Origin of the sequence: Parabacteroides faecalis (genome assembly GCF_022809355.1) — a bacterium.
GTDB lineage: Bacteria > Bacteroidota > Bacteroidia > Bacteroidales > Tannerellaceae > Parabacteroides > Parabacteroides faecalis.
The window spans coordinates 1-47,640 of the sequence record NZ_JAKZMM010000034.1; the positions used below are offsets into that span (position 1 = coordinate 1).

35 protein-coding genes and 1 tRNA gene are annotated in these 47,640 nt (G+C 40.1%); 6 read left to right on the plus strand and 30 right to left on the minus strand.

Going from position 1 to position 47,640, the window contains the following annotated elements; all coding sequences use genetic code 11:
* Positions 1-147: 147 nt before the first annotated feature.
* From MUN53_RS12695 to MUN53_RS12735, 9 genes are all read right to left on the minus strand, one after another.
* Positions 148-2,187, minus strand: a complete 2,040-nt coding sequence (locus MUN53_RS12695) for a beta-L-arabinofuranosidase domain-containing protein (RefSeq protein ID WP_243325816.1) — start codon at positions 2,185-2,187, stop codon at positions 148-150.
* A 17-nt stretch (positions 2,188-2,204) separates the two neighbouring features.
* Entirely contained in the window at positions 2,205-4,064 is a 1,860-nt protein-coding gene (locus tag MUN53_RS12700) for a glycoside hydrolase family 127 protein (protein WP_243325817.1), read from the minus strand.
* 80 nt (positions 4,065-4,144) lie between these two features.
* On the minus strand, positions 4,145-5,200 hold the full coding sequence (locus MUN53_RS12705) for a family 43 glycosylhydrolase (protein ID WP_243325818.1): 1,056 nt from the start codon (positions 5,198-5,200) through the stop codon (positions 4,145-4,147).
* 178 nt (positions 5,201-5,378) lie between these two features.
* On the minus strand, positions 5,379-7,058 hold the full coding sequence (locus MUN53_RS12710; RefSeq protein ID WP_243325819.1) for an arylsulfatase: 1,680 nt from the start codon (positions 7,056-7,058) through the stop codon (positions 5,379-5,381).
* Positions 7,059-7,140: 82 nt separating this feature from the next.
* Positions 7,141-8,214 carry a metallophosphoesterase gene (locus tag MUN53_RS12715; protein ID WP_243325820.1) on the minus strand — a complete coding sequence of 358 codons (1,074 nt, stop codon included), beginning with the start codon at positions 8,212-8,214 and terminating at the stop codon, positions 7,141-7,143.
* 16 nt (positions 8,215-8,230) lie between these two features.
* On the minus strand, positions 8,231-10,123 hold the full coding sequence (locus MUN53_RS12720; RefSeq protein WP_243325821.1) for a RagB/SusD family nutrient uptake outer membrane protein: 1,893 nt from the start codon (positions 10,121-10,123) through the stop codon (positions 8,231-8,233).
* Positions 10,124-10,134: 11 nt separating this feature from the next.
* Entirely contained in the window at positions 10,135-13,710 is a 3,576-nt protein-coding gene (locus MUN53_RS12725; protein ID WP_243325822.1) for a TonB-dependent receptor, read from the minus strand.
* Positions 13,711-13,858: 148 nt separating this feature from the next.
* On the minus strand, positions 13,859-14,785 hold the full coding sequence (locus MUN53_RS12730; RefSeq protein WP_243325823.1) for a FecR domain-containing protein: 927 nt from the start codon (positions 14,783-14,785) through the stop codon (positions 13,859-13,861).
* 206 nt (positions 14,786-14,991) lie between these two features.
* On the minus strand, positions 14,992-15,549 hold the full coding sequence (locus MUN53_RS12735) for an RNA polymerase sigma-70 factor (protein ID WP_022456913.1): 558 nt from the start codon (positions 15,547-15,549) through the stop codon (positions 14,992-14,994).
* A 336-nt stretch (positions 15,550-15,885) separates the two neighbouring features.
* Between MUN53_RS12735 and MUN53_RS12740 the strand changes: the two genes are divergently transcribed.
* Positions 15,886-17,079, plus strand: coding sequence for an exo-beta-N-acetylmuramidase NamZ family protein (locus tag MUN53_RS12740; RefSeq protein ID WP_243325824.1), 1,194 nt, complete (start codon positions 15,886-15,888; stop codon positions 17,077-17,079).
* Between the two features lie 76 nt (positions 17,080-17,155).
* Here MUN53_RS12740 and MUN53_RS12745 read toward each other — a convergent pair whose 3' ends face one another.
* From MUN53_RS12745 to MUN53_RS12775, 7 genes are all read right to left on the minus strand, one after another.
* Positions 17,156-17,578 carry an META domain-containing protein gene (locus MUN53_RS12745; protein WP_243325825.1) on the minus strand — a complete coding sequence of 141 codons (423 nt, stop codon included), beginning with the start codon at positions 17,576-17,578 and terminating at the stop codon, positions 17,156-17,158.
* Positions 17,579-17,696: 118 nt separating this feature from the next.
* Positions 17,697-18,047: a type II toxin-antitoxin system HicB family antitoxin gene (locus MUN53_RS12750; protein WP_243325826.1), complete on the minus strand. Its 351-nt coding sequence runs from the start codon at positions 18,045-18,047 to the stop codon at positions 17,697-17,699.
* Between the two features lie 5 nt (positions 18,048-18,052).
* Positions 18,053-18,313, minus strand: coding sequence for a type II toxin-antitoxin system HicA family toxin (locus MUN53_RS12755; protein WP_022456917.1), 261 nt, complete (start codon positions 18,311-18,313; stop codon positions 18,053-18,055).
* 81 nt (positions 18,314-18,394) lie between these two features.
* Entirely contained in the window at positions 18,395-19,750 is a 1,356-nt protein-coding gene (locus tag MUN53_RS12760; RefSeq protein WP_022456918.1) for an MATE family efflux transporter, read from the minus strand.
* 358 nt (positions 19,751-20,108) lie between these two features.
* Positions 20,109-20,906, minus strand: coding sequence for a basic secretory family protein (locus MUN53_RS12765; RefSeq protein WP_243325827.1), 798 nt, complete (start codon positions 20,904-20,906; stop codon positions 20,109-20,111).
* A gap of 39 nt (positions 20,907-20,945) precedes the next feature.
* Positions 20,946-23,285: a GH92 family glycosyl hydrolase gene (locus MUN53_RS12770; protein WP_243325828.1), complete on the minus strand. Its 2,340-nt coding sequence runs from the start codon at positions 23,283-23,285 to the stop codon at positions 20,946-20,948.
* Between the two features lie 142 nt (positions 23,286-23,427).
* On the minus strand, positions 23,428-27,426 hold the full coding sequence (locus tag MUN53_RS12775) for a hybrid sensor histidine kinase/response regulator transcription factor (protein ID WP_243325830.1): 3,999 nt from the start codon (positions 27,424-27,426) through the stop codon (positions 23,428-23,430).
* A gap of 123 nt (positions 27,427-27,549) precedes the next feature.
* On the opposite strand from MUN53_RS12775, the gene MUN53_RS12780 reads away from it, so the two are divergent.
* Together MUN53_RS12780 and MUN53_RS12785 are read left to right on the plus strand one after the other, a co-directional pair.
* Positions 27,550-28,872, plus strand: a complete 1,323-nt coding sequence (locus tag MUN53_RS12780; RefSeq protein ID WP_243325832.1) for a M23 family metallopeptidase — start codon at positions 27,550-27,552, stop codon at positions 28,870-28,872.
* A complete protein-coding gene (locus MUN53_RS12785; protein WP_243325834.1) occupies positions 28,869-29,237 on the plus strand; it encodes a YccF domain-containing protein in 369 nt (122 codons plus the stop codon). The genes MUN53_RS12780 and MUN53_RS12785 overlap by 4 nt, the downstream gene beginning before the upstream one ends.
* 214 nt (positions 29,238-29,451) lie before the next feature.
* Here MUN53_RS12785 and murI read toward each other — a convergent pair whose 3' ends face one another.
* From murI to MUN53_RS12845, 12 genes are all read right to left on the minus strand, one after another.
* Positions 29,452-30,294: a glutamate racemase gene (murI, locus tag MUN53_RS12790; RefSeq protein WP_243325836.1), complete on the minus strand. Its 843-nt coding sequence runs from the start codon at positions 30,292-30,294 to the stop codon at positions 29,452-29,454.
* A 69-nt stretch (positions 30,295-30,363) separates the two neighbouring features.
* Positions 30,364-30,867 carry an OmpH family outer membrane protein gene (locus MUN53_RS12795; protein WP_022456925.1) on the minus strand — a complete coding sequence of 168 codons (504 nt, stop codon included), beginning with the start codon at positions 30,865-30,867 and terminating at the stop codon, positions 30,364-30,366.
* Between the two features lie 72 nt (positions 30,868-30,939).
* Positions 30,940-31,455, minus strand: coding sequence for an OmpH family outer membrane protein (locus MUN53_RS12800; protein WP_243325837.1), 516 nt, complete (start codon positions 31,453-31,455; stop codon positions 30,940-30,942).
* Between the two features lie 118 nt (positions 31,456-31,573).
* Positions 31,574-34,279: a BamA/OMP85 family outer membrane protein gene (locus MUN53_RS12805; protein ID WP_243325839.1), complete on the minus strand. Its 2,706-nt coding sequence runs from the start codon at positions 34,277-34,279 to the stop codon at positions 31,574-31,576.
* A 15-nt stretch (positions 34,280-34,294) separates the two neighbouring features.
* Entirely contained in the window at positions 34,295-35,038 is a 744-nt protein-coding gene (locus MUN53_RS12810; protein ID WP_022456928.1) for an isoprenyl transferase, read from the minus strand.
* A 12-nt stretch (positions 35,039-35,050) separates the two neighbouring features.
* The gene (porG, locus tag MUN53_RS12815; RefSeq protein ID WP_243325841.1) at positions 35,051-35,767 is read right to left on the minus strand and encodes a type IX secretion system protein PorG; all 717 of its coding nucleotides are present in this window, start codon (positions 35,765-35,767) and stop codon (positions 35,051-35,053) included.
* A 78-nt stretch (positions 35,768-35,845) separates the two neighbouring features.
* Complete coding sequence (locus MUN53_RS12820) at positions 35,846-37,216, minus strand: DUF6242 domain-containing protein (protein ID WP_243325843.1); 1,371 nt, start codon at positions 37,214-37,216, stop codon at positions 35,846-35,848.
* A 95-nt stretch (positions 37,217-37,311) separates the two neighbouring features.
* On the minus strand, positions 37,312-38,358 hold the full coding sequence (ribD, locus tag MUN53_RS12825) for a bifunctional diaminohydroxyphosphoribosylaminopyrimidine deaminase/5-amino-6-(5-phosphoribosylamino)uracil reductase RibD (RefSeq protein WP_243325845.1): 1,047 nt from the start codon (positions 38,356-38,358) through the stop codon (positions 37,312-37,314).
* Positions 38,359-38,747: 389 nt separating this feature from the next.
* Positions 38,748-39,887 (minus strand): acyltransferase family protein, encoded by a 1,140-nt coding sequence (locus MUN53_RS12830; protein WP_243325847.1) that lies wholly within the window; start codon positions 39,885-39,887, stop codon positions 38,748-38,750.
* A 30-nt stretch (positions 39,888-39,917) separates the two neighbouring features.
* Entirely contained in the window at positions 39,918-40,517 is a 600-nt protein-coding gene (locus tag MUN53_RS12835) for a DUF5672 family protein (protein ID WP_243325849.1), read from the minus strand.
* Positions 40,475-40,717, minus strand: coding sequence for a hypothetical protein (locus MUN53_RS12840; RefSeq protein ID WP_243325851.1), 243 nt, complete (start codon positions 40,715-40,717; stop codon positions 40,475-40,477). The genes MUN53_RS12835 and MUN53_RS12840 overlap by 43 nt, the downstream gene beginning before the upstream one ends.
* A 93-nt stretch (positions 40,718-40,810) precedes the next feature.
* Positions 40,811-40,884: transfer RNA gene (locus MUN53_RS12845), tRNA-Arg, on the minus strand.
* Positions 40,885-41,086: 202 nt separating this feature from the next.
* On the opposite strand from MUN53_RS12845, the gene asnA reads away from it, so the two are divergent.
* Complete coding sequence (gene asnA / locus MUN53_RS12850) at positions 41,087-42,124, plus strand: aspartate--ammonia ligase (RefSeq protein WP_022455749.1); 1,038 nt, start codon at positions 41,087-41,089, stop codon at positions 42,122-42,124.
* A gap of 59 nt (positions 42,125-42,183) precedes the next feature.
* Positions 42,184-42,846 (plus strand): uracil-DNA glycosylase, encoded by a 663-nt coding sequence (gene ung / locus MUN53_RS12855; RefSeq protein ID WP_243325852.1) that lies wholly within the window; start codon positions 42,184-42,186, stop codon positions 42,844-42,846.
* A 41-nt stretch (positions 42,847-42,887) separates the two neighbouring features.
* Here ung and MUN53_RS12860 read toward each other — a convergent pair whose 3' ends face one another.
* Entirely contained in the window at positions 42,888-45,626 is a 2,739-nt protein-coding gene (locus MUN53_RS12860) for a putative LPS assembly protein LptD (protein WP_243325854.1), read from the minus strand.
* Positions 45,627-45,694: 68 nt separating this feature from the next.
* Complete coding sequence (locus MUN53_RS12865) at positions 45,695-46,237, minus strand: HD domain-containing protein (RefSeq protein ID WP_022455753.1); 543 nt, start codon at positions 46,235-46,237, stop codon at positions 45,695-45,697.
* Between the two features lie 637 nt (positions 46,238-46,874).
* On the opposite strand from MUN53_RS12865, the gene MUN53_RS12870 reads away from it, so the two are divergent.
* Positions 46,875-47,360 carry an RNA polymerase sigma-70 factor gene (locus MUN53_RS12870; RefSeq protein ID WP_243325856.1) on the plus strand — a complete coding sequence of 162 codons (486 nt, stop codon included), beginning with the start codon at positions 46,875-46,877 and terminating at the stop codon, positions 47,358-47,360.
* The last annotated feature ends 280 nt before the right edge of the window (positions 47,361-47,640 follow it).

The window sequence follows — 47,640 nt, forward strand, 5'->3', positions numbered from 1 at the left end:
TTTTGCAACACTAAGATAAGTGAAAATTCTGACATGGCAAAATCCTGGGCAACTTTTTGTTGCTCAGGAACTTATAAATAAAGTTAAATTATAGTGTTGCGGAATTAAGGTATTTTATCAATCTTCTCAAGATACATCAAACTGGACTTACCTTCTAACCGGGAATTCAGCAATACGTAAGGTCGTACAACCATACGGAATCAGTTCGATGGTTTCTTCTCCTTCCGTATCGTTTTCCATTTGTGTATAATAAGCGACTGGTCCTGCCGAGCCACGTACCAACGTCCAATTCTTAACCCGCTTGGCTTGAGTCTTGATAGAGATCGGAGCATTCTCCACATTCCACGGATAACCAGTTACCGACGGACGTTTCTCAACGATAAAACTTTGCTGAATCCGTTCAGGAGCAAATGAAGATTCCGATAACGCATAATTCCAAGGTGTATCCGATGTTACTTCATAATACCAGGGACCATAAGTCACCACTTTATCGGCTTCAAATGATTTCTTTTCCCATTTCTCCTGCATCTTCAAAGCATACAACAGCGGACCACGTTCGACTACAGCTCCACCGTCATACCAACGACTGACAGCTACATCCATCGGTAATTCCAATGTCAGACAATCTCCTTCTTTCCATGTCCGGTTTACCCGAGCAACTTCTCCTGGGAACAAATCTACCTCAATGGCTTTACCATTCAATTTGACTACCGGCCGCTGACACCAGCCAGGCACACGGAAATGGAAGGGGAAGAAAGCCTTTTTCACTGATTTATCGGTAAATGATACCCGGAACTGAATAGCCTCATCAAACGGATAGGCAGTCTCTTCCTGAATCTTCACTCCTACACCTTCAGCTACTTTTGCCATAACTTCCGACGGACCATAAACTAAAGCAGCGATACCATTATCAGCTGTTGCATACCATAAATTCTGTACAAACTTGGGCCAACCCTGATGTAAATTGGAGGTACAGCAAGGATAACCCGTCAATACACCAAAAAGAATATCCGTATCTTCATGAGGTGTCGAGAATTCCCGATAATCACGCGTTACATTCACCTGATTAAACTGCTGGTAATACTGACGAGCTGAATAATCATCGGTAATCTGCGTTGGTAATACATTATATGTTATTCGCTCCAAATAATCGGCCCACTCAATATCACCCGTTATTTCCAGCATCTCTTCCAACGAAAACATCATCTCGACAGCCGTACACAACTCCGAACCGGCAGTTGGCTTACCAAAACGAAGTAACTCATCGCCGCCCCACAAACCGGTTGGCAATCCGATCGTATTACGGATCTGCTTCACTGCCTGCTTTACCGCCATAATCTGCTGCGGATCCTTATTCTGCTGATAATATACAACCGGCTCTTTAAAACCCTGTCCCAAATTCACACAGTGTAAACTCAGCTGACGGCTCAAATGATCCTGATGCAGAAAAACATCCGTCCAGTTGAAGGTCTGCTTATGAATTAACTCACCCAGTTCCAACAGAAACTTATCACCCGTGATGTTATATAACCAATATACCACCATCAGATTGTCTCCTCCGCGTTGTTCTCCCCAAAAGGTCCAATGTCCCAACGGACTTTCCGGTAAAGTCTTCAGCTGATACTTGAAGTAATTGGTCAGCAACTGAATCACCCGTTCATCACCAGTAGCCGAATAATACTGCTGCATGATTTTCAGCATCACCATTTTAGGCCACCAATCGTAAGCATTATCCCGCTGCAAACCGGGTTCATACGGACGATCAGTATCCGGACCAAAATATCCGTTTTCCTTTTGTGAAGCCAACGACCATTCAATCCACGGCTGCACTCTCTTCTTCAATTCCTCATCATCCAGTATATAAGCCAAAGGTAACAAACCGTCAATCCAGTACGGTCCTCGTTCCCAGACATCACCATCCCCACCAAGCCAGCCATTACGTTGGCCCATCACTTGTTCATAAACTTGATCAAGATGTCCCGTCATCCCTTTCTTCATCCGAAGCAACTGATCTTCCATCCAGCCTTTTGCCCGGATTGTTCCCAAAGGCAACTCAATATATTCTTTCTGCAGCAAAGGCTGACGATTGTTCTGGTAGTTTCCGGAGAAACCAGCTTCTTCGGCCCGCACAGAGGAACAGGCAAACACAGCCAGCGAAGCTGCCCATAAAGCTATTCTTCTTTTCATGGTTAAATCTATTTATACTATTCCTGATAATCAATCCACACTTTCATCTGTCCTGCCTCCCGGTTATCCCATGCATAATATGGGATGAAGGTCATTTGTTGTTTTCCAGACTGAGCTTTAATCAGTTTAACACCGCCCAACAGTTCCGGAGCATCTACTACTTCGAAAGTGGTCCCGGCTTCTAATTGTAACTGATCAAAACCCTTCGGATTATCCACTTCTTCCAAACAATATACCAATGGCCCACGCTGAATAGCTCGCTTACCAACATCCTGCTTTACACGCGGATCAGCAGCTACCTTTTCTACCGGCATTTCCATTTCCAAAGAAATCACATCGCCCGGTTTCCAATCCTTAATCACCGCATAGCCTTTATCTACCGAAACCTTTACAACCTGACCTTTTACAGACAATTGATAATCTTTACACCAGCCCGGAATACGGATACGCAATTCTTTATCCAAAGCCTGTGCTGCTGATACCTTCAGTTCCACTTTTCCATCCCACGGATAGTTAGTCTTCTGTTGGATCGTCACTTCCAGATTACCCACTTTCACCTTCGTTGTATTACCAATAAACAGATTTACCCATAAAGCTTCATTGGAAACTCCATAGATATAATTCCCGATAGAAGGCAAGAAGCGAGAAATTTGACTCGGACAGCAAGCACATCCATACCAAGCCTGCCGATGATGATCACCTTTCGATTCCAACGGATTTACATAGAAGAAACGGTCTCCAGTCAATGAAACACCAGCTAAAGCACCATTGTACATCGAACGCTCCAGTACATCCACATACTCGGCATCTCCCGTAAACTGATTCATACGCTGATTCCAATATACCATACCGACAGAAGCACACGTTTCACAATAAGCTTCCAGATTCGGTAAATCGTAATCTTCTGTAAAACCTTCATTATGGCCAGAAGAGCCAATACCACCTGTGATGTACATATTTCGTAATACTACATCATCCCACAATCGGTTCATAGCTTCTACATAACCTGTATCCTGCTTTAAAGCCGCCACATCCGCCATACCACAATATAGATACATACAACGGACAGCATGCCCGGAGATACTTTCCAAATCCCGTACCGGCACTACATCCTGATAATATTCCGGATTCCAGTCTCCCTCATCACCTTTACTGCCATAACCATGACCTCGTTCTTCCAGCAACCAGTTGGCAAAATCCAAATACTTCGTTTCTCCTGTTGCCTGATATAACTTCACCAAAGCTAGTTCGATTTCTTCATGTCCCGGTACCCAATGCCGTTTTCCCGGACCAAAAACACTCAGCATATGATCAGCCATCCGGATACTTACATCCAATAACGTCCGTTTTCCCGTAGCCTGATAATAAGCGACTGCTGCTTCCATCATATGACCAGCACAATACATCTCATGCTTATCCATATTTGTCCAACGCTTATCCAAGCCAGTCAACGTATAATACGTATTGATATATCCATCCGGTTGCTGGGCAGCGGCCATTTTGTCAATCCATTCATCCGCCTTCTTCTCCAACTCCGGATTCGGATTGTTGATCAAACTATATGCAATACCTTCCAAAGCCTTATACACATCCGAGTCATCGAAGAAAATACCCGAATGTTCTCCTTCTCCTTTCGCTGCATTCTCAAAATTACGGATACGACCCGTCTGATTCTCAATCTGATCGATACAAACCGGTAACGTAGCCGTTGTATGTTTACTCAGTCGAGGAGACCAAAAACCATCCTCTATTTTCACATGCGAAAAGTCCACTTGACTAATTCTCTTTAATGGTGCTTCTTCTTTCTGCGCTTCTTTCGTGCCTGTACAACCCACCAAAGCCAAACAAGCCGCTGATACAATAATTAGATTTTTCATGATGTCTGATTTAAGTAATTATTATTGTACAAAGATAGGAGGATTTTAGGATTTTAATCTAACAACACTTTTATAAACATCTAATATCCTTTAGGATGAAATTGACCATTTTCATAGATCATAGGTATAAGTCCGGGTTGGCAAGTTTGCTGAAATTCAGATGCCTGATTCCCTCTAGGATTCCAAAAACAAGTTGCCCACCAATTGCCATCTTTGTCTTGGAAAAAATTATTATGCCCACCTCCTGTTATCGCACAATATCTATTACCATAAGGTCCGTAGATATTATCAGAAGTCGCAATCACACAATCATAACTATAGCGTGTATTTTGAGATGTTATCCCTTCTTTTTCAACATAAGTATCACCTTCTGATGTCCGATGAGACCAAATAGCCTGAACTAAATGATATTTACCAGCAAATTTAAAGATAAATGCACCTTCTATATATGGCTCAGCATAGTATTCAGTTTCTTTTATTTTCATCAGTTCTTCAGCCAAATCACTCATGTCTGGTTTCATCTTTGCTATATAATGATTATGTCCTACAAAATAAACTGTTCCATCAGAATCCTCAAATAGACTTCCATCAATATCAGAAAATATCGGTTTATATTTATTCCCTTCAATATTTTCATATGGTCCTTCTGGTTTACCTGTTTTACTTCTTAATATAAAAGAGCCTTTTCCTTTAGCAGAATTATTCATGCAAGCAACAATAAACCAATTCTTAAGACTTTTAATATAATGAAGCTCAGGAGCCCAAACAGCTCTAAACTTGTTATCTAATGTATCTCCATTAATAGATTTATTTTCATAAATCTCATCTGTCTCATATACTTTAGGCTTTCCTTGCCATGTTGCATCTTCATCTAAAGACCAAATTAATCCTAGATTTTCCCATATTTTTAAATCTGCTGAACGCCAAAGATACAATCCATCATTCCAATCCCAACAATGAATTTTCCCTTTAAATATCCTTTCAGGGGGAGCTGTTGTTCCTGTTATATAATAGAATCCATCAGGGCCTAATATTGCCCAAGTATCTCGAATCCAATAGTTAAATACAGGCTTCAAAGATTCCGGTAATTGAGTTTTTACACTTCGGGTATTTACTTTCCCATATTCTCCATACATAAACTTCTGAGAATATGACACATTTATAAACAAGTTTAGCAACAAATAGAAAAGAAAAAATTTATTCATAATTATCTCAAAACGAATATCATCCTCATAAAAACTAATAGCATAAGATCCGTTTTAGTAAAAACTTATAATCTAAAACGGATCTGTAAAGAAGAATCAAATAGAACTACTACTTGGCTGGTCTAGGAACAACTTTACATTGTTTTTCCCATTCTAAATATCGCTTCACCATAGCCTTCACTCTATTAGGATATTTACTAGCTAAATTAAACATTTCAGATCTATCTGTATTTAAATCATATAATTCCCAAGCCTGAGTTTTCGAATCACTAGGTTGAACAATTTTCCAGCCTTCTGCATCAATCAAAGCCTTCTCATTAAAATGTTCAAAACACAAATCTCTTTCTACTGATTGTTCTTCTCCTTCAAATATAGGAAGCATACTTACTCCCATATAAGGCTGAATATCATATCCATTATATTTATCAGGATAACTTGCATTCGTAATATCCAAACAAGTTGCCATAATATCTATAACATGGCAATATGCGGTATTTATACTCCCTTTTTTTTGTTTTATACCTTTTGGCCAGTGTGCAATCATTGGAGTACAAATTCCTCCTTCATAAGATTTCGCTTTCCAAAAACGAAATGGAGTATTAGCAACGTTTGCCCATTTAGGGCCAACAGAAGCATAAGATATTTCTGGACCTGGTAGTATTTCTTTCTTCTTAGGATAAATAATTTTACGACCATCTCTAGTTTCAGCAGGTCTATCATTTTCTCCCTCAGAGTATAACTGGCAAATTTCATTACTACAACCATTGTCTGACATAAAAAGAATCAATGTATTGTCTATTTGACCATTTTTTTCCAATGCTTTTAATAGCAACCCAATACTCTGATCCATACGATCAACCATAGCCGCATGTACAGCCATAGCTCGAGCATCCCATTCTTTATCAGGATTATCTTCCCAAGAATCCTCAAATTGACGAGGAGACAAGAAATTATCAATATCACCAAAAAGTTTCATTCTCTTTTGACGATTATAACGCTCCTCTCTAATTTTTTCCCAACCACATTTATAAGTATCTTTATACTTTTCTATATCCTGAGGTAAAGCATGCAATGGCCAATGAGGGGAATGAAAAGCTAAATACATAAAAAAAGGCTTATCCGATTGTGCATATTTATTCACAAATGAAACAGCTGTATCCCCCAATGCTATTGTACTATAATAATCCTTAGGCACAGTATCTACAGGTTGATCTCCATAAATTAAACTGAACGGATCAAAATAGTCAACTACTCCATAAATTGTTCCATAACAATCCTGAAAGCCTCTATTAATAGGATAATTATTTTTGGGAGCGAACTCTTCATGTTTCACTTGATGAGCTAACCATTGCCTTTGATCTGGTCGCAATGGTGTCTCAGCGACATGCCACTTACCAACCCAAGCTGTATTATAGCCAGCAGATTTTAAAACCTCAGCTATCGTCACACCATTATGAGTCATGGTCCCTCTATAACCTGGAAGGCCATCATCAAATGTCATACGTCCAATACCAGCTTGATGCTGATAAAGTCCAGTTAATAATGAAGCTCTAGTTGGACAACTTCTACTTGTATTATAGAAATGTGTAAACCTTATTCCATCCTCAGCCAAACGATTTAAGTTTGGGGTTTCTATTTCACCTCCATAACAACCTATATCTGAATATCCTAAATCATCTGCCAATATTAAAATAATATTAGGACGAGGATCTTTTACAGCAAGCAATTCATTTGAAAACAGAGCAGTCAATAAGTTTAACGAAGTCAAGCTCAACAAAGATTTATACATAAGTCCATGTATTGGTTTTGTATTTTCTAAAAATTAAAGATAGTCCATCATCATATTCGAATATGGACTATCTTTATGAATATTATTTAACAACAATATCAAATTGATCACATGCCCCAGTTCTATGAGCAAGGTGTTTTGTCGATGGAGAAATCCCGAATAAAGGAGAATAAGTTCTTACTTTAATAGTTTTCCCATCCGGTAAGAATTCCAATATACGTAACCAACCATCACCTCCATTACCTTCCCAACCTCCACCAAGAATTTGAATATTGAACATCATCTGATGAACATCTTTTCCTGAGGAATTTTTATCTACTCGATATGCAACTGAATCTTCAAAATCCCCAGGCTTTCCTGTATGACCACAAATGACCATAAATATATTCTCTGAAGGTTTTATCAGTTTCTGCCAAATAGCTTCTCCCCAATTTCGTGGAGTAATAGCATAAGTCTCCTCTTGTATTCTTTCTGCAGTTCGTTCTTTTAAGAAAGAATGAGTCATAAATATTACTTTATGATCCTTATAAGAAGATTGAGATATTAAATTTTTAGCCCAATTTAACACTTCATCACGAGGAGCAAATTCGGTTGTTAAAACCAATAATTTTCCCCAATTCGGATCAGCAAACTCAAACGCAGCATTCTCCAAAGATGCTAAACCATTTCGATTGGGATATGCACTGACGCAAATATCCCGCCAAGCTGAATTTCTTTCAAACGGGAAATATTCAGGGAAATGAGTCATTCCATTCTCTGATCGCTGATAGCCATATTCATGATTTCCTGCTGAAATAATATAAGGAACTTTATTATCCAAACGTTTAAAAGCATTAGAGGCAGCTTCCCACATTTCCCTACTTGTTTGATTCAGCATTTTACGATTACGAACAATATTTTCATTTTGCTCAACAATATCACCCGTACATAAAACTGTTTTTATGTTTAACTGATCAATGTTATCTGCAATCCAAGCTGTACAAAGATCAAATAATGGCTGATTAATATCATATTTCGTGTATCCTTGCGGATCACCTAACAAGATCATCGAAAACGAGTTCTGATCTGTTAAATGCTGCTGATCTGCACGATCTTGAGCAAAAGAATTCAAAGAAACACAAAATAAGCAGCTAATAAAAAACAATAAACACTTCATAATATTATATATTTAATTAATCTTGCCAACCTGCATTTTGGGTTAAATTTGGATTCATTTCTCTTTCTTTTGCAGGAATTGGCCATACTTTGATATGCTCACCAACACTAAGATGCTTATATGTAGTTTCACCCCATATTTGCATTAATCCATTTGAATTCAAAGCACCAACTTGATTAGAGGAATTATCTTTAAATTTCCGATCATACCACGTACCCCAACGCAACTCATTAAAAAACATTGAATCTTCACCACCTAATTCAACATAAAACTCTTTCCGAATTCGTTGCCGCATATCTTCCTGGCCTTTTACACTTGTTGCAGGATACGTCGGATCATTTAATAAAACATGCCCAGCCCGCTTTCTTATCATATTCACATAGATAATAGCTTCATCCGTTCTACCCAACTCATTTAAGCATTCTGCTCTACGAAGAAGTATTTCTGCATAACGACACAAAATAATATCTTCTGAATAAACCCAACGTGTAGTACATTCATCATTTTCTGTAACATATTTTCTCCACAAATAATAAAACTTTGAATTTGTATCTGTACGAATATCATATGGCTCACCTGCATCCAAAATATAAGGCCAACGAAGTGTCCACGTATGATTGCCAATGCCAGATTGATTACCTTCATAGGTCGAGTATGGAGTAATTATTGATTGCATTAAACGCGGGTCTCGATCTTCATATGCTTTACGAATTCTTTCTTCATTTCCCTGATCTAAGTATTTAGTCATATCAGCTCCATACGCTACCATATTATCATATAAAGATTTATAATCTGAAGTTGCATCAGTTGTTCCCCAATGTCCGTTACCCGATTCCAAACCATCACGTAAAAAAAACACAACACGTTCTGTCGGGTTCATTGAATCCCAACCCTGACAATATTTTTCCCAGTTAAAGTCTGAACCATCCGCACATTCAAACATTTCTACAAAAGCAGGATTAGGCAAATAATTGTTCCAAGCAGAACCTCCAGTACAACGGTTCCCATAATTTATACCTCTTGGATTTCCCATATCAGTTGTTTCAACACACTGAATTGAGAATATCATTTCATCGCACTGTTCGTTGGCAGGTTTAAACAACTGGAAAAAATCATCATTCCCTTTTTCACCATCACTTGGGCTATAAAGCGAATAACCCATAGGTTCTATTGCTTCAAAATCAGCAAGAGCTTTTGTATAATCTTCCAAAAACTGATATACCTGTCCTCTTAATGCATATGCAGCCCCTTTTGTGATACGCCCATAATCACTATTTCCTTTCGCATATTTATTAGGAAGATTAACCTCATTTATACAATCTGTAAGATCTGAAATTATCAAATTCCAAACTTCAGATTCTGAGGAACGAGCTTTAGTCGCTTCTGAATTAGGGACATTTTCTGTATAAATAGGAACACCTTTCCATAAAACATTCAAATAGAAATAAGCCCAAGCACGTAAAAACTTACATTCTGCCTTCAATTTAGCTTTCTCTTCATCATCCATTTCAGGTACATTATCTATATTATTTATAACATCATTTGCACGATATATAATCGTATAGTAAAATTTATAATGAGTAGAAACGGCTGATGTTGAGGGTGTACAAGAACCAGAAATAACAAAACAACTATTCTTCCAATTCATATCAATATCCATAACGGAAGAAAATGCATCATAGGGAATCCCTAATGTCTGTCCTGTACAATTTTTTGAAAACTTTTCATACAATTCATTATATACACCCATTACTGCAGCACGAGCTAATATTGGACTTTCCCATACATTTGCACTTGAAATACTACTACTAGGAGTTGTATCAAGAAGATCAACATCGCAACTTGAATATCCTAAAACAAATGTCATTCCTACCAAAATAGCGGCTATATTTCTAATAATTCTTTTCATATCCTATAAATTTAAAATGTAACATTTATACCAAATGCATATTGACGCATTGTAGAATAACCTACCGTTGTACGCATTTCTGGATCTTGACCTGAGAAGCCTGAGATTGCAAACAAATTTTCTCCAGAAGCATACACCCGCAACCGTTCCACAAAAAACTTTTTAGATAACTCTTTTGGCAAAGTATAACCAAATGTTAGATTACGAAGTTTTATAAAATTACCTTTTTCCAAATGCAAAGAAGAACTTGCCGAACTCTGAGCTCCCGAAACATTAACCAAACGAGGTTGTTTCGAATCTTGATTGGTACGAGGATCGAATGGATTTTCTGGATCATAGAAATAATGGTCATTTGCGACATCTTCTGGAATTGCATAACCATAAACTGTCTCACTAGAGTTTCTAGATGTAGAATAGTAATAAATACTAAATCCAGCCGCACCTCCCCAAGTCATTGAAATATCAAAATCTTTCCAATTAGCATTTGCATAAAGTCCAAAGTTATATTTCGGAGTTGCTGAGGTTCCCTGGAACTCCGAATCATATGAGTTTCCATATATTCCATCTCCATTTGCATCTGCATAAATATATTCTCCATACCAAAGTCCATTCCTTGCTATTGTATTGTAAGGTTGAAATGAATAACCTGCATCCACCATTGCTTGAAGCCATCTCATATCATTATCTGTACGAATCATACCATCTTTCGGTCCTCCATTTACATTAACAGAACCATCTTCATTAAAATAAGTTCCATTACCTTTATACACATTTGGAAGATAAAACTCATTTATCTCATGACCTTCTATTACCCGTGTCGTACTACCAGTAGAAACATCTCCTATATTAGTAGAATATTCCGAATGATCTACATTCCATCCACGTTCTAACTTTCCTTTATATTTACTAACAAAATTCTTATTAAAAGAAAATTGACCTCGAATACTATAACTGAAATCTTTTCCAATATTATCAGACCATCCTAATTCAAATTCAATGCCTCGGTTCGTTACTTCTGCTATATTCTCTTTTGGTCCTGTAGCATTACCCATTACCATATACATATCCGGCGTATAAAGAATTCCAGAAGTAAGTTTGTTATATATATCAAAACCTCCAGATAGTTTATTACCAAAGAAACCATAGTCAACACCAACATTAGTCACAGATGTTTCTTCCCAAGTTAAAGCGGCATTAGCAATTGAAGTAATTGCTATACCACTTGTTATTGCCTGTCCCGTTGAATAGTTTGCAGAAGAATAAACTGATTGCCAATCATAATTACCTATAGAATTATTACCTAACTTACCCCAAGAAGCACGCAGTTTTAAATTACTCAACCAATCAACAGAATTCAACCATGCTTCTTCAGACATTCGCCAGCCCGCAGAAAAAGAAGGGAATGCTCCCCAACGATAATCAGGAGCAAACCTAGATGAACCATCATAACGTAAATTAAACTCAAACAAATATTTACCTTTATAAGCATAATTCATACGACCAAAAACTGAACGAGCTGCATATTCTGTTCCATATCCAGATGTAGAATATGGTGTGGTAGCTGCATCTAAATCGCTAACACTCGCATCCGTTAGTCCTAATTTACTTACATCTGTCACACGATATTTATACGTCTGTTCTTCGTATCCGATCATTGCAGACACATCATGTCCTCCAAAGGATTGATTGTAATTAAGCAAATGATTCAATTTAGTCGTATTCTCTCTTGTATAGTACATATACGTATAAAGAGTAGATGGATCTGCAGCACCTGTCGAGTAAGCACCTTTCAAAAAGCTGTATTTCCCTATAGAAGTATCCACAGTTTTCTTTTCTCGGCGAAGATCTTTATAATAGAAATCAAAATTATAGGTAAAATGTTTTAAGAATTTCACTTGAGCATACCAATCCGTGTACAATTGCGTATATTTATCATGTCCATCTGAAACGGCCATATCCCAAAGCGGATTATGAGATTGAGGATCATCCTCTGGACCTTCCGGTGCACCATACTTTCCATCATAATAAGGATAAATACAAGGTGTCATCTTCATTGTATTTATCGAATTGAAAAAGCCACTACCAGAGCTACTAACATCCCGGTCTGTGACATTTCCCCAAGTACGAGTTCCAACACGCAGCCAATCCGTTATGTCAGAATACAAATTTACACGTCCCATATATCGTTGATAACCTGTTTTTTTAACAACACCTGGATTATCAATATAAGAGAAACTCATCGAATAACCGGTTTTCTTTTCTTTTCCATTCAATGAAATAGAATGTTTCTGCATCCATTGCTTCGTATAAATTTCATCCCACCAATCCGTGTTAGGATACGCTACATAATTCGGATATCCTGAAGCTGAAGTTCCATTTGGATCTGCATTTGCAGCTTCCCAAAGGTCAATTGAATTTTGAGAGAATATATCTGAATTTCCAAGATTATTTGCTGATTCATTCATTAATTTCATATACGAAACATAATCGGAAATTGTATGGATAATTTTAAATGGCTCATTATATGAAACCGTACCATCATAACTGATACTAATTTTACCATCAGAACCACTCTTCGTTGTTATAAGAATTACGCCATTTGCTCCTCTATTTCCATAAATCGCACAAGAAGCGGCATCCTTCAAAATGGAAACACTCGCAATATCTGATGGATTAACCATACTAATACTTTGCTCCATTCCATCTACTAGGACCAATGGACTTGAACTGTTCAACGTCCCGACTCCACGTATGTTATATGAAAAACTCTCCGCATTCGGCTCTCCTGAACTCTGCATAATCTGGAGACCAGGAGAAGCGCCATTCAACATCTGAGAGACATCGGTTACTGGTCTTGAGGTTAATTTATCATCAAAACTTACTGTTGAAACAGAACCAGTCAAATTCACTTTCTTTTGTGTACTATACCCTACAACCACCAATTCATCCAAAGCCTCAGAATCTTCTCTTAAAGTTATAGATAGTTTTTTCTGATTCCCTACTGAGATCTCTTGATTGGTATATCCAACATAAGTGACAACTAAAGTAGCACCTTTCGGTACATCCAACGAGAACTTACCATCCATATCAGTAATGGTTCCGTTGGTAGTTCCTTTTATCATAATATTAGCTCCAATGACAGGCATGCCAGTAGGGTCTAATACGGTTCCTGTAATTTTGTTATCCTGCTGAACAGCATCCGGTACAACAGCCAAGTTTTGCTCTTTCCGCATCAACATGATATTTTCTCCTTCGATGGCATAGATGATATCTGTACCTTCAAAGATGGTTGATAGAACTTCGGCAGTTGTTTTGTTGACTGCATTGACACTCGTTTTTCTCTTCAGATCTACTTCTTTCTTGTTATAGACAAACAGATAATCGGTCTGCTTCTCTATTTCTGAAAGAATTTTTCCGGTAGACACATTATCAGCTTGAATATTTACACGCATGGTTTGTGCATTACCCGTCGCGAAGACGCCCATAGAGGCGGTAAGTAACAAAGCACAGGTTAATTTCATGGCTCGATTTGTTTTTATAGGTGTTTTTATTTTAGGCAATAACAGCCTGGTACAAATATTTTTCATACATTTGTAGTGTTAAAAGTGAGTACTAAATTGATTTAAGGGAAAGTCAATTATTCACTGACTTACAGATTCGGGAGATGTTGCAGCATCTTCCGAATTTTTTGTTTCTTTTTTTATTTTACCATAGGCCTTCGATTTAACACGTTGTTTATTTTATTATTATCAAATTTTGTTCCTCCTCTTCTATATAGGTGAATTTATGCTTTAGCTGTAATACTTTCAATACGTGTTCTACACCATCCCGAATACGGAATTTACCGGAATAATGGTATTTCATCAGCGAAGGTCTTTGAACTACAATATTAACATCGTAATATAACTCCAGCTTCTCTATCAGACTACCAATGGACTCGTCATCTAAACAGAGCAATCCTTCTTTCCAACGAAAATAGTTTTTATTCTGAATGGTTGAACGTACTAACTGACCTCCGTCACTGACCACTTGTTCATCCGGTTTTAAACGAATCGTCTGCGATTTATTCGCATTTGAAACCTCAACGCTTCCTTTCAACAAAGAGGTTTCGAACTGTTCTTTATCTTTGTATGCCTTTACATTAAATTCGGTACCTAATACTTTCACATCATATTTGGAGGTATGAACTGTAAAAGGAACTTCTTCCTGATGGGTCACCTCAAAATATCCTTCTCCATCCAATTCTACTTTCCGGGCGTCTTTTTGAAAGCGATCCGGGAATTTTAACTTCGAACGAGAATTTAACCAGACTTTAGTACCATCGGCCAATAATAGTTCAGCCCGTTGTCCGGCCGGAACAATTACGGTTTGCATATTTACCGGATCATCTTTTCCGTCAAAGAAAGCTTTTGTTCCTAAAAAGGTAATCAGGATAACGGCTGCCACCTTCAAGAATTCAATCCAAACCGGCTTGAATGTCCGTGTTTGTTTTTCCTCTTGCCGGGTTTCTTCAATCGGACTCCACAAAGAAATATCATAAAGCTTCCGTAAAGAACGATACTGATGCATGTGTTCCGGATCTTCGTCCAACCAACGCACCACCTTTTCTCTTTCTTCCGGTGTTGTTTCTCCCTTTATGTATTTCATCAACAATTCATCCATATTCTTACCGAATTTTCTATTATAACGATTCACGAAAAGATATCCCTAAACAAAAATAGATTTTTTTGAGAAAAAAATTGGATGAGACGACAGGTTTCCCTTTTCCTCTAACTGGATACTACTATTTCTAAAAAATAAAATAGGGTTCACACACCTGTCTATTCCATTGTTAATAAGCGATTTCCTGTGAAGGGTGTGAAATCTGATCAATTCTGATACCAATAGAACCAGATAAGCCACAGCGGTAAATAATCTTTCAAGGCGATACGCAAGGCTTTCAAAGCTTGAGAGATATGATATTCAACAGTTTTAGGACTAAGATTCACTATCTCTGCAATCTCTTTGAATGTTTTATTCTCATATCGGCTTAAAAAAAAGATTTCTTGTGTTTTTTCAGGCAAAGTATTCATGGTCTCTTGAACAATCCGCTGAATTTCTTCCGAAAACAGTTCGTTCGGATCGCAAGCCTCTAATGCGGAAATTTGTATTTCCAGATTCCGTACGGCCATTTCTGCCATATCTTCAAGAGCTACTAACCGATGTGCATCTCTCCTTAAATGATCGATCGCTCTGTTTTTCAGTATGGTGACCAGCATCGCTTCGGAAACATTTTCTTCCGACTCCTTGCAGATTTGCCAATATTTGAACAAAGATTCGGCTGCAATATCTTCTGCTACCAAATCATCATGTACATACGATTTGGCAAACAGAAACGAACGCTTGTAATTCCGCTCATATACCTTTGCAAAGTCTTTGTCTTTCATTTTATATTATTTCCAAGGCAAATGTAAAGAAAATTACACAAAGGCTTCATTCTTTTCAAATATTTTCCGATTACTGTTCCGAGTGCATCTCTATATATTCCTACGGACTCCTAGGTGAAAAATAACGAGAATTTATATTTTTGACAGATGTCGTAAAGCTTTTCCATATATGTGATAAAGCTTTACCACAATAGTAGTAAAGCTTTTTGACAGATGTCAAACAATTACTTTGTCGTATGATTTCGGTCAATTCTTCCCGACTATCTGTCTATAAAATAAGACTGAATAAATAAAATTATTTATCTTTGCCATAACAGGAATCAATCTAAAACGGATATGGAAAAGATACGAATCGTTATATGCCTGATTATTCTTTTATGGAATACCCCTGGTTTTTGTTCAGCCCAAGGCAGTACCCAGCTTAAAGTCGGCGCTGAGCGAATCGAAGTGGTAACACGGCTCCTGAAAGATAAGCGAGTCGGACTGGTGGTTAATCAGACTTCTTGTCTGGGTGAACAGCAACAACATTTACTGGATGTCTTGCTCGAACGCGGAATCGATGTCAGATGTGTGTTCGCTCCCGAGCATGGTTTCAGAGGAACGGCTGATGCCGGAGAGAAGGTAAAGGACAGTAAAGACATCAAAACCGGTATTCCTATCGCTTCAATTTACGGAAAGCATAAAAGTCCGACAGCTTCGCAACTGAAAGATATAGATGTCGTCGTCTTTGATATACAAGATGTAGGAACCCGCTTCTATACGTATATCAGTACGATGCATTATGTGATGGAATCATGCGCTGAAAACAAGAAACAGTTTATCGTGTTAGATCGTCCGAATCCGAATGACTTTGTGGATGGACCGATCCGGCAAGATAAATTCAAATCATTCGTCGGAGTTGATCCGATTCCTTTATTGCACGGCCTGACAGTTGGCGAATTGGCTTGGATGATCAACGAAGAAGGTTGGTTGAAGACCGGAAAGAAATCCTGTAACCTGCATATCGTCAAGGTCGAGAACTGGAAACATGGAGATCCGTACTGGTTACCGATCAAACCTTCGCCCAACTTACCCAACGATCAGGCGATCCGGCTTTATCCGTCACTCTGTTTCTTCGAAGCAACACCATTCAGTATCGGGCGCGGTACCTATCATCCTTTTCAAATGATCGGTTATCCGGATGAGAAATATGGAGACTATACGTTCACACCTGTTTCACTGCCGGGCTTTGATACCAACCCGTTGCAGAAAGACAAGCTATGTTATGGAATCAACCTACAGGAATATCCTTTTGAAGGAGGTTTGACACTGCGTTTCGTCTTGGATTTTTACCAGAAGACAGGAAAGAATACCGACTTTTTCTTCTCACGGGCCAAGTGGTTTGACCTGTTGGCAGGAACCGATAAACTCCGTCAGCAAATCATCGACGGACTTACAGAAGAAGAGATAAAGGCTTCTTGGCAGGAGGAATTGAAGGCTTATAAAGAAATGCGTAAAAAGTATTTACTTTATCCGGATTATAACGAGTAAACTAGGAAACGAGAAAACAAGTTGACGAAGAAACAAGCCTTGTCAACTTGTTCCCTCGTCAACTTGTCAACTTAATTTATTTCTTCAACAGAAACACAACATTACCTTCGCCATCCACCAACTGAGCTTCATTGGCATTTGCACCGGCTTTAACACCTTTTACTGATTCAAAAGACCGCAGAATCTTTGTCTCTGTATCCATATCCGGGCAGGCCATCATCGTAGTCATTCCCTGAGCGATGGAAAGAGCCGAAGCATCTTTTTCATCCACCGTTACAGCGGTGTTGAAGATATTACATCCTGCATTACCATGCAATTTGTTTTCCTTCATGTCAAACTCCATGAAAGGTGTATTCTCTGCTGTTACCTTTTCACCTTTTACTTCTACAATATTCCACTTTCCTTCCAATTGCTGAGCCGTCATTTTGGCATTTGAACATGCAACCAATGATCCGATAAAAGCCGGAATCATCAAAGCAAACATAAAAAACTTTTTCATATTCTCTCTTCTATTTGTATTATCAAATTTCATTTACCTATATAGACGGAAAAAGCGGGTCAGATGTTCACCCGCTTCCTTATATTTAACTCTAATTAATATTTAATAGAGTCACATTTCAAGAGGTAGCACAATGATGATCCAGCTCATGGATAATCGCTTTATTAATAAAATCGTTGATGGTCGTACCTGTACTATTAGCCAAACTGGCAACTCGCGCATGTAATTCAGAAGGCATACGGAGATTAAGACGCCCACTAAATGGTTTCCTGGGTTCTACTCCTTCAGCAATACACCCGGCAATATAATCATCTATACCTGCCTCAAAGTCACTACGCAATTCATCTAACGTTTGTCCTTCATAAAGGATTACATCTTGAGACATGCCTATCACTTTTCCAAAAAGGCAATTATCCTCTTTACTATATTCTACAGTACCTTTATATCCTTTATATTCCAAATAATCCATAACTGCTATTTTAATAATCCCCGATCTAATAAATGCTGATAAATCGCCTTCATCATCCAATGCTTCATAATACTTCCTGGATGAGGGCGATGTATATCTATAAATTGGCCTGTTTCTTCATTCTTAAAGCGAATGCGAGAACCAGATGTTGCTCCTTTATTATGTTTCTCATACCCAAAGATACGAAGCAATGCTAAAGTTTCTTCAAATGTAAAATCTTTAGGCAACTTCTTGAATCGTTCAACCAGTTTTTCTTTTGATCCCATCCAATTCGTATTTTCACAAAGATACTAAAATTAGTACCAAACACAATCATTTCCTCTTAAAATTCCTTTTAGAAAATCTGGTTATCGAATCAAGTTCCGTTGTTTCCATTTCTGTGTACGCCAACGAAGAGCCAGGACAACTCCGCGGGAACTTTCATCCAAAGCCAAGCCGACCCAGATACCAGCAAGGCCCAAGCCTAAGGCAATACCCATAAAATAGCCGAAAGAAACAGCAAAAACCCACATGCAGACAATTTCGATCAGGACCGGAACAACGACATCGCCTACTGAACGAAGGCAGAAAAGGAACATCAATACCGTAGCCCGCCCGTGTTCCAGGAATACATCGATCAACAATGCGCTCATGGCTATCTTGATAATCGATTCATTCTCGGTAAAACATCCCAATAGAAAACGACCACACAAATAAACACCCATACTGGCTACAAAGGTGATCATCAACGAACGTTTCCAAGCATACCAACTTAGGATGTATGCTGCCTGTTTCTTGCCGGCTCCCACCAGATTACCGGTACAAACGGAAGTCGCACTGGCCATGGCCAAAGAGAATATATAACCGATAATCACAATATTCATGATATAAACCCGGGCAGTCAATACTTCATTCCCTAACATATTGATAAAATAGACCACACAAACCTGAGCTGCATCGTATGAAATCTGCTCGGCAGCCGAAGGCATTCCTACTTTCAGGACATCCCGGAGCTTATCAAAAGGAAACGGCCGGAAATAGGCCAAAGGCATCCGATGAATCAAACGCTTAAATAAGACAAAGAAAAGAAAGAGCATGCCTAAGCCTCTGCAAACAGAGGTTGAAATGGCCGCTCCCTGTATTCCCATTTCCGGAAATCCGAAATGCCCGTAAATCAATGAATAGTTACCTATGATATTGAAGATATTAATCAAGCATGTTACTTGCATGGCATAATTCGGCTTGTTGGCCGCACGTAACACAGCTGAAACAGTAAAGCTGATAGCCTGAAAGAAACCGAAACCACCGACAATCTGCATATAGGTTACTGCCATAGGCATCAGATTCGGACGAATATCCATCCAGACCAGCATCTGTTTTCCACCGAAAGTAAGCAGGGCACTAATAATTATACCGATAATAGCGTTGAAAAGCAAAGACACACCAACCACCTGTGTAAAACTCTTGGTGTCTTTTGCGCCAAAATATAAGGCACACATGACCGATGTTCCGACTGCCGTTACATTAAACAACAGGAAAACCATATTCAACAGCTGATTGACAACCCCGGCGGCTGCCACCGCATTATCTGAATAATGGCTCAACATCAACGTATCGACTACGCCCAACGTCAGAATCAATAAGGTTTCAAGGAAAATCGGACCGGTCAGTTTCAGCAACTTGCCTCGTAGTCCGTTCGGATAATGTAAACGTCTTATCTTCATGCCCACAAACAGTTTGTATTTCGAGCTGCAAAGATACAAAGACGTTATCTGCCGACATTCATATCCGCTCTGATTTCCTCTTCTGGAAAATCATTAGTTGATTTCTGTCAAAAGTTTTCCCAAAAGGTTCGAATTATCCCAGTCATGAATCTTACAGGTACTTTCCAAACAATAATAAAAAAGCTGTTCCTTTTCAGAAGCTCATACGCCCTGAAAAGAAACAGCCGATTGAATAACACGCAACTAATTTATATATATAATTAACACAACTGCTTCATAGCCAGGTTTTGTAATTCTTATAATCTATATTCACATTTCCTATGTATCGTATCTACCGATCGAGCGACTCAAAGACTTCTTAGATCTCGTCACCCATCGCTTTCATGTATTCTTTCCAAAGATCATCAACATGCTGATCACTACCTAAAGCATATTGAATGCCACCTTCAAAAGACCAAGGTATGACTTCCAGCGTACTTCTGTTGAACTTACGAAGAAAATCCTTATCCTTATTTTCGGTCAACCACGCCAAGAAGAAACCTGTCGTACGATAACCATCCATATAATGACCACCTTTTGGCCGATCTTCAGGAGTAAAGCAACCATTCAACAAACGAACAGCATCAGCCACACCTTCAATCATCGCCCAAAAAGTCTTGTTAGTTCCATAACTTCCAATTCCCTGCGGCTCCAATTGGAATCCATGCGTCAACTCATGATACAGAACACCACGTGTTTCGTAATCAACCTTCGCAGTATCTCCTTCACCAAAGCTTTTCTCTATCCATTTTGTACTATACTCAATTGTGATTGCTGGAGGTGCTCCGTCTTTGGCCGAAACGCCATCATATTCTCTCAATTTATAATGGATACATTCAATGCCCGGAATACTGTCTTCGGGTGAAAAGTATAATGTAGCCAACACTTTACGAGCCTGCTCGGTAATATATGTATCCGGATCCGGAATAATTGTCTTGTAAATCGCCGCTCCCCGTGTTTCAGGCGATAAAACCTGAAAGTCAATCTGACCGACATCATAATTATCCCAAGTCGCAGAAACGGTTTCTTTCGTCTCTTCTGTGGTATTCGACTGACAAGAGATACAACAGCAGCATGCCAGACTAAAGAAACATGATATTAAAAATCGACTTTTCATTTTCTTATATAATAGATTAAAAACACACTCACTATACCTTTATTCAGCTTGCGTCAATGAATACGGCTGATTGTCGCCTGTAAACAAACGCTTCTTGTTCGGCTTCGAACTCATTTCAAATTCGAGAACACCACCGTTCATAATATCCTGCTGGGTAATAAAACCTTTATCATACGGTTTTCCGTTCCACTTCACCGACTTGACGTACCGGTTTTTATCGCTCACTTTCGGAGCCTTCACCTCAAAAGTATTACCGCTTTCCAGATTCAGTTTGATATAAGGCAGATAAGGAGCGCCCAATACATATTGGTCTGTTCCCGGACAAACCGGATAAAATCCCAATGCTGAGAAGATATACCAGGCAGACATCTGTCCGCAGTCATCATTACCGCACAAACCGTCAATATTATTCCGATACATCTTGTTCATGATCTCACGTTGCCAGTATTGTGTTTTCCAAGGATTGGAAGTCCAAGCATAGAGGAACGGTATATGATGACTCGGTTCGTTTCCTTGTACATAACCACCCAACAAACCTTCTTTGGTGACATCTTCCGTCTGAGCAAAGAATTCTTCCGGTAAATGCATCGTAAACAAAGAATCCAATTTCGATATAAAAGATTTCTCGCCGCCCATATTCCGAATCAATCCATTCACATCTTGCGGAACATAGAACGAATAGTTCAACGCATTACCTTCAATAAATCCCTCACCATGCGTACTCAGCAAATTAAAGTCCTTCTTAAAGGAACCATCCTTCAACTTCGGACGAGCATAGCCAATTGACGGATCAAATACCTGGTTGTAATTAGCCGCCCGTTTCTTATATGTTTCAGCTACCTGCTGATCTCCGGCACGAAGTGCGGTCTGATAAATCGTCCAGTCATCATAAGCATATTCCAATGTCAGCGAACCGGCACTTCCATTCCGTTCCAACGGAACGTATCCTTTTTCCATATATTCCTTGATTCCATCCAAATAAGGAATTGTAGAACTATTGATCATAGCCGCCAAAGCCTCTTCTTTGTCGATTGGTAATCCTTTGGCAATCGCATCAGCCAATACGGATACGGAATGATACCCAATCATACACCAGTTTTCATTCGCCATGTGACTCCAGATAGGCAATATCTTATGTACACTTTGTTCGGCATGTTTCATCATCGACTTGGCAATATCCGTATTGACCTGTCGGTTGATGATGTTAAACAATGGATGTAATGCCCGATAAGTATCCCAAACTGAGAAAACCGTATAGTTGGTAAAGCCATCAGCTGTATGAATATTCTGATCAATTCCACGATACTGACCGTCTACGTCTGTATAAACACACGGATTGATCATCGTGTGATACAAAGAAGTATATAACATAGCCAACTGATCATCATTGCCATTTGCTTCGATCACAGAAAGAGCCTTGTTCCAAGTGTTCGAAGCCCGGCTGGCCAATTCATCAAACCCGGCAGATGCAGCTTCTGCCTGCAAGTTCTTCAATGCACCGGCTGTACTTACTCCCGACAAAGCAACCTTTACTTCCAGCTGTTGAGAAGCTTTCGGATCAAATTCGAAATAAGCAACGATCTTCCGACCGCCTATATCCGGGAAATTCTCTTTCATATTGAATTTTCCATAACCACCCCGATAATTCACCTTGGCTTTTTCTTCACAACCGTAATGAACGATAGGTTTGGAGAACGAGATCGCAAAATAGGTATAATTCGTACGAGCCCAGCCGTTGGTAATCCGGTAACCGGTCAGTAACGTATCATTTTCTACCCGCAAACTAGCCCATAAGACTTTTCCATCATAATTATAAATACCATGAATCAAGTCCAAAATGATGCGTTGCTCTTTTGCTTGTGCAGGATAAGTATATTTATGAATGCCCACACGCTGAGTCGTAGTCAACTGGGCTTTTACACCATAATCACTTAATAAGACTTCATAATATCCAGGTTTGGATACTTCGGTATTATGTGAATAACGCGAACGATAACCGCCATCCGGATTGGTGGCAGTTCCCGGATTCAGTTTCAAGGATCCGGTTGTAGGCATAATTAAGATATCACCTAAATCAGAATGTCCTGTTCCACTGAAATGTGTATGACTGAAACCGACAATACTGCTATCCTTATATTGATATCCGGCACAATATTCGTATGCCCGTGGCTGATACTTTCCATCTACGTTATGAGGAATCGTATCTGTATCCGGACTTAATTGAACCAATCCAAAAGGAACACAAGCGCCAGGGAAAGTATGTCCCATACCATTTGTTCCAATAATCGGATTCACCCGTTCAATAACGGACGACTGAGCAAAAGCTACAACCGAACAAGCTGCAGCCAACAAAGAACCAATTAATTTTGAATATCTCATATTACCGCTCGTTGATTTAAGAATCATTCCAACGGCAATATTAAGCGCTTTTTCAGAGATAATAAGGGACAAAATCGATCATGATAGTATCAGAATCTACCACAGTGTCGTTTTTGACACAATTTATGCAGGCTTCGACACCTTATTCATTCCCAGCCTTTTGATTCATGCTACGATAGTCCTTGGGCGTTACCTGATACTTCCGGGAAAACTCTTTATAGAAATACGACTTATTCGTATTTCCGATAGCATACAAAATCTCCTGCACGCTCATATTCGTAGTAACTAGCAATTGAGCTGCGTAAGACAATTTACAATCCTTGATGTAATCAGAAGGTGTCATATCTGAAATCTTCTTGAAGCGACGATACAATGAGCGCGTATTCATGTGTAACTGCTCAGCAATAAACTCCGGACGCAAACCTTCCTGATTCATGTTTGCCTTGATAATGGCTGTTACCTTTTCCAGAAACTCTTTATCCTCCTGGTGCATCAACTGTCCGCCAGAGAACTGGAATGCACTTTCCGGAGAATAATAATACTCCTTCATCGTTTCCCGATTGGATACCAAACGGTCAACAGTCGACTTCAGGACTACCGACGAGAAAGGCTTTGTCAAATACGCATCTGCCCCACGATTCAGACCTTCGGCCTGTTCCTTTTCGGAAATCATGGCAGACACAATAACTACCGGTATATGGGATAAATATTTATCCTGTTTCAAGGTAGTCAGCAAATCCAGTCCGTTCATGCCCGGCATCATAATATCTGTAATCAGCAACACTGGTGTTTCCTGTTTCAGAAAAGCCAAAGCAGATGTAGCCGAATACTCTACATGTACCCGATAGTCTGAAGATAAGACATCCGAAATCATCCAGGTGATGTCTTTATGATCATCTACCACCAATATCAGTTCTTTCTGCTTTGAATCTGCCGGAACAGGAGTTTCTTCCGGTTCCAATTCTTCCGGTAAAGCAGATTTTTCCAACGGTTGCGCCGGCAAAGAAACGATAAACTCGGCATATTGCCCTTCTTCACTTTCTATATCAATGTAACCTTTCAGCAACTGAACCAAATTAAAGCAGATAAAAAGTCCCAATCCGGTACGCATTTGCATAGAAGTGGCAGCACCGGCCTCCTCATCTTTGAGTAAATAATACCGGTCGAAGATATGTTCTCTCTCTTCCTGAGGAATTCCTTTTCCCGTATTATAAACCCGGAAGACCAAGATTTCATTTTCTATGGCTGCCGAAACCCGAATTTCTCCACCTTCCGGAGTATATTTAAAGGCATTAGACAACAGGTTGGAAAAGATCTTCTTTACCAACAGTATATCCGTATTCCAATTTAATCCGGAAGCAACTTGTAAGTGGAAATGAATCTTGCGTTGTTCGATCAATGCCTCAAAACGTTCACACTCATGCTGCAAGAAGTCGGATATCGAAGCCGGAGCAAACTTCACATTCCGGAATCCATCATCTTCCACCTTACGGAAGTCCAGAATTTCCTGTATCAGATGATTTAGTTCCAATACATTTTCCCGGAGAATCCGACTATATGACTGTAACTTCGAATCTTTCCGCTGTGCAGAATATTGCTGCAGGTAATCATCCACTCCCGTAATCAAGGTTAACGGAGTACAGAGTTCATGAGTGATATGCGTGAAGAAGTTTAGTTTCGCTTCATATAACTTCTGCTTCTGCTTTTCATCCATCGCCTGTAAGATCACTTGTTGCTTGCGACGTAACTGCCTCCGATACAAAAGATGTAGGAAGAACAACAGTAGAATAGCCAGAAAACCATATCCTACCTTCGCATAGGTAGTCTGATACCAAGGCGGCAAGACCGTAATTGGCAAGACATATTCTTTGTCGGTATAATCAGAAACACCTAATCGGAACCGAACCTTCAACCGATAATCTCCAGGAGGCAGCCACGATAGTGTAATCTTATTTCCCCGACGCAGTTCATTCCATGACGGACTGAAGCCTTCCAGACAATAGGCATACTCATAATTACCGATATTAATATAATCTGGCACGGCAAACGAGACTTGAATTTCACGTGTATCATGAGCCACACGGAGTCCTTTCCGCACCAAAGAACTGTCTAGAGGCATGTATGTATCTTCTATCCGGGCATTAAAGAAATGTAAATCCATTCCTTCATCAATCCAAAAAGGATGTTGCTGATTTACCCAAACCAAACCATTGACACCACCAAAGAACAAACGACCGGTATAAGGACACTTCCAATATGAATCATCCGAAAACTCAACGACTTCCAGTCCGGAACCAATGTAACTATGGAATAACTTGTTCTTCGGATTATACTGGGTTAGTCCTTTATTCGTACTCATCCAGACACTCTGGTCCGAACCTTCCAATATTCCATGAATCATATCATTTCCAATACCATCGTTCCGATTATAATGATAAAGATAAGTTGCCCTGTTATCCTGCAAGCCTAACAAACTCATACCCGAACTGGCTCCAATATAAAACAAGGAATCTGACGAACGGCAAATAGAAAGCACATCTCCAATCGCCGAATGATCCTCAAAATTCTTCTTCGCAAATCGATAGTTCTTGGTATATACATTCATGCACAGCACACCGTATCCGCCACGAGTCCCGGCATAAAGCAATGAATCTCCATCATAGTAAAGAGACTGAAACTCATTACAGCTATTCGTTCCGTGCTTGGGTAAATAAGAAGTCACCGACCGTATTTTCAGTTGGGATGGCTGAATCTGCAAATGTACTTCCAGCAAACCGACATTCGTTGTAGCCAACCAAAGCGTTGAATCGTTGATCTCGGCAATAGCATGCACATGCTTGATAGCTACCTCATCTTTCCCTTGAACAAGTGTATGGATCCGTTTATCCTTATAAGAATAATAAGAGATACCGATACCATCCGAACCAATCCAAAAACGGGTTGTATCCTGACTGGGTGTACAACAATAGACGCGGTTACTTGGTAAACCTTCATTTATCGTATACTTGGTAACAGACGAAACCGGAATCATCCCGACATGCGTATCATAATGAGAGATTTTATAAAGGCCGTCTCCTTTCGTTCCGATCCACAAGTTTTTATAAGGGTCCGTAAATAAACCACGAACCGGATTATAAATACGCATCGGAAACTGACTGGCCAGTAACGAACCGAACAACTGCGGTTTATCATAATAAACATGTACACCATTTCCATCCGTTCCGATCCACAGCAGATTCTGTTTCTGGTCTTTCATAACACAAAATACACCAAAGCCCGTTTGCAAGGCGACCTGAGATGTCATGGCATCGACAAAATATCCTTCACGGAAGAAGACAAAGATCCGTCCGCAATGCGACATGACATTAATAACCGATCCGTATTTCTGTCTCATTCCTGTCAGATCAGCCAACTTTTGTTTTACTCCCGTTCTCAAATCATATTGATACAAAACCTCCTGCTCATCTACCAGATAAAGTGTCTGTCCTTCAACCGTAGCATACAAGATAGGTTGCGAATGTATTTCCCGGTCTGTATAATTCACCCGGAAATTCTGTTCGGAGAAGTCCGTTTCGAGGGTTCTTAATTTACCCGAAGCCAAGACCATCATGAATGTATTTTCACTGTCGGTAAACAGACTCTTCACCGTTGAAGGGGAAATTTCATCATCTGGTAAATCCCGAAACCCTCCACTGGTTAATGAATAGCCGGAAAGAAAGCCATTTTTACAGACAGCCAATGTATTTCCTTTCCGGTCGGTCGCCAAAAAAGAACATTCCAGATAACCCGGATATGATTCTACTACCGCCCGTTTATCCAAAGAGAATTTATTAATTCCTAATGAGGTTGCTATCCACAAATAGCCAGGTTCGGCGTCTGTAATCTTATGGATAATATTACTGCACAGCGAATTTTCATTGTTCTGTTCAAAACGAAACACGTACGAGTCTGTCCCATTATACAGATTCAGCCCATCGTAGGTACCAAACCAGACATAATGGTCCCGATCTTGATGCATACAGAGAATAGCATTGTTTGATAGGTCCGGTAGATTACATTTGTCCATCAACAAAGTTGCCTTCGAAGGTATTGTCAACAGACAACCAAGTATCAGATAGAAGAGGTATATAATTCGCTTCATGCCCTTAAAATCCATAGATGTGGAACAAATGTAAACAATAAATATGAGGAAATGAGTTTGCCAGAGTAGATTTTATTCCCTACATTTGTTCGGATGAACTGTTTTCAGTTGAAAATAAAGTATATGAACAAACAATTTACCCTTATTTTTATTCTAACAGGATTTTTATTCCTGACGATTACCAATAGTTGCCAACCGAAAAAGCAAGTAGAAGAAGAAGTGGACAGCGAATGGGTTGACAGTCTGCAACACGTATATGAATATGGCGTCTGCATCGATTCACTGGATGTAAACCGATATGAAATCCGGCAAGGTGATAATCCGGCAATTATCTTTTCCCGTTTAGGATTTTCTGCCTTAAAAGCAGACAGTATCACGCGTGCTTCGGCTCATGTTCTGGATCCGACCAAGCTGAAAGCCGGTATGCACTACTGTACTTTAACAACGTTAGATTCTTTGGCTTCTATCCAATACATCGCTTTTGCCAAGTCACTGACAGATTATGCTGTCATCGATTTGACCGGAGATTCCATCCATGCGTATGAATACACAAAAGATATTACGCTGAAGCGTAAATATATCGAAGGAACGATTACTTCCTCGCTGTGGAATGTGATCAAGGACGGAGGCGCATCACCGCTGTTAGCCTTAAAGATAGCTGATGTCTATGCCTGGCAGATCGACTTCTTTGATGTAAAAGAAGGGGACTCGTTTCAGGTAATCTATCATGAAGCCTTCATCGATGATACCATTGCCTTGGAGATTACTTCGATCGATGCCGCTATCTTCACCCATCAAGGAAAGGCTTTCACAGCCATTCCTTTTACACAAGACAGTGTGTTTGAATATTTCGATCCGGAAGGAAACAGCTTGCGAAAGGCTTTCCTGAAAGCACCGCTTGATTTCTTCCGCATCACATCTCGATTCTCGAACGCCCGTTTCCACCCGATACTGAAGCGTTACCGTGCTCACCACGGAGTAGATTATGCGGCTCCAGTCGGAACACCGGTCAAGACGATTGGTGCCGGTACAGTTATAGCCAAAGGTTATATGAACGGTGGTGGACACACCGTAAAGATCAAACACAACTCAATGTACACAACTTCCTACATGCACCTGAGCCGATATGCCAAAGGACTTTCCGTAGGAAGCCACGTACAACAAGGAGAAGTGATCGGGTACGTCGGTTCAACCGGATTATCTACAGGTCCGCACCTCGATTTCCGGGTATATAAGAACGGAGAAGCCATCAATCCGCTAGCTATGGACGCACCGCCTTCGCTTCCTGTCAAACCCGAATTGCGCGACAGCTTCCTGCTGATCAAAGAAAGATATCTGATGGAGCTGGACAGCCTACACCGGCAATATACCGACACGATTCTGGAGATCAAGCAAACTTCTGATTCGATACAGATTAATCAACCTTCAAATAAAGAGAGTAAATGAAAACAATCGGAAACATCATTTGGCTTATCTTCGGTGGACTGCTAACTGCCGTTGAATACATCCTTGCCAGTTTAGTCATGATGATTACCATCATCGGTATTCCCTTCGGGCTTCAAACACTGAAATTAGGAATCCTGGCGTTGTGGCCTTTCGGAAAGACGGTGACAGACAGCGGCGGCTCGAGCGGATGCCTTTGCCTGCTGATGAATATTATCTGGATCTTCATCGGTGGTTTTTGGATCTGCCTGACGCATTTCGTCTTCGGTCTGCTACTTTGTATCACCATCATTGGCATCCCGTTCGGAAGGCAGCATTTCAAAATGGCAGCATTAGCTTTGACGCCTTTCGGTAAAGAAATTCAATAAAGTAATCTTTCAATTTGAATCACCACATCTAAAAGATTAACAGTGCATTACAAGGAATATGAAAGATATTTCCACGAACATTCTTTCGTGAAAGAAGCAAATGATACGGGCATATAAAAAAAGATGCCTTACTTTTATCCAAAATACGCCGGCTTTTCATCAAAAGCTGGCGTATTTTGATAAAAAGCCGGCGTATTTTTCAGCAATCAATTGATCAATCGATAACGACCTGCTCGACCCTAATCGGGCGGCTCAGGAAAACGGAGGCAGCCTCCGAGAACTTTTCGGCTGATTCGGTAGTCAGAAAGCGGCATGTACTGCCTTTCGTCAGCTTACAGTCCATCTCCGGATGCCGATGCAAGTAATCTTCCAAACTGCTGGCAACGTATTCGCCCTGCGGAAGCAATGTCACTCCAGTCGGAACATACCGACGAATCTTCTCAATCAACAATGGATAATGCGTACAACCCAAGATCAAAGTATCAATCAAGGGATCTTTCCGAAACAATTCATCCAAATACTTCCGGACAAAATAATCGGCCCCGGGCGAATCAAACTCGTTGTTCTCGACCAAAGGAACCCACATCGGACAAGCTTCCGAAGTAACCTGAATATGTGGAAACATCTTGGCAATCTCTATCTGGTACGAACCGGAAGCAATCGTTCCAGCCGTTCCGACTACGCCTACATGTTTACTCCGGCTGATGCGATCCATCAGTTCGACCGTCGGACGGATAACACCCAACACCCGGCGTGTTTCATCCCAAATGGGCAAATCCCTTTGCTGGATTGTCCGTAAAGCCTTTGCCGAAGCCGTATTACAAGCCAGGATGACCAGTTGACAACCTTCAGCAAACAAGCGCATGACGGCCTGCCGCGTAAAACGATAAACCACATCGAACGAACGTGGTCCATACGGCGCACGGGCATTATCGCCCAAATAGATATAATCATACGCCGGCATCCGTTCTCGAATCTTATCGAATACCGTCAAACCTCCGTAACCGGAATCAAAGATTCCGATCGGACCAGGCAAAGATGAATACTTTGTTACCATAACGAAAAAAGAGGGCGTACCTCAGCAAGTACAACCCTCTTCTCATTTATTTATTAATCACCAAATAAGTTATTTCAATCCTAATTTAGTCTTTACCATCGGCGTAGCGTCGATTGCATTCGGACCTGTATAAAGCAACACTTGCGGATCGATGATATATGTATAACCTTGTTCTGCACCTACTGCTTTGATAGCATCTGAAATCTTCTGCTGAATCGGAGTAACTAAATCCTGCTGTTGCTTATTAACATCCTGCTGAGCAACCTGTACGAAATTATCCATACGCTGCTGCATATCCTGAATATCCTGCATTCTTCTTACTTTGATATTCTCAGTCAATGAATCCTGCTGAGCTACAAAGTCTGAATATTTCTTTTGGAATTCACTCTGCATTGTCTCCAACTCTTTCTTATACTTAGCATTCAGTTCGTCCAACTTCTTCTGCATATCTGCCACTTCCGGCATAGCCATGAACACTTCCTGCGTATTAACAAAAGCTATCTTAGCTTCCTGAGCACTAACGACTCCTGCAAAAGGCAGGATCATCAACAATAAAGCAATAAGTTTCTTCATTTTTCTTGATTATAATAGATTATTAATATTTATCGAGATACAAGCCACAATAAGGCGCACAAAGTTACGCAATTATTTTGAATATCCTAACTTTACAAGCACTTCATTACTAATATCGATCTTCGGTGATGCAAAAATAATACTCATGGCCGAAGCACGGTCAATCACCAGCTGATAGCCTTTGTCTTCCGATATTTCTTTCACGGCATTATAAATTTCATCCTGAATCGGTTTCATCAAACTTTCGCGCTTCTTATACAATTCACCATCTGCACCAAAATACTTCCGTTTCAAATCCTGCGCTTCCTGTTCCTTCTTCACAATTTCTTCTTCACGCTTCGTCTTCATCTCGGCAGAAAGGAACACCAAATCACTCTGATAGGTCTTATACATATTCTGCGCTTCCTGCTGTAATGCATCCACTTCGTTCTGCCATTTCTTGGAAACCTGGCTTAACTGTTCGTTAGTCATCTCGTATGCCGGGATATTCTTCAGAATATATTCCATGTCTATCAAGGCATACTTCTGGGCATCAGCCATCCAAGCGCATACAACCAACAAACAACTTATCAAAAAAAGCTTTTTCATACATCTTCTGTTTTATAATTACTAAACTATCGACTACAAATATAGCCGAGGTTTTAAACACTCGGCTATATTTTACATTATTTTATAGACTATTTTAATTCAACAAGATACCGGCTGCTTAGAATTCCTGACCGATAATGAAGTGGAAGTTACTTCCGCTTCGTTTACCTGATGATCCATAGTTAGGTTCATCGAAACCGTATGCCCAGTCAATACCCATCAAACCGATCATCGGCAAGAAGATACGAACACCGACACCAGCCGAACGCTTCAGGTCAAACGGATTATAGTTACTCATATCAGTCCAAGCATTACCGGCTTCTGCAAATACCAATCCGTAAATGGTTGACGACGGTTCCAAAATAAACGGATAACGCAATTCCATTGACAAGCGAGTATAAGCATAACCATACGAACTATAACTACCATTACCGGCAATACTACCATTCTCATAACCACGCAAACCGATCGTTTCGGTAGCATACGTACTTGAATAACCAGTCATACCGTCACCACCCATATAGAAGGTTTCGAACGGAGAACGTTTATGCTTATTGTAAGTTCCCAAGAAACCAAATTCAGCACGTGTCATCAAGACCGGTGTACGTTTTACAGTCAGCGGAGCCAACGGAGAGAATACTTTTGCCTTGAACTTCCACTTATGATATTCAATCATCTTGAACTTCTCCGGATCCTGATCACTCATAGAAGCATAATCTTTGTTGTCAAACAAAGAGAACGGAGGCGTTGCTGCTACTGAGAACGAGAACTGCGAACCACTACGTGTATACAACGGGTTATCGATAGAGTTACGCTGCAACAACAATTCCAAGTTGACATTATGACAAGTTCCGTTGTTTACCAAGAAATAATCCCAATCGTGCATCATATACACCTGATAGTTCAAGGTAGCCATAAACTGGAAGAAGTCATCCGGCCAGTTCAAACGTTTACCATAACCGGCAGCCAAACCAAACATCATGATAGACTTATCCGGGTTTAAAGCCAATTCATAGCTTCCGGTATTGTATCCATAACCATATCCCGGATAATAACCTCCATAATAACCACCGTAACCATAACCTCCGTAATAAGGATAACCACCATAATAATACGGATTATATCCACTATACATATTACTCAAATAAGAAGTACTGATATCTGTTTGCTTGGAGAAATAAGCACTGACAGAAAGTGTATTCGGGCGTTTACCTCCAAACCACGGATCCAGGAACGAAATACTATACGCCTGATAATAACGTCCGTTGGTCTGTCCACTTAATGTCAAAGTCTGACCTTCACCTTGCGGAATGATACCCTTATAAGATTTCGGGTTCAGGAAGTTCTTCATAGAGAAGTTCGTAAACTTCAAACTCAACTTACCGATCACACCGGTTTGTCCCCAACCAGCCGAGAATTCAATCTGGTCGTTCGCCTTAGAAACCAAATTATATTCGATATCTACGGTTCCGTTTTCCGGATCTGGAATAGGACGCGGGTTCATGTTTTCCGGGTCGAAGTGTCCCATTTGGGCAATTTCACGGACAGAACGCATCAAATCCTCACGGCTAAACAACTTACCCGGTTTTGTACGCAACTCACGACGTACGATATCTTCATACAAGCGGTCATTACCGTTAATGATGACACGATTAATCGTAGCCTGCGGACCTTCCTGAATACGGATTTCCAAAGCGATCGAATCGTTTTCAACTTCCACTTCCACCGGATCTGCGTTAAAGAACAAGTAACCGTTATTAAAGTAAATATTAGAAACCGCATCTTCGTCCATACTTAAACGGTCATTCAGTTTCTTCTGGTTATAAACTTCACCCGGCTTCATGCCTAATACCGCCATCAAATAGTCTGTCGAATATTTCGTATTACCGACAAAGCGGATATCTTTCAGATAATACTTTTCACCTTCATCAACCTTCAAGAAAATATCAACTTTCTTTTCATTGAAGTTAACAACGCTGTCTGCCAAAAGAACGGCATCACGATATCCATACTCGTTATATTTGGATATCAAATTATTCTTATCGTTTTCGTATTCTTCTGTAGTAAATTTCTTCGTGCTGAACATTTCCAAGATACTTGACTTCCAGTCATTGAAAAGACTGAATTTTTCATTCGTCTTCTTCATGGCTTTCTTCAGTTGACGAGCCGTCAACGCGTTATTTCCTTCAAAATAGATACGATGAATCTTGGTCTTTTCATTCTTGTCAATATAAATATCCAAAATGACTTCACCTTCATGAGCCATATCATCCTTTTGCTGGATATTTACATCCACGTTCTTAAATCCCTTTCCATCGAAGAACTTTTCAATCAGAATCTTCGCACGGTCCAAGACATTCGGTGTAATCTGGAATCCTTTTTTCAAGCCCAGTTTTGCTTCCAAGTCTTCCCGTTCACCTTTCTTGATACCATGATAATTAACTTCCGAAATACGTGGACGCTGTTTTAACTGATATTCCAACCAAATAGAATCGCCTTCAATCTTATTCGCCAAAATCTTTACATCCGAAAACAATCCATGCTTCCAGAAAGCTTTGACAGCAGCTGTCACTTCATCTCCCGGCACAGAAATCTCATCACCTACTGATAATCCGGAAAATCCGATCAGCACAAAATCATCATAATTCTTTACACCCGTTACCTTAATATCCGCAATTTTATACTTCTTCGGCGTTAACGAGTAAGAAATCACCGGCAAATCTGCCGGTTTCTCAACCTTCGCAGTATCACTTCCATTCTCCTGAGCAAACACACCGAAGGTTACACTCAAGAAAAGGAAAAACAGCACTATTCCTTTGTACATATTAACAGCTATTGTTTATAAAATTAATTGCTCACTTGTTTTACCAAAACGTCGTTCGCGCTGCTGGTAATACAGTATTGCATCAAACAACTCTTCTTTTCTAAAATCAGGCCAGTAAACATTCGTAAAGTAAAACTCGGCATACGACAATTGCCACAACAAGAAATTACTTAAACGCTGTTCACCTCCTGTACGAATCAACAAGTCCGGATCCGGAATATTTCGAGTAGTCAAGTGTTCAGAAACTGTACTTTCCGTTATCTCAGCTATATCCAAATCTCCGTCTTTTACTTTTCCTGCTATCTGCCGGACGGCTTCTGCAATCTCCCAACGGGAAGAATAGCTTAACGCCAAGACAACGGTTGTCCCTGTATTGACCGATGTCTCCTCAATACATTCCTGCAATGTATTCCGAGCCTCTTCTGGTAAACGAGACAAATCGCCTATCGCATCCAGCCGGACATTATTCTTCATCAAGTCGGGTGTTTCACGCTTGATTGCAGCTACCATCAGTGTCATCAAAGCATGCACCTCTTCTATTGGCCGATTCCAGTTCTCGGTCGAGAACGTGTACATCGTAAGGTATTTTATACCTAAATCGGAAGCAGCTTCCACTACTTTACGAACCGAAACAACACCTTCCTGATGACCCATATAACGTTCAAGGCCACGAGCCTTCGCCCATCGCCCATTTCCATCCATAATAATTGCCACATGCTGCGGCAAGTGATTTTTGTCAATCTTTTCTTCTAACGACATTCTTCCAATATCTTAATAAACACCGTTACTAAATCGGTTATTACAAGGCTGACAACGCAGGCCAAAATCCCACGTCACTGAAAACATCAGCAATGAATACCAGTCTTTATTCTTGAATGCACTACTAGCCACTCCGTATGGATTATCCAAAAAGCCATTATTACCATCCGTTACATCAAACGAATCACCGAACAATTTGCGGAAAGAAAACTCACATCCCAAATTCAAACGGTTAATGACCTTATATTTGACTCCAACCCCCAACGGAATATTCAAACTTGCAAACGTTTGATTTCCCAGAGCGACCGTTACCCCAAAGCCCATAAATATATAAGGAGAGAACCGCTTTGTATTCAGATAAGCGAACTTATCACTATACGGAAGGAAATTAAATTCCATCTGTCCGCCCAGTTCGAAGAAATTCCGTTCGAAAGAAGCAGTCGCTCCATTCGGAAAGACATTCTCCAAACCATCGGTACTTCCGGATACTCGTCCCCATAACAAGTCTGTCTTTACGGCCCAACGGAAATTCGGGGTATAACGAAAGACCACACCCAAGGAAGGATTCAATCCCTTAAAGAACGCATTCTTGTTTAAATCGCCCATATAATAGGAACCGCCTACCATACCGCCGATTTCATATTTATATTCTTGTGCTTTGCCGACCCAACAACAACCGACCAACAAAAATACCAAATAAAAGATACGCCGAAAAAGAAATGTATTCATAAAAACAACTTCATTGCATTAAACCTATTTCTTTTCTAACGCTAAATCTTTTTATAAATTATACGAACGGCCCGTTATTTACTGCCGTTCGAAACCCAGACGATTAATACGACCTTTCCAAATATCGTTCAAATCCTGGCCATTTATAGTCGATTTTCCACCAAAAATCATCAGATAATTATCCTTGTCAACCAACATAGAGGCAAAACCTCTGGCTTGATAAGACGAAGGCAAAACTACCAATGTATCTACATAATTCCACGTTACACCGTAGTCTGACGAACGGTAAATATCTTTCTGTGGTTTACCTGATTCATCAATACCTCCTATCAGATAGAACATATTATCATAGTAAGCCATCATCGTTCCCTGACGTTTCGTGAAATAATCGCCGTAAGAATCAGTTTGCTCTGCCCAATCCAAAGCGTTCATCGTTGCCCATGAAGCATTCTGAAGCTGACCATCAGATGACTTACCGCCCACAACCATCACACGACTTGTATACATTAAATAAATAGAAGCCGACGAGAAACCTTCTACCGGGAAATGAGCAGGTACCATTTCACCCGTCTCCCACTGTCCTTCAGCATTCATCGCTGCAAATACGAGTCCGTTTTCTTCTTCCACAATGGCAGATAGTACAGCCGGCTGATTGGTACTTTCATCAATATATCCTAAAAGAGACTTCACTTTAGGTGTTCCTTCAACAAGTTGCCAGTTAACGGCATCAGCCGAAGAGTAAAGAGAACCTTCTTTGGTTACTACATAATATAAATTATTGTAGGATGTTATTTGTGAAAGCAACACACCGCTAGCAGGAAGTCCAGTCAATGGCAATTCTTCCCAACTCTTGGCATCTGTTTGCTTTGAGCGATAAAGCTTATAAGCCGTATTAGCCGCAGGTTGAACGTACATATAATAATAGTCGGCACTACCATCATTGAAGGAAATAACTTTCTGATCAACGAATTTAGTTGGCAGTATGTTTGTTATATATTGACGCCAAACCATTGAATCCGGAACAACCTGATGAACATTGACCTGAGCTACATAAACACGTTTAGTCATTCCGTCATACGATGAAGTGATAAATTTCACCGGCTTGGAGAAATCCAACGAATCCTCGGCATTCCAGTCAATCGTATCTCCTGTGGCTTCCTGAATAACTTCCAGTTTCGTCACATAAGAACCATATTTTACTGTACAAATTACTTTCTCAATCTCTGTACCAAAAGGCATAGAATCCAAGTTCATGATACGTCCATTCAATTGATCGATCGTGAACTTTACATCCGAAAGTCCTGATACAGAATCTGAACTCAACGAAAATTCCGTAATTTGGCAATTCTTATCAACCTCATAATACGAATCATAATCTGAATCACCTAAACAGGAAGTCAACAAAACAGCGAAGCAACCTGTTATCAATAAAAATATCTTACTTTTCATCAAAAACATAGTTTGTTCATATAAAGGCACAAAAGTAGAAACATTTTTTTCTTTCCACCTATAAAACGATAATATTTATAATATTTTAGGTTCAATTATTTCCGATGATGTGTATAAATCCGGAAAATATGTCCGCCAAAAGAGTCAAAACTTTGTTGTCCAAATGTGAAAACTGGCGCTTTCACACCAGCACCTAATGTCAAAGGTGATTCTTCAACAATAGCGCGATCCCAATAACCGGAATCAAGAAACTGTTGCAACATAATGCTTCCGCCTTCTACCATCAGCGAATTTAACTGACGCTCAAACAGACATTGAAGAATCTGGTGCACAATAGATATCCGAAAATCCAAAGGAATATATTCTGTCTGCCCTATTTTCTTTTTTTCTCCGGTTGTAAACACAATGGTTGGTATTGTATCATCCAACAAATGATATGAAGCTGGTATCTTCCGCTCCCGGTCTATCACCAAACGAACGGGCGACTTACCACTCCAACGCCGAACTGTCAGCGACGGATTATCCAGCAAGGCTGTATTCGTTCCCACCAAAATAGCAGCCGATTCAGCCCGAAGCTTATGAACACGGGCCGCTGTTACCGCATTGGAAAAAACGACCGGTGAAATGTCCGGCGAGGTACGTGCAACATCCAGAAAGCCATCAGCACTTTCTGCCCATTTTAACGTCACAAACGGACGCTTCTCCGACTGAAAAGTCATAAAGGCTTCATTCAAAGCACGGCATTCTTCCTCCAATACACCCGTTACAACTTCAACACCTGCGTCTCTTAACATACGAACACCTCTACCTGATACTTCCGGAAACGGGTCCATACATCCGACAACCACACGAGGAATTCCTTTCCGGATAATCAATTCTGCACAAGGAGGTGTTTTCCCATAATGAGAACAAGGTTCCAAACTGACATAAATGGTAGAATCACGCAAGATTGCTTCATCTCGAACCGAAGCAATCGCATTCACCTCCGCATGGGCCTCTCCGCAACGCCGGTGATAGCCCTCACCCACAATGACACCGTTATGGACGACCACTGCACCAACCATCGGATTCGGAGCCGTATATCCTGCTCCATGGCGGGCCAGTTCCAAGCAACGGGCCATAAATTTTTCTTCTACATGCATGATACGATCATTTCTTGTTACTTTTGGCAAAGTTAAGATTTTGTTTGGATGCTTTACATGAATCTGTCAGCTTTTTGAGGAAAAATCCATTCTACATCACAACTAAATCCGTTTCATACCGGATTTTTACCGTTTCACCCGGGTGGAACGATCTCTTCACCCTTGTGGAACGATCGTTCCACCTACGTGAGACGATCGAATCGCCTAGGTGAAACGGTAAAATTGATTGTCATTTAACGGATTTAGTTGACTTAAAATCTCTTTATAAATAAAAGGGGTTGACTTTAGTTTAACTTATTTATATACTGAGTTGACTTATATTTTTGTTATTCACTCAACAGGTTGTCTTTTCTTATTTTGGGCAAAAAAGCAAAACAAATCCCGCAACACTATATCTTCAAGAATATCCGTTGCTTATACATCACCCAAAGGATAAAAAAGACAATCGAAGCTTCACTGAAGACTATGAGAAGAGGATAAAAACTCCCCAAATATTGTTCAAAACCGAACAACAACGACTCGCCGATACAGTTGAAACGAATCGTTTCGGCCAGCATATAAGCTACGATCGAATTCATTCCATATACTTTCAACCATGTGATATGCTGACGATGCCCTTTGTAGTCAATCCAATAATAGAACAAGCCCATCAGCAAGAAACAATATCCGCTACTGACAAACACCATCGAGCTCGTCCAAATCGTTTTAATCACCGGAAGTATTTCATTCCAAATCCAACCCAAAACAACCAAAGCAGCACCAATACCCAGAAATAACTGTACCTTTTTCTTCTCTGCCAATTCATGACTTTTGGCTATATATCCGGCAAACATACCCGACATCACAGTAACCACAAAATTCAAGCTGCTTAAGATCCAGGTATAATAATAACCTTCAGCAAAGACAACAACTCCGTCTTTTACTTCCGCAGAATCACGAAACCGGCCCATTACTGCCCGGTCAATCCATTCACATAAGTTTCCATCGGGTGTATAATCGCCTCCACCATATGAACCGACTTTAATAAATTGCATAGCGGCCCAATAAATCAGTAATAAGGCAAAAGAAACTATGATTTGCGTACGCCGGGAAGTATATAAATAAAGAAGGGCTGACACCAGATAGCCGACTGCAATCGTCTGCAATGTATTCGTATAAAAATAGATATGAGACGGATCCAACGCACGCAGGTTTCCTTGTACGATCATACCGAACAACCAGAGAAGCAAAACACGTTTCACCAGACGACGGATCAAAGGCTGTTTATCTGGATCTTTTTTATAACGGGAATAAGCAAACGGGATCGTAATTCCCGACATAAAAAGGAACAAAGGCATAATTAAATCCCAAGGAGAAAAGCCCGTCCAGGCCTGATGTTGAAACAACCATTCGCAAGAATTCAACCAAGGAATATCTGCCGCCCGAATAAACGAACGAATTAACGGACCAAAAGCTACCAAGAAAAATAAGTCCAAGCCTCGAAGCGCATCCAACGATTCCAATCGTTTCGGTAATGTCTGTTTTTCCATGAGAAATAAGATTTATAAGTATTCAATTAATTATAGCATAGTCTTGATACAAGGAATAAATGGCTCCCAAAAACGAATCCGGCTTTTATGCATAAAGCCATGACATCCCATCGGAAGCTGTTTATGATTCAGATAATGACAGACTTTCGGTTTCAAATCATAGGCGAACTGTAAAGCCTCTTCTACGGTCGGATACTTCAATTCTTTAGGGATCAACGCCCAGAATATATCTTCGTTATAAAGTCCATCTTCTGGTTTTGACAAGAAATAGGCGATTTCAGAAGCATACGACCGACATGCCACCTTGAAAGTTTCTACTTTACGCAAACATAATCCACCATTACCAATCTTTCCATACATCTGCGAACGGATAATCCGTTTGGATGCAAACAAGTATTTCTTCAGTTGCAGAAACTGTTTGAAAGGAAAGTAATTATAACGAGGTCTTGTAGGCCAAGGAGCCGCCACCAAATCGTAGCCAGTCTCACACCAACGCAATACCTCATCACGGAAAATCCAAGCATCCAGATGACAAATAAGGATATAAGTCGTATCGCCAAACAAATCATAAAAGGATTCAGACATCATCATCCGGTTATATCCTGCAATTCCATTTTTGTACCGAGCCATTCAGAGGACACATTCATAATCTCGGCTTGTGGATAAAGAACCGTTAAGTCATGAAGATCCACATCTTCCGGCTTCAACCAAACGATAGGATAAGCAGCTAATACCTGCATCGTATTGGCTAACGACGCCCGTTCCCAATCTTTCAGTTCAGCCCGATAAATCGGTATCACAACTTTTACCTGACATATATCCTTCTGCATATCTAAATAGAATGAAAATTCACTACTCCAATAACAAAAAAAGCGACCCTTTTACAGAATAGCCTACATACTATATAAGAATATTAAAGAAAGTGACTCGGGTGGGATTCAAACCCACGACCTTCAGAACCGGAATCTGACGCTCTATTCAGCTAAGCTACCGAGCCAAAGACTGCGCAAAAGTATAAAGAATAAATGGAGAAAACAAATTATCCGAAGATATTTTTATAAAATTGATATTTTGAAAGATCATAAACAGAATATACTATCATTTTGCAATAAAATATGCGAATACTATTGATAATTTCACATTAATCATTACCTTTGCTGCACATCATAAAAATTACAGATACTTAAAACGTATAAAATATGAGTTATTTAATCAAACCGGCAAAATATAAAGCAATCTTAAATTTGCCTCAAACAGAAATGGGGATTAAGGTAATTAAGGAGTTTTTCCAACAAAACCTTTCCTCAGAACTGCGCCTGCGTCGTGTGACTGCGCCGTTGTTCGTTCTGAAAGGCATGGGTATTAATGATGACTTGAATGGAGTTGAACGGGCTGTTACTTTTCCCATCAAAGATTTGGGCGACGCGAAAGCTGAAATCGTTCATTCACTGGCAAAGTGGAAAAGACTGACCTTGGCAGATTATCACATCGAAGAAGGATATGGTATTTATACAGATATGAATGCCATCCGTTCTGACGAAGAACTGGGTAACCTGCATTCTTTGTATGTCGATCAATGGGATTGGGAACGGGTTATGAAGCCAGAAGAGCGTAACATCGACTTCCTGAAAGAAATTGTTGAACGGATCTATGCGGCTATGGTTCGTACTGAATACCTCGTTTACGAGATGTTTACGGATATAAAACCTGTTCTTCCGCAGAAAATTCATTTCATCTATGCCGAGGATCTTTTACAAAAATATCCTACCTTTACGCCTAAAGAACGCGAAGATGCTATTACGAAAGAATATGGAGCGGTCTTTATCATCGGTATCGGTTCCAAATTAAGTAATGGCGAAAAGCACGACGGACGTGCTCCTGACTACGATGACTGGTCGACCGTATCTGCGGATGGACATGTCGGACTAAACGGTGATTTGCTGGTATGGGACGAGGTGTTAAACCGCGCGCTTGAACTTTCATCAATGGGTATTCGCGTCAATAAAGAAGCATTGCTCCGACAATTGGCATTGACAGGTACAGAAGACCGGAAGAATTTGTTCTTCCATCAGCGTCTGCTTAACGGAGAATTACCACAGAGCATCGGTGGTGGTATCGGACAAAGCCGCCTTTGTATGTTCTATCTCCGCAAAGCTCACATCGGAGAAATCCAGGCAAGTATCTGGCCGGAAGACATGCGTCGGGAAGCTCGCGAGGCAGGTATCAACTTAATTTAATAGAAGTCAGTGTTGGAAGCCAGGTCGTTTCCGGCTCCTGGCTTCCAACAACGACAAATATGGATGTAAAGATTGAACAAAGCTGGAAAGAACAACTGGCTGACGAATTCGAGAAGCCTTACTTCAAAACATTGACGGATTTCGTCCGCCAAGAGTATAAAACTACCCAAGTCTATCCACCCGGACCCTATATTTTCAATGCCTTTCAACATTGTCCGTTCGACCGTGTGAAAGTGGTTATCCTAGGACAAGACCCATATCATGAGCCAGGACAAGCCCACGGACTTTGCTTTTCTGTCCAAGACGGTGTGCCTTATCCGCCTTCTCTCGTGAATATCTTCAAGGAAATTGAGAGTGATTTAGGCAAACCCATACCGGCCAGCGGTAATTTGCTCCGATGGGCTGATCAGGGCGTGCTGTTGCTTAATGCCACACTTACCGTCAGAGCACATCAGGCCGGATCACATCAGAACAAAGGATGGGAAACTTTTACCGACGCGGTTATCCATAAGCTGGCAGAATCTCGCCATCATTTGGTTTATATCTTGTGGGGATCGTATGCACAAAAGAAAGGAGCTTTCATTGACAGCAGCCGTAATCTGGTCTTAAAATCGGCACATCCGTCACCTCTTTCTGCCTATCGGGGATTCTTCGGAAACAAGCATTTCAGTAAAGCCAACGATTATCTGATTGCAACAGGACAAGAACCGATAGACTGGTAAACTGATTATTTCACCAATCATACTTTCAGTGAAGGTTAGCCTTAATACCACTGCTGACCTTCACGATAACTGCTGCTCTGATTGTACTTCAAGTCTTTCAGCAACGATGAGCTGACGGCAACAGAAAAGGTATATGACTTGTACGGACCTATCGGAATAAAGCTGGCTGTCATCTGGAAACAGTGCATGTTTCGGGTAATATTACAAGTCATATAAGATACCTTATGCGTATCAAAATCGTAGGTTGCATTGAAGTTAAAGCTCCAGTTCTTGGTAGGCTGGATATTACCATTGAAACTCAAAGCATGGGTTAAGGCATACTTATACTCCATCTTTTTAGGATCGAATTCGTTACTGTATCCCAAACTCATACTATAATTGAACGACAAACTCCAAGGTACTTTGGCCATATAATAACCATCAGCGTCATATTCTCCATCTTCTTTCTTCTTGCCCAATAGGCGCGAACTTTTTTTCTCTCCGTCTTCCGGACCATTCATATCCGCATTGTCTGCATTCGATTCAGCACCGGCGGCATCTCCTTCGCCCTTTTTCTTCGAATCGTCACCACCTCCAAACCATTTCTTGAAGGTATCATTATTAAAGGTATAAGAGAAGCTGGTTCCGGTCTGCTTCAATCGTCCGATTCCCTTACCGGCTTGCCAACGTGGAATATCTACTTTGTATGCACGACCGGTTTGTTCATTATATTTATAGGTATAAGTATCGAATGTTCCGTTCAGGTTCAAAGTATAGTTTTTCGAAAGCTTCAGACGCAGACCAACCGACAAATCACTCCATTTGAAAGAATCGGCTACCATGTTATAGCTCATTCCCAACGATAATTTATCAATCAGACTGATCTTCTTGAAACCGGTCGAATCCTTATCCGAACGGACTTTCATTTCCAAGTTGTTATTGATTGAGAAGTTGACCGACCCAGATTTTCCCGACGATGGCGGAGAGAAGATCTGATTAGCAAACGGAGAATATTGTACATGCACGTCTTCTCCCTGAGCGTTGGTATATACATAGTCCTGCCAGAATCCAAATTTAGAATCACCAAAGTCTGGGCGGGCACTCAAACTGATGGAAGGTTCGAAACGGTGACGTATCATTTCGATCTTCTTACCTCCGAAGAAAGGAAGCGGCTTGAAGAAACCATACAACGTAGTAGATGCCGAAATCGAAGCGTCATATTCGTAGGTACGATAAAAACCGTACGTCGTATCTACCGGGGCCATGGCCTTTTTCTGCATATCATACGCCTGTTCCACCTTGTGTGTGTACCAGTTCTCACTATAATTGAACGAAGGCGAGATATTCAAATACTTGAAAAGCGTAAACGTTGCACTGACCGGAATCTTGTGTTGCATGGCATTATTCCAGTCTCTGATCAAGTTCGACTTAAACAAAAGATTCTCTTTCGTATTGATACTGTTACGCAAATATCCGGTATATGACATAGAAATCTTCTCATACCAACGTTCTTTACCCACAGCATGTTTCCGCTTGAAAGGATAAATACGGCTTAAAGTGAAAGTCACATCCGGCAGAGTCACCGAGATAGAAGAGTCACGCGAGGTCTGGTTGATAGACATCGTAGCCGAAATAGATAAAGGATTATTGGGGAAACGCTGGGTGATGTTCACACTTGAGCTCTTGGTATTGCTCGTCGCATTCGGATTATACAATCCCATCATCTGGTTGCGGTCGTAGCTACTGGTCGAGAAATTGACACTCGCCGAGAAGGATCGGTAAGGATTCGCCTTGGCATCCTGCGAATGCGTCCAGGTAATTTTGAAGTCTTTCGACTTGCTATAATCCGGCAAGCCCTTATCGCCATATTTGGAAACCAGATAAGAAGCCAAGAAACTACCTGAATACTTATACCGCTTCCGATAATTAGACTTGGCAGACAATCCCCAGGAACCTTTCGTATAAATCTCACCCGTCAGGGCCAAATCCATATAATCGCTTAAAGCAAAATAGTATCCACCGTCCCGCAAATAGAAACCACGGGCCGATTCATCTCCGAAAGTCGGCATCAAAATTCCTGAAGAATAGGTATCCGAGAAAGGGAAAAAGCAAAAAGGAAGTCCCAACGGATAGATCGGAACATCCTCAAACACCAAATAAACCGGACCGGTTACAATATTCTTTTTCGGACGAACCTTAGCCTTCGTCATCTGGATATAGAAGTGCGGATGCTCATGTTCATCACAAGTTGTATATTTTCCGCCCACCATATTCAAGGCATCCGTTTCGGTTTTCTTGGTCTTTCCGGCTGTTACGTAGCCTTCACCCTGCTGGGTAATAACGTCTGTGATATAACCTTTCTTCGACTTGAAGTTATAACGCATCGTCTTCGATTCATACTGGTCACTCCCATCGATAAACAAAGGATAACCAAACTCATCCCCTACCGAGTCAAGTCCGAACTTGGCATATACCAAGCTACTGTCCATGTTCATCTCGATATTTTCGGCCTGCAACTGAATCTGTTGGTACTTTACATCACCTTCACCAAACAGATAAGCCATATTGCCGGCCGTCATCACAATCGAATCTTTCGCTTTATAATCGACTGGTGCCTCCAGGCCTGCCTTTTTCGTCGAATCGGCCGGAGCAATAGAATCCTGTGCTACCGAATCAACCCGCAAGGTCGTATCGGCAACTGCCTGATCTGACGTATAAGAAGGAGAAGTCTTTCGTTGGGCAAACAAGCCCCAGCTTCCTAAGATATAGACAAATAGGGTTAATAGAACTCTATATTTCATTCACGTTAAAATTCACCGTAATCAATTACAGGTGGCAAAGGTATAATAAAATACGGAGCGAAGCCCAATTATTCCCCTAAAAAGAGTTTACACCATGTGTCAAATTGTGAAACAGTCTCTTCCCCATACTTGGAAAGACTCTTATGAATCTTCTCGGGCGATTTCTCTTTATCCAATTTCGTCTTACTGAAAAACTTGTCGGCAAAGCAAATAATCTGTTCTTCCCACGAAACCGGACGCATATCCCGATGCGGAACCGGCAAGTTCTGTTCTTCGATCATTTTCAGGGAAAGTCCGGTCCCGGTATGCCGTTCGCACACCAACGCATGCCTTGGATAGCCTTCCGCCCTCATTAAATCTGCCCCCAAATATCCATGACAAATATACGGAGCCTCGCCATGACAGTCGATACCATCGGCGTCACATTTAAAGATTCCTATATCATGCAACATAGCAGCCTCTTCAATGAAAGTCAAATCCAAATTCAATTCCGGATGACGGCGGGCAATTTCCAATGCCTTGTCGGCCACACTCCTACTATGTACCGTTAATATATGGTATGCTTCCGAGCTCTCCGGATAATATTTCTTGATAATGTCTAACGGATTCATAAGCAACAATTATTCCATTTCTTTCTTAAAATACCACAAAGATATGCATTCATCTGCATATAAAGACACGCCACATTATCTATTTTCTTACCAAATATTCATATAAACCCTTTTTCCACTAATTAATTCACATTTGTGAATTAATTAATTTACATAAGTGATGCAATCAATTCATATTGGTGAATTAATTGCATCACTTAGGTGGATTGATTAAATAATAGCTATTTTACATTAAAAAACAAGTTGTATTATAAAAATATCCGCACAAACTACATTAGTAAAATTTGCGTTATTATAATTTTATTTATACTTTTGTTCGATATTCAAAGTCATAGCACTAATAAGACTATAGCTTTGACTTGTGATAAATTGCTAGATTCTGATACCTTTTTAGTAATATATCAATGTAAATGTACTAATTATAGGTTTAGAAGTCGTATGCACCAATAAACTAGGCAGGCTTATGGAAAACGAAACGTAAATATATTCTGTGGTTATTTCACCCCAAATATCCTTATTTCAATTAGGTGAAATAAAGGAACATAAAAGCAAACTAACAAATTATAGTAGAACACTTATTTAATAGTCATAGTCTTATTAGAACAATGACTACTGAAACTATCCTTTCTGACTCAAGATGGATATACTGATCTTTGAAGCTATATTTCGCCTTCACTATAATGATTTATGTAATTATGCATTACGCTACATCCAGAATAAAGATGTAGCCGAAGACATCGTGCAAAACTTTTTCATTACAATCTGGGAAAAGGATATAAAACTAACAGAAGAAAATATTCTACCCTATGCTTACACTGCAATTCGTAACGGATGCATCAATTATTATAAATCAGAATTGATTCGCGAAAACTTTCTCAATGAAGCACTAGAGGAATTAGAATTCCAAAACGAAGAAGAAGAACCTTTTTTATATAAAAAAGAAGTACGCTTAGCCGTTAATAAACTACCAGAAAAATGCAGAAAAGTATTCCTCCTAAAATGTATTCATGATTTAAAATACAAGGAAATTGCTGAAATCATGGGAATTTCAGTTAATACCGTAAAATATCATTTAGGAGAAGCTTTTCGAATGATGCGAGAAGAACTGAAAGATCTACTATAAATTCCAACAACTGATTAATAAACAAAACTTTAGATCTAATCAAAACAGAATGCTACTCAAAGGCAAATAATTTTATAAAAAAATCCTTATTCCGACCTACCCATTTAAACATCTTCAATTGTATTATTATAAAAGAGCGAATAAAAACTCATGACAGATAATTATAAACACCCGTTGGCGGAATTAAATTAGCGCATATTTAACTTTGCCAATGGGTTTGTTGTTTTTATAGTTGATGTATTGTAGGATTGTAAGTGCGCTAATCTTCCCTATAATTCGG

Excerpts from the sequence above, each read along its gene's own strand:
- MUN53_RS12695 (WP_243325816.1), bottom strand. The coding sequence starts at position 2,187 with ATGAAAAGAAGAATAGCTTTATGGGCAGCTTCGCTGGCTGTGTTTGCC.
- MUN53_RS12700 (WP_243325817.1), bottom strand. The coding sequence starts at position 4,064 with ATGAAAAATCTAATTATTGTATCAGCGGCTTGTTTGGCTTTGGTGGGT.
- MUN53_RS12705 (WP_243325818.1), bottom strand. The coding sequence starts at position 5,200 with ATGTATGGAGAATATGGGAAAGTAAATACCCGAAGTGTAAAAACTCAA.
- MUN53_RS12710 (WP_243325819.1), bottom strand. The coding sequence starts at position 7,058 with ATGTATAAATCTTTGTTGAGCTTGACTTCGTTAAACTTATTGACTGCT.
- MUN53_RS12715 (WP_243325820.1), bottom strand. The coding sequence starts at position 8,214 with ATGAAGTGTTTATTGTTTTTTATTAGCTGCTTATTTTGTGTTTCTTTG.
- MUN53_RS12720 (WP_243325821.1), bottom strand. The coding sequence starts at position 10,123 with ATGAAAAGAATTATTAGAAATATAGCCGCTATTTTGGTAGGAATGACA.
- MUN53_RS12725 (WP_243325822.1), bottom strand. The coding sequence starts at position 13,710 with ATGAAAAATATTTGTACCAGGCTGTTATTGCCTAAAATAAAAACACCT.
- MUN53_RS12730 (WP_243325823.1), bottom strand. The coding sequence starts at position 14,785 with ATGGATGAATTGTTGATGAAATACATAAAGGGAGAAACAACACCGGAA.
- MUN53_RS12735 (WP_022456913.1), bottom strand. The coding sequence starts at position 15,549 with ATGAAAGACAAAGACTTTGCAAAGGTATATGAGCGGAATTACAAGCGT.
- MUN53_RS12740 (WP_243325824.1), top strand. The coding sequence starts at position 15,886 with ATGGAAAAGATACGAATCGTTATATGCCTGATTATTCTTTTATGGAAT.
- MUN53_RS12745 (WP_243325825.1), bottom strand. The coding sequence starts at position 17,578 with ATGAAAAAGTTTTTTATGTTTGCTTTGATGATTCCGGCTTTTATCGGA.
- MUN53_RS12750 (WP_243325826.1), bottom strand. The coding sequence starts at position 18,047 with ATGGATTATTTGGAATATAAAGGATATAAAGGTACTGTAGAATATAGT.
- MUN53_RS12755 (WP_022456917.1), bottom strand. The coding sequence starts at position 18,313 with ATGGGATCAAAAGAAAAACTGGTTGAACGATTCAAGAAGTTGCCTAAA.
- MUN53_RS12760 (WP_022456918.1), bottom strand. The coding sequence starts at position 19,750 with ATGAAGATAAGACGTTTACATTATCCGAACGGACTACGAGGCAAGTTG.
- MUN53_RS12765 (WP_243325827.1), bottom strand. The coding sequence starts at position 20,906 with ATGAAAAGTCGATTTTTAATATCATGTTTCTTTAGTCTGGCATGCTGC.
- MUN53_RS12770 (WP_243325828.1), bottom strand. The coding sequence starts at position 23,285 with ATGAGATATTCAAAATTAATTGGTTCTTTGTTGGCTGCAGCTTGTTCG.
- MUN53_RS12775 (WP_243325830.1), bottom strand. The coding sequence starts at position 27,426 with ATGAAGCGAATTATATACCTCTTCTATCTGATACTTGGTTGTCTGTTG.
- MUN53_RS12780 (WP_243325832.1), top strand. The coding sequence starts at position 27,550 with ATGAACAAACAATTTACCCTTATTTTTATTCTAACAGGATTTTTATTC.
- MUN53_RS12785 (WP_243325834.1), top strand. The coding sequence starts at position 28,869 with ATGAAAACAATCGGAAACATCATTTGGCTTATCTTCGGTGGACTGCTA.
- murI (WP_243325836.1), bottom strand. The coding sequence starts at position 30,294 with ATGGTAACAAAGTATTCATCTTTGCCTGGTCCGATCGGAATCTTTGAT.
- MUN53_RS12795 (WP_022456925.1), bottom strand. The coding sequence starts at position 30,867 with ATGAAGAAACTTATTGCTTTATTGTTGATGATCCTGCCTTTTGCAGGA.
- MUN53_RS12800 (WP_243325837.1), bottom strand. The coding sequence starts at position 31,455 with ATGAAAAAGCTTTTTTTGATAAGTTGTTTGTTGGTTGTATGCGCTTGG.
- MUN53_RS12805 (WP_243325839.1), bottom strand. The coding sequence starts at position 34,279 with ATGTACAAAGGAATAGTGCTGTTTTTCCTTTTCTTGAGTGTAACCTTC.
- MUN53_RS12810 (WP_022456928.1), bottom strand. The coding sequence starts at position 35,038 with ATGTCGTTAGAAGAAAAGATTGACAAAAATCACTTGCCGCAGCATGTG.
- porG (WP_243325841.1), bottom strand. The coding sequence starts at position 35,767 with ATGAATACATTTCTTTTTCGGCGTATCTTTTATTTGGTATTTTTGTTG.
- MUN53_RS12820 (WP_243325843.1), bottom strand. The coding sequence starts at position 37,216 with ATGAAAAGTAAGATATTTTTATTGATAACAGGTTGCTTCGCTGTTTTG.
- ribD (WP_243325845.1), bottom strand. The coding sequence starts at position 38,358 with ATGCATGTAGAAGAAAAATTTATGGCCCGTTGCTTGGAACTGGCCCGC.
- MUN53_RS12830 (WP_243325847.1), bottom strand. The coding sequence starts at position 39,887 with ATGGAAAAACAGACATTACCGAAACGATTGGAATCGTTGGATGCGCTT.
- MUN53_RS12835 (WP_243325849.1), bottom strand. The coding sequence starts at position 40,517 with ATGGCTCGGTACAAAAATGGAATTGCAGGATATAACCGGATGATGATG.
- MUN53_RS12840 (WP_243325851.1), bottom strand. The coding sequence starts at position 40,717 with ATGCAGAAGGATATATGTCAGGTAAAAGTTGTGATACCGATTTATCGG.
- asnA (WP_022455749.1), top strand. The coding sequence starts at position 41,087 with ATGAGTTATTTAATCAAACCGGCAAAATATAAAGCAATCTTAAATTTG.
- ung (WP_243325852.1), top strand. The coding sequence starts at position 42,184 with ATGGATGTAAAGATTGAACAAAGCTGGAAAGAACAACTGGCTGACGAA.
- MUN53_RS12860 (WP_243325854.1), bottom strand. The coding sequence starts at position 45,626 with ATGAAATATAGAGTTCTATTAACCCTATTTGTCTATATCTTAGGAAGC.
- MUN53_RS12865 (WP_022455753.1), bottom strand. The coding sequence starts at position 46,237 with ATGAATCCGTTAGACATTATCAAGAAATATTATCCGGAGAGCTCGGAA.
- MUN53_RS12870 (WP_243325856.1), top strand. The coding sequence starts at position 46,875 with ATGGATATACTGATCTTTGAAGCTATATTTCGCCTTCACTATAATGAT.